This is a genomic window from Parahaliea aestuarii (assembly GCF_008064635.1).
Taxonomy (GTDB): Bacteria; Pseudomonadota; Gammaproteobacteria; order Pseudomonadales; family Halieaceae; genus Parahaliea; species Parahaliea aestuarii.
This window is the reverse complement of sequence record NZ_VRYZ01000006.1, coordinates 171,959-227,427: the sequence shown is the minus strand read 5'-3', so window position 1 is coordinate 227,427 and position 55,469 is coordinate 171,959. Positions and strand designations below refer to the sequence as shown.

Sequence of the window (55,469 nt, the reverse complement as noted above, 5' to 3'; positions counted from 1 at the left end):
ATCAGCGCCAGGCGCTGCCCGGGCTGGATGGTAACGTTGGCCTTGTCCAGCAGCAGTCGGGTGCCGCGGCGCAGGCTGATATCGCGTAGTATGATCATAAGGCGGCGCATTCTACTCGCTGCACTGCGGGCGAGCCAGCCGTCCGGCAGCCATCCGGCGGAGGAACATGGACAACCCATTCTGGAACTATTCACTGAGCCACTACTCCAAGCCCGACGTTGAAGCCCTGTGCCTGGCAGCCCAGGATGAACTGGGCGCCGATGTGAACCTGCTGCTTTACGCCGCCTGGCTGGCAAGCCGGGGGCGGGTGCTGGAGGCGGATCAGCTGGCAAACCTGCTTGCCGACACGGCCGTCCTGCGCGAGTCAGTCATAGCTCCGCTGCGCGAATTGCGCCGGCAGTGGCGGGGGCTGGCGCAGATACCCCTCCTGCGCGAGCAGCTCAAGACGCTGGAACTGCAGGCTGAGCGCCAATTGCAGGACAGCCTGTACCGCAGCGACTGCGGCCGGCTGGTAGCGCCGGGCGAGGACACTGCCAGCGCCAATCTCGCGCTGGTATTGCGAGCTGCTGGTGCCGACAGGCGGGATGCACATGAGCGCGCCGCTTTACTGGCCGCGGCGCTTGTTGCGGCCTGAGCCGGCTCCGGTCCCCGAGCGGGCTGGCACCGGGGGTGCCGCGGGTAGTATTATCGTGGGCGCTTCGTTTGCATCCCGCCAGTTTTAACGCAGCGGTGTTGGCCCGCCCGGACTGATGCAGCCACGGGTTGGCGGGGCACATAACATACATTCATCGACAAATGGAAAACTCTATGAAGAAGTACGCACTGCCTCTGGCTGTGGTTGCCGCGATCGGCCTGACCGCCTGTAACGAGAAGGCCGAAACGCCGGCCGCCGACAGCGCCGTCGCCGAAATCAAGCTGGAGAGCACCCAGCAACGCCTGAGCTACGGTATTGCCTATGGTCTCGGCAAGCGCATGTCAGCCGATGCCGTGCCGCTGGACGTGGACGCCTTTACTGCCGGCCTGCGCGACGCCATGGAAGGTAAGGAAGGTCGCATGACCAACGAGGAAATCCAGGCGGAAATGCAGGCCTACCAGCAGCGTATGCAGGCCGAGGCGGAAGCCGCCCAGGCCGCCCAGGCTGAGGCCAATGCCGCCGCCGCCGAAGCATTCCTGGCGGAAAACGGCGCCCGCGAGGGTGTGGTTACCACCGAGTCCGGTCTGCAGTACGAAGTGCTTGAAGCGGGCGAGGGCGAGAAGCCCGGTGCCGAAGATGTTGTGGACGTGAACTACCGCGGCACCCTGATCGACGGCACCGAGTTCGATTCATCCTACAAGCGTGGTGAAAGCGTGCAGTTCGGCGTTGGCCAGGTGATCTCCGGCTGGACCGAAGCCCTGCAACTGATGCCGGTGGGCTCCAAGTGGAAGCTCTACATTCCCTCCGAGCTGGCCTATGGCGCCGGCGGTGCCGGTGGCATGATCGGCCCCAACGCCGCGCTGGTGTTCGAGGTTGAGTTGCTGGATATCGTCGAGCCGGAAGCCGAAGAAGCGCCCGCCGCAGAGGGCTGAGCCCGATAGCCCCCGTCCTTCCCGGGCGGGGGTGATGATTCCACCGTTACCCCCGCGCCTGCGGGGGTAATTTTACGGTCGATAGCGCGGTGTTGCCGGTGACTAGGCCGAACGAGCTGTGGCCATCTGGCGCCGGTGGCGGTTGTGAAGGCCGGCGATCAGCCGATCCTCCAGTTCGAAACGCAGTTCCAGCATTTCTCCCAGTGCCGACACGTCCCGTGACAGGGTGTCGTCGGTGGTATCCGACCCGGTGTACTTTTCTTCGTAGGCGAGGATGACTTCGGTGGTGTCGCTGATGGCGGGGATCAGTTCCGCGGCCAGGTTACAGCTGCCGTCGTTGAAGCGTTCGGCCTCCTCCACCAGTTCGTGGAACACCTCGAAATGCCCCGCGGATATGTAATCCACCAGCATCCCGCACAATTCCACCTGGCGGCGGTGCAGGCTGGCGGCTGAGGGCTCACCATCCAGGGCGACCACCACCGCGGTGTAGTGGGTAAGCAGGGCGCGCCGTTCCTTCAGCCAGGCAGTCAGCAGGCGTTCTACCGCCTCGAATTGTTCTCTTGGGTCTTCACTGCGGTGTGGCATGTCCCGGCCTCGCTCGCGCCATGACTTGGCCGTCTACTATATGCCGCTCTACAGGGGGCGGCAATAGCGCCTCGGCTCAGGCTGCGGGGCGGGCCCTGAACAGTTGCCACAGGCTCACCAGCAGGATGGCGAGGAACAGCAGCAGGGTCTGTTCCGGAATACTGAGCCCGAGGAAGGTCCACTGGGTCTCGGCGCAGTTGCCGTCCCCCATCAGTACCATGCTCACCGTTTCCGCGAAGGGCAGGGTCTCCAGCATGTATTCCAGCGAGGGGCCGCAGGCGGGCACCTGGTCTTCCGGCAGGTGCTGCAGCCACACGTGGCGGCCGGCCACCGCGGTACCGAAGGCCGCCGCCAGCACGCAGAGCCCCGCGTACAGGCGTCGTCCCCAGCCGGGTGGATTGTGCAGGGCCGCCAGCAGCGCAAACAGGCCGCCGGCGACCACCGCGACCCGCTGGGTCATGCACAGTGGGCAGGGTGCCAGGCCCAGATGCTGTTGCAGGTAGTAGTAGGCGAAGAGCATGGAGGCCAGGGCCAGGATGGCCAGTCCAAAGAAGACCAGGCGGGGTGACAGGGATTGCAGCATGGTGTCTCGTGTCCTTACCGGGAGGTGCGCGGCTACGTTAGTGCGTTTCGGGGGGCGGCGCAATGCGCGGGCCGCGCTGCTTGGAGTCGGCGCTGGCCGATTGGTTCAGTTGCCGGCGGAAATCGGCGGCGAAGTCACGCAGATCCGGATAGAAATCGACAAAGGCCTGTGCCATGGCCGGGCGCAGGGGGTGCAGCTGCGGTGCCAGGCCCGCCAGGGCGTTGCCGCGGCGCAGGCGGCTGCCGATGCGCTCCGCGGTGCTGGTGACTGCATCCCAGCGATGATAGCAGTTGAGTATGTCGTGCTCCTGCAGGCGGTGAGCCATGCGCTGGGCACCGGGGGTCAGTTCCCCCTGGCGTGTATTGAGAACGCGGTAGACCTCGCGGCTGAATTCCGGCAGCGGCCGATGGTGGTAACGCTGCCAGTCCCGGGTCAGGTAGTGGTCGAAGCTGATGTCGATCACGATGCCGGCGTAGCGGCGCAGCGCCGGGGGGAACTGCCGTCGCAGTGCGGCCAGCGCGGGATGGCTGTCGGTGTAGGCGTCCACCGCCCGGTGCAGTCTTACCCCGGCCTCGATGTCGCCGCTGTGATCGCCGCGCAACGGCCCCTTGAAATAGTCGCCTTCAAGGGCGCCCGCCACCAGGCCCGGATCCGGCCAGGCGAGGTGGAAGTGGGCGAGGAAGTTCACGGTACAGCGGTCTAAACCGCCTCGTACTGGGCGTAAAAGCGCGCGAGGTACTGCTCGAAGCTGATGTCGTCGCTCTCTTCGATGGCGCGCTGGGCGGCCAGTGACTCGGCGCCTTCCCTGGCGAAACGCTCGCGGCTGGCCGCGGGCAAGGGCTCACTGCGGAAGTATTCGGCCCAGTGCTGGCTCTGCGCCAGGGCCCAACGGAAAAAGGGCAGGTTGCGTTCCCGCAGTTCCCGCAGCACCCGCGCCGAGGGGGTGAGTTCGGGGTCGTCGACCTTGGCCTGCTGGGCTGACAGGGCAGAGCGATAGGCGGTGCCGCCGTGGGCGGTATCCAGCAGGTCGGCCAGCTGGCCAATGCTCGCCAGCAGCTCATCCGCCCACTGGGTCAGGCTGCACTGATCGTTGCGCCGCATCAGCGTCAGCCCCGGTTCGCGGCCGCGGTTGACCACTGCCGACAGGTTGGCCTGGATGCGGTCCTGCTCGGCCTCGTCGCAGGCGGGGCTGTCCTCCAGCAGGCAGAACAACAGGAAACTGTCGAGGAAGCGGATCTGTTCTGCATCCAGTCCGACCGGGCTGAAGGGCGACACGTCGATGCAGCGCACTTCCACATACTCGATGCCGCCGCGGCGCAGGGCGCTGAGAGGCGTCTCGCCGGAATAGGTCACCCGCTTGGGCCGGATGGTGCTGTAGAACTCGTTCTCGATTTGCAGCAGGCTGGTGTTGAGCTGCTGGTAGTCGCCGTTCTTGCCGTTGGCAATGTGGCTGTATTCCGGGCGCGGCTGCATGATGCCGTGGCGCAGGGCATCCACGTAATTGTCGAGGCTGTTGTAGCACACCCGCAGGTCGCGCTGGGCCACACTGCTGTAGCCGAGATCGCCCATGCGCAGTGCGGTGGCGTGGGGCAGGTAGAGGGTCTTGCCCTCCGGCTCGAGGGACTGCAGGCCGTGGCCGTCGCGCCCGCGCAGGAAGCTGGCGCACAGCGCCGGTGAGGCGCCGAACAGGTAGATCAACAGCCAGGAATAGCGGTGGAAGTTGCGAATCAGGCCCAGGTAGCGACTCGTTACCCAGTCCTCGAGCGTTCCGGGCGTGCCGGCCTCCTGCCATTCGCGCTGCCAGAAGTCAGTGGGCAGGGAGAAGTTGTAGTGGATGCCGGAGATCACCTGCATGGCGCGGCCGTAGCGGTGGCCAAGCCCGTAGCGGTACACGGTCTTCATCCGTGCGACATTGGAGCTGCCGTACTGCGCCACCGGAATGCTGTCGTCGCCGGCCACCACGCAGGGCATACTGGCACTCCAGAGAATTTCCCCGTCCAACTGGCTGTAGACGTAGCGATGGATGTCGGAGAGGGTCTGCAGGCTGGATTCCACGCCAGTATCCACCGGGGTGATGAACTCCAGCAAGGCCTCGGAATAGTCGGTGGTGATGGACGGGTGGGTAAGGGCAGAGCCGAGGGCCACGGGGTGGGGGCTCTGGGCAATGCGCCCCTCTTCGCTGATACGCAGGCTCTCTTTCTCGATGCCGCGGTTGATACGCTGTAGCAGGGCCAGGGAGTCCGGTGTGGACAGGGCCTTGAGGTGTTGTTGCAACTGAGCTGACACTGAGCACTCCTGTCTTCTGGCCGGCCCGGTGCCAAACCGGGGGCAAGTGTAGCGCCGAGCCGAAGCTGAGTACAGCAACGGCAGGCCGGGGGCGTTGCCGGTGCGCGGCGCGCGGGCTATCTTGAGAGAATGATAATGACGTGGTCTATGTTGCAGGGCGTCGTCACGCTGCCTCTTCGGTCGCGGTGGTGTTGCGCTGTGCTGGCAGTCCTGCTGTTTTGCACCGTGCCGGTCGCCGTTGGTGCAGACGCCGGGGAGCACTGCGTCACGGTGCCGGAGCAGGATTACACCGATGCTTTCCGCTTTCGGCCGTCCACCGACCACGACCAGCTGGAAGCCAGGTTACCTGAGGGTGTGCGTATTCGCAGCATCCGCTACCAGCGCTTTTCGGTCTTCAATATGGAGGACCCGAAAGAAAACAGCACCGTCTACCGCTGGGCCAACCAGCTGCACAGCATTACCCGCGAGTGGGTGCTGGAAGACCAGATGCTGCTGCACGAAGGTGAAGTTTACGAACAGCGCCGGGCCGAGGAATCAGAGCGCATCCTGCGCAACCTGCGCTTCATTTACGACGCCAGGGTGCGGCCCTGGCGCTGGTGCGGCCAGTACGTTGACGTCGAGGTGCTCACCCGCGATATCTGGACTTTTACCCCCTCCCTGTCCCTGAGCCGCAGTGGCGGTGAAAACGCCTACGCCGTCGGCTTTCGCGACGCCAATTTTCTCGGCACTGGCAAGCAGGTGCTGGTGGAGTACGACAGCGATGAGGAGCGCGCCGGCTACACCCTGCTCTATGCCGATCCCGCCCTGCTCGGCAGCCGCTGGCAGATGCGCGCCCGCTACACCGACAACGACGACGGTTACGATCACGGCCTGCGCCTGGAGAAACCCTTTTTCTCCATCTACGAGCCCTGGTCTGCCGGCACCAGTCTCGATCAGCAAAAGCTTGAGGAAAAGCTGTGGTTTCGCGGCGACGAGGTGTCGGAGTTTGATCACGAGAGCGAGCAGTATCGGGTCTACGGTGGTCTCGCTGCCGCCCTGGAGGTCGATAGTCGGGTGAATCGCTGGCTGTTTGGGTACAACTACGAGTCCCACGCCTTCGACTTCAGCGATTCCGATATCCCCCCCGCCCGGCTGCCGGAGGATCGTGACTACAGCTATCCCTATATCGGCTTCCAGAGTGTGGAGGACAAATTCGCCGAGCTGCACAACTTCGATTACCTGGGGCGCACCGAGGATATCTTCGTCGGTGAGCGCTACGACTGGTCCCTCGGCTATTCCGGCGAAGGTCTCGGCGCTACCCGCGATCAACTCGCTTTCCGCGGCGCCTACAGCAATACCCTGCTGGCCGAAGACCGGCAGTTCTGGGTGGTGGGCACCTGGCTCAGCGGCTTCCTTGGCATCGACGATCGCGAGCTGGAGAACTTCTGGTGGGAGGTGGAAACCCGCTACCAGTACAAGCAGAGTGAGCGCTGGGCACTGTTCAGCGGCCTGCGCCTCGATTACACCGATGGTCTGACCGTTGACAATCAGCTTACACTTGGCGGCAACAACGGCTTGCGCGGCTACGATCTGCACTACCAGGTGGGCGACCGTTCATTTGTCTGGAATATCGAGCAGCGCTATTACTCGGACTGGCACCCCTTCCGCCTGCTGCGGGTGGGGTTTGCGGCCTTTGTGGATGTGGGGCGGGCCTGGTATGAAGGCGGGGACAATGGCTCCAACGGCGGGGTGCTTGCCAACGCCGGCTTTGGTATCCGTTTAAATTCCAGCCGGGCGGAAAAAAGTTCGGTGGTGCACATCGACTTTGCCTTTCCCTTTGTGCGCGATGACGATGTGGACGATGTGCAGGTATTGTTCACCGTCAAGGAGCGGTTTTAGCGCTCATCCAGATACCGCTCCAGCATCTTGCACACAAAGTTGCCCTGAATCTCCTGCTCTTGCCCGGTCGCCAGCATGATCCGCGACATGATCAACCCGTAGCGCATGCCGGCGAAAATCCAGTAGTAATCGTAGTGCTCGGCCTTGCGACCGGTGGCGGCTTCCCACTGCGCCACGGATTCCTCATAGCTGGGCAGGCCCGACAGGCGGGGGAAGCCCAGGCCCTCGGAGAACGTGGCATCGATGTAGTTGAACCAGGCCAGGTCCTGTACCGGGTTGCCGGCGACGGCCATCTCCCAGTCCAGTACCGCAACCACTCCGTCGAGAGCGGGGGCGAACATCATGTTGCCGATGCGGGAGTCGCCCCAGCACAGGGCGGTGGGTTCGTCTTCGGGCTGGTTGGCCTTGAGCCAGTCCAGGGCGCGCTGGCCGATCTCGTGGGTGCGCCCCTCAAGTGCCCAGTCGTGGTAGTCCTGCCAGTAGTCGAGCTGCGCCTGCAGGGCAGTTTTGCCGCGCGGGAGTTGCAGCTCCGGCAGGTCGAGGGCCCCGCTGTCGATGCGGTGGTAGCGGGCGAGCATGTCGACTGCGGCGCGCCACAGGGTGGCGCGCTGCTCTTCGCTGGTCTCGTGCATGAGCCAGCCGTCCATGTTGTAGGGCGGCATGTCGGAGGGCACGCGGCCGTCGATGCGGGCCATAATGTAGAACTCGACGCCGAGCAGGGCGGTGTCGGTTTCCAGGCCCAGCAGTTCAGGTACGGGGATGTCGGTGTGCCGCGCCAGAGCCTCCATAACCCGGTACTGCGGTTCCAGCGCGTAGCTGGGAAAAACCGGGCGGGCGATTTCCGGCTGCAGGCGGCCGACACAGCTCTGGCTGCGGGTCTCACCGCCTTCCTGCCACTGCATGTCGAACAGCAGGGTGACGTTGGACATACCGTTGCCATCGGGCACGGTGAGTGCGGGAATGTCCACCGTATAACCGCGCTGTTCACTCAGCCAGCTGGCCAGTTTGCTGCGGGTGCCTTCGATATCGTCCAGCACCGGGGTGGGGCGGGCTTCTTCCATGGTCTCTTATTCCTGTTATTGACTATACGTTTGTATAGCATAGTATCGGGCTTCGCGTCTGCATAGTGCTGTCAGCGCGCAACTCGCGGTGCCCGGACATTTGTGGGCACCGGCGAAACTGCTACAGTAAGCGCCGAACCCGCCGCTTCCGCGGCGCGGTCATTCCGGCAATGACACCAACAATGGCAACGGCGCACAGCAACTTCTGTGCGGGGGAAGGAGAGCAGGCGGCGTGGAACGGATTACCGAGTGGCTGAAACTACTGGCGAGCAAGAACGGGTCGGATCTCTATCTCAGTACCGGCGCGCCGCCCTGCGCCAAGTTTGAGGGCTCCCTGCGCCCGATTGGCAGCGAAATTCTCCGGCCCGGCGAAATCAAGGAAATCGCCAACGGTCTCATGGACGATACCCAGCGCGCCGAGTTCGAAAAGGAACTGGAGATGAACCTGGCCACCTCCATTCCGGGTTTCGGGCGCTTCCGCGTCAATATCTTTGTGCAGCGCAACGAGGTCGCCATCGTGGCGCGCAATATCGTGGCCGAGATTCCCAGCTGGGAACAACTGCGACTGCCGCCCATCCTGCCGGAAGTGATCATGCGCAAGCGCGGCCTGGTGCTGTTTGTCGGCGCCACCGGCTCGGGCAAGTCCACTTCGCTGGCGGCCCTGCTCGACTACCGCAATAGCAACAGCTCCGGCCATATTGTGACCATCGAAGACCCGGTGGAATACGTGCACAAGCACAAGAAATGTATCGTCAACCAGCGCGAGGTGGGAGTGGATACCCGCAGCTGGCACAACGCCCTGAAGAACACCCTGCGCCAGGCGCCGGATGTGATCCTGATCGGGGAGATCCGCGACCGCGAAACCATGGAGCACGCCATCGCCTTCGCCGAAACCGGCCACCTCTGCCTGTCCACGCTGCACGCCAACAACGCCAACCAGGCGCTGGATCGCATCATCAACTTCTTCCCGGAGGAGCGGCGCGCGCAATTGCTGATGGATCTTTCCCTCAACCTGCAGGCCTTCGTTTCCCAGCGGCTGATTCCCACGGTGGACGGCAAGCGTTGTGCGGCGATTGAAATCCTGCTGGGTACGCCGATGGTGGCGGACCTCATCCTCAAGGGCCAGATAGAAGGCATCAAGGAGGTGATGGAAAAATCCGAGAACATCGGCATGAAGACCTTCGATGCGGCGCTGCTGGAACTCTACGTGGGGGGGTTGATCAGCGAGGAGGAGGCCCTGCGCAACGCGGATTCACCCAATAACGTAAGGCTCAAGATCAAATGGGCCAAGGAGGCGCGGATGCAGCAGGGCAGCGCGCCGGTCGAACTGAGCCTGGAAGGCCTGGACGACGACGAGACCAGCCCCTACTGAGCCCGGGCGCCTATTCCAGCAGCTTCTGGGCGACGAGGGCGAAAAACAGCAGCCACAGGCCGATCAGGATCCTGATCCGCAGTGCGCTGTTGCCGCTTTGCTCCTCGCGTTGTGGCGGCGCCGCGCCGGACAGCGTCACATTGAAAGAGCCGCAGGCGGGGCAAGCGCCGCCGCTGCCCCCCTTCTTCCCCCGGTAGCTGCAATCCCTACAGAGATAGGCCATCTGTTGTTCTTCTTGTCAGTGGTTCAGCCGCAGTAGCTGGTCGATAATCCGTTCGAGCTGTTGCAGATTATTGCATTCCGCCGCGAAATGACAGGCGCTCTGGTAGCGCAACATCTCCGAATCGCCGCTGCCCCAGGCGCGCCGCGACTCCGGGTTCAACCAGATGACGCGGCGGGCCCGCTGGTAGATACCCTGCATGATCTCCAGCTTCGGATCGCCGCCATTGTTGCGCGCATCCCCCAGCACGATCACTGTGGTGCTGGAACTGACATCAGCCAGCGCCAGTTCGGCGAAATCCTCCAGGCTGCGACCGTAGTCGGTGGCGCCGCCATAGCGCCAGTTGGCCAGCTCGATGGCCTTTTCCACCGGGTGTTCCCGGAACAGGTCGCTGATTTCTCCCAAGTGGCTGGAAAAGGCAAAGCTGCGCACCCGCGGCAGCACGTCCTGCAGGCTGTAGAGAAACAGCAGCAGGAACTTGGCGTAGGCGGCAACGGAGCCTGACACGTCACACAGGGCGAGGATTTGTGGCTTGTCGCGCCGCACCTTGCGCCAGTAGGTGTGAAACATAATGCCGTCGTGGGCGATGCCCCTGCGCAGGGTGCGCCCCATATCGAGCTGGCCGCGCTTCTGCACCTTCGGCTTGCGCGAGTGGCGGGCGGCCAGTTTGCGCGCCATTTTGCGCACCAGTTCCCGCACCTCATCCATGTAGCGTTGTTCCAGCTGGTTGAGGCGGGTGCGGCGCAGAATGTCGTCCATGAACTGGCGGTTGTGGCCCTGGGCATTCAGCAGGTACTCCCGCTCAACATACTCCCGCACCTGCTGCCGCAGGTGGTCGCGGTAGCCCTTCAGCAACTCCAGCAGCGGGCTGTCGGCCTGCTCCAGCGCCACTACCGCCCTGCGCAGGGTCTCCTCCCCGAGGGCGTCGAGCATGCGCCGGGTGTACTGCCCCTTCTGGGTGAACATGCGGATATTACCGAGGCCGGTGGCGGCCGCCGCCTGTCCCAGTGACAGCGACAGCTCGGTGCGATTATCTTCCAGCAACTGCTGCAGGAGGGGAGATTGCAAAGCTTCCGCCAGTTCCGGGAACTCCGCGGCGCCGTCCTGTAGCTGGCGGGCATCCTCGCTGTCCTGGTCCGGCGCCGGAGCAGCTTCGGAGGCGGCTGGCGTTGCCGCGGATGGCTTTTCCCCGGCCAGTTCGCGGCCGAAGTACTGATCGAAGCAGCGCAGCAGGATGGCCTCTTCCCGGGCGCTCTTGGCCAGGCTCAGGGCCAGGCCGTCGCGCAGCCGCTCACGATCGGCGTAGCCGAGGGTGCTGGCCACCGCCATGGCGTCGAGGGTCTCCGCCGGCGATACCCGCAGTTCGTGACTGCGCAGCAGCTGGATGAAGCCGGTGAGGGCGGATTGCATCGTTTCAGGCGGCGCTGTCGGCGCCGCGCAGCAATTCAACCAGGCCGGACTCGGCGCTGTTGATATCGTCCTCGAACTTCAGCAGCACATTGAGGGTGGAGCGCACCAGCGCCTCGTCCAACTGTTCGGCATGCAGCAACAGCAGGCTGCGGGCCCAGTCGAGGGTCTCGGAAATGGCCGGTGCCTTTTTCAGGTCCAGATCGCGCAGGCTGTGCACGAAGGCCACCAGCTGGTGGCGCAGGGTGGCATCGATGTCCGGCACCCGGCTCAGCACGATGCGCTCCTCCAGCTCCACGCTGGGGAAAGGGATATAGAGGTGCAGGCAGCGACGCTTGAGCGCGTCGGAGATGTCGCGACTGTTGTTGCTGGTGAGGAAGACCATCGGTGAAACGCTGGCCTTCACCGTGCCTATCTCGGGGATGGACACCTGGTAGTCGGAGAGAATCTCCAGCAGCAGGGATTCAAACTCGTAGTCGGACTTGTCCACTTCGTCGATCAGCAGGATGGCGCCGCGTTCCTGCTGCATGGCCTTCAGCAGCGGGCGGGGCTCGAGGAAGTCCTCGGAGTAGAAGATGTCGCCGAACTGGTGCAGTCGCTCCACCGACTCCGCCAGCCCCTTGGCGCCGTGCAGCAGGTCGCCGAGTTTCTCCTTCAACACCTGGGTGTAGAGGAGCTGCTTGCCGTATTTCCACTCGTACAGCGCCTTGGCTTCATCCAGGCCCTCATAACACTGCAGGCGGATCAGCGGCACCGAGAGCAGCTCGGCGCAGGTTTTCGCCAGCTCGGTCTTGCCCACTCCCGGCGGGCCTTCCACCAGCACCGGCTTGCGCAGCTGAAAGGCGAGAAACACGGCGGTGGCGATCTTGGTGCTGCAGATATAGCCCAGGGCCTCAAAGCCCTGCTCGATACGCTCGATGGATTCGAGTTGGGGAAAGTCCTGGATATGCAAAGCGATTCCTTAGTGCGGCTCGCGCTCAGCCGCCGGTCATGTTCATGAAGCGGACGATCTCGCTGGCGCCCTCTTCACCGAAGTGGTGGCGCTCGGGTTTCAGGTCCATGGCGCCAATAATGGCGGCAGCCAGCTGGCTGCTGTCGTAGTTGCTCTGGCGCAGCACGGCGCGCAGGTCCACCGAGTGCTCGTTGCCCAGGCACAGCAGCAGGCGCCCGGACACCGTCAGGCGCACGCGGTTGCAGAGGTGGCAGAAGTTATTGCTGTGGGGGGAGATAAACCCGACCCGGCTGGGGCTGTCGTCCATGCGGAAGTAGCGCGCCGGGCCGGCGCTGCCGCGCGGGTCGCCCTCGCTGCGCAGGGGGTAGGCCGCGTCAATTTCCCGATGCAGGCTGTCGCTGGAGGCGAGGCTGAGGCCGCGGTCGTGCTCCACGATCGGGCCGAGGGGCATCTCCTCGATAAAGGCGATATCGATACTGAGCCCGCGGGCGTAACGCACCAGGTCCAGCACTTCGCTGTCGTTGCGTCCGCGCAGGATGACCGCGTTGAGCTTGATGCGCTCAAAACCCGCCGCCACAGCTGCTTCGATGCCGCGCTGCACGGTGTCGAGGTCACCGCTGCGGGTCAGTTCGCGAAAGCGCAGGGGGTTGAGGGTGTCGAGGCTGATATTGACGCTGTTGACGCCGGCCTCGCGCAGGGCCGGTGCCATCCTGGCGAGCTGGGAGCCGTTAGTGGTCAGGGCCAGCTCCCGCAGGCCGGGCAATTGCCCGAGGCGCTGCACCAGTTCCAGAATGCCGCGCCGCACCAGCGGCTCGCCGCCGGTGAGGCGGATCTTGCCCACCCCCAGCCCGGTGAATACCCGCGCCACTTCGTACAGTTCTTCCAGGCTCAACACTTCCCTGCGCGGCAGGAAGGTCATGTCCTCCGCCATACAGTACACGCAGCGGAAGTCGCAGCGGTCGGTGACCGACAGCCGCAGGTAGTCGACGCGGCGCTGGAAGCGGTCGATCAGGGCGTCCGGAAACTGGGCGTCCGGCAAACTTCGGGTGGTGGTAGTCATGGCGTCAGCCAGTGTACTGCTTCGTGCACAGGGTCACTAGCCCCGGGGTTTACAGCGGGCCGAGGCTGGGACAGGATAGTCGGCGCCAAGGAATGGAGAGCGCAATGATAAGAATGACCCCCGGCATTGGCCTCGTTTTACTGCTTTTTGCCATCGGTGCAGCCGGCGCCGAAGACGGTGTTGTGCCCTGTGAAGGCCGCAACGGTATTGAGCCTGTCTGCGGACTCAGTGCGCCTGAGGATATTGTCGCTGCGCCCGATGGTGAGGGCCTGGTATTTGGCCAGATGCACGAACCGGGTGGCCTGTTTCTTCTCGACACCGCTGACCACAGTGTGCAGACACTCTACCGCAGCCGTGAACAGGACAACCCGGAATGGGGCGAGGCCGCCTGCAGCCAGCCGCCCGCCACCCTGCTGGCCCACGGTATCGATTTGCGCCGGCGCGCCGATGGGCGCTGGCAACTGCTGGTGGTGAACCACGGCGGTCGCGAATCCGTGGAATTCTACGAGTGGCTGCCCGGGGCCGGTGGGTCACAGGTAGCCTGGCGCGGTTGCGTCGAGGCGCCAGAGGACGCCAGCCTCAATGACGTGGCGGGCCTGCCTGACGGCGGCTTTCTGGTGACCCGCATGGCGTCCGTCGGGTCGCCCATGTGGGAGTTGTTCCTGGCGGTGATCGGCATCGACAACGGGGTGGTCTATCGCTGGTCCCCCGCGGCGGGTTATGCCGAGCTGCCCGAAACTGAAGGGCGTTTCCCCAACGGCATCATTCTATCTCCGGCCGGCGACAGTTTCTTCGTCAACATGTACTTCGGCAACAAGGTGGCCAAGTACAGCCTGCCCGAGGGTGAACTGCTCGGCGAAGTGTCGGTGTCCAAGCCCGACAACGCCAGCTGGAATGCCGAGGGCAAGCTGCTGGTGGCGAGCCAGTACGGCTCCCTGATGCAGTTGTTCGACAGCCTCAACCTGCCCCACGGCACGCCCAGCCTGCTGCCCTATGCGGTGGTGGAGATAGACCCGGATACCCTGGCCCGGCGCGAACTGCTGTGGCACGAGGGGGCGCCGATGGGCGCCGGCACCGTGGCAGTACAGGTCGATGACGCGGTCTACGTCGGTTCCTACACCGGCGACCGCCTGGTGCGGGTGCCACTGAAACCGGCATCGTGAACGGCGCACTGTTGCAGCGACTGACCCTGCCGGCAGGGCCCCTGCTGGCGGCCCTGCTGGCCTGGCTGCTGTACCGGGCAGGCTACAGCACCGATATGGCCATTGTTTCCCTGGTGGCCCTGTGGTGCGTGATCTGGTGGGTGTTCGAACCGGTTCCCATTCCGGTGACCTCGCTGCTGCCGCTGGCGGTGCTGCCCCTGCTGGGTGTGCTGACTCCGGCCGAGGTGGGCCAGGCCTACGGCTCGCCGATGATTCTGCTGCTGCTCGGCGGTTTTCTGCTGTCCAAGGCGATGGAACATTCCGGCGCCCACCGCCGGATTGCCCTGGGCATGGTGCGCCTGTTTGGCGCGCACAGCGGCCGTCGCCTGGTGCTGGGTTTCATGGTGGCCGCCGCCACCCTGAGCATGTGGATATCCAACACCGCCACCACACTGATGCTGTTGCCGGTGGCGCTGGCGGTGCTGGAGGGCGCCAGCCAGCGTGAGCGCCTGGCGGTGCCGCTGTTGCTGGGGGTGGCTTACGCCGCCAGTGTCGGCGGACTAGGCACGCCTATCGGCACCCCGCCCAATCTTATCTTCATGCAGGTCTATACCGAGGTCACCGGGCAGGTCGTCACCTTCAGCGAGTGGATGAGCTGGGGCGTGCCGGTGGTGGTGGTGATGATTCCGCTAATGGCGCTGGTGCTGACCCGGGGCATGACGGCGCAACTGCAGGTGGAGCTGCCGACGGTGGGGGGCTGGCGCAGCGAAGAGAAACGGGTGATGCTGGTATTCGGTCTGACCGCCCTGGCCTGGATGACCCGGGCCGAGCCCTTTGGCGGCTGGAGCACCTGGCTCGACCTGCCCGGCGCCAATGACGCCTCGGTGGCGATGCTGGCGGTGGTGCTGATGTTTGTGATCCCCGACGGCAAGGGCGGCAAGCTGCTGACCTGGGAGCGCGCCTCGAGTATTCCCTGGGGTGTGCTGTTGCTGTTTTCCGGCGGTATCTGCCTGGCCCGGGGTTTTGTCGTCTCCGGGCTCAGCGCTGAAATGGGTCAGTGGCTGGCGGGTCTCACCGACCTCAGCCCCTGGCTCCTGATCGCCCTGATTTGCCTGCTGGTCACCTTCATGACCGAAGCCACCTCCAACACCGCCAGCACCACCCTGCTGATGCCGGTCCTGGCGGCGGCGGCCCTGGCGGCGGGAATCGAGCCCATGCTGTTGATGGTGCCGGCCGCAATGAGCGCCAGTTGCGCTTTCATGCTGCCGGTGGCCACGGCCCCCAATTCGGTGGTCTATGGCAGCGGCCTGATCAGCACCGCGCGCATGGCGCGGGAGGGGCTGGTTCTCAACTTTCTGGGGGTGGCGGTGATCAGTACCGTCTGCTACCTGCTGCTGGCCTGATTGCTACGGCCACTAGCGCTGACTGAATCCGTCATTGTCTGCGGCGCTGGCAGCGCTACCCTGTAGGCCTTAAAAAATTAACTGATAAGGATCGCTGCCATGAGCAAACGCTATCCCATGCCTATCCCCCACGGCTGGTACGTTGTGTGCTACTCCGACGAACTGGCCGTTGGCGAATCCCGCGCGGTGAAATACTTCGGCCAGGAGCTGGTGCTGTTTCGCACCGAGTCCGGCCAGGCCCGCCTGCTGGAGGCCTACTGCCCCCACCTCGGTGCCCACCTCGGCTACGGTATCCACGAGAATTCCGAGCGCGGCGGCCGCATCGAGGGCGAATCCATCGTCTGCCCCTTCCACGCCTGGAAGTTCAACGGCGCCGGCGAGTGTACCGAGGTACCCTACGCCCGCAACATGCCGCCCAAGGTTCAGGGCAAGCAGTGCCTGAAAGCCTTCCCCACCGTGGAAATAAACCAGGTGGTGTGGGCCTGGTATCACCCCGAGGGCGAGGCTCCGTTGTGGGAAGTGATCGAGCACGAGGAGGCCAACAGCGATGACTGGGCACCCCTGCGGCGCTACGAGTGGCACATGGCCACCCATCCCCAGGAAATGGCGGAAAACGCCGCCGACCCGGCGCACTTCCTGTTCGTGCACCGCACCGCCAGTATGCCCGAGTGGGAGACTACCTACGACGGCCCCACCTCCCGGGGCGTGCAGCGCGCCAGGATGCCGACGCCGCGCGGCGAAGTGGACGGCGCCATCTACACCGGGTCCCAGGGGCCCGGCCAGGGCTTCACCAAGTTCGAGGGCATCGCCGATACCTTCCTCATGGGCCTGACCACGCCCATCGACGAGGAAAACGTGGTGCTGCGCTTTGCCTTTACCCAGCCCAAGGTGGACGGCGAGGTGAAGAGCAGCGGCGTCAATGACGCCATCATTGCCAACATCGTCGGCCAGCTGGAAGAGGACAAGCCGATCTGGGAGCACAAGATCTACCGCCCCCTGCCGGTGCTGTGCGATGGCGACGGCCCCATTGCCAAGTTCCGCAAATGGTACTCCCAGTTCTACTCCAACTTCGACGCGTCGGGAATGTAAGCCGCGCGCGAAGACTCCCGCCACCGCCGGCACTTCCCCGCCGGCGGCATTTCGGTATCATGCCCCCTCATTGAGGAGGAGCCATGATCCGATCCCGCGGCCTTGTTGCCCTGCTATTGATGGCAGTATCCATCGCCCTTTTGTACCCGGGTGTCACCCAGCCGGTGCTGACCCTGAGTGGCAGTATCGAGAAATCGGATATCGCCAACCTCGGCATTGAATTGCTGGCGGGGGGCGATAGCGCGGACGACCAGAGCCGCAATATGCTGGGCGCCTTTTCCCGCTTTCTCGGGCTGGACCAGATCGAGGGTGAAGTGGTGGTCTATCACAACACCCGCTCCATCTGGGGCACCGTGAATGAACTGGCGCGCACCGGCAACCTGCTGGTGGCCCTGCTGATCGTGCTGTTCAGCCTGGTCATTCCCCTGTTCAAGCTGCTGTTGCAGGCCGTAGCCCTGACGCCCTTCAGTGGCGGCCTGCGCCGGCCCCTGTTGAGCCTGAACGCGGCCCTCAGCAAGTGGTCCATGGCCGATGTCTTTGTGATGGCGATGCTGGTGGCCTACATGGCCGGCGCCGCCTCCGGGCAGATGGGTGACCTGCTGATGATGGAAGCGCGGCTGGAGCCGGGCTTCTGGTTTTTCCTCGCCTATTGTCTGTTTTCTATCGGGGCCTCCGCCCTGGTGCGTCGGGAGTACGCCAATGCCTAAAGTAGTGAAATGGGTCCTGCTGGCCCTGGTTGCCGTAATCGCGGCGATGGCCGTTGCCGCCATGCGTCCGGGCAAGCCGATTGAAGTGGCGGTCAGCGGTGAGGTGGGGGTGTCCCACACCGAAGCCTGGCAGCGCATGAGCGACCTGTCGGTGGCCCACAAGTATGTCCCGGGTCTGACCGCGACAGAGATCACCACGCCGCAAACCGAGGGGGTGGGTGCATCGCGCAAGGTCTACCAGACAGGCAGCAATTATCTGGAGGAGACCGTCACCGCCTGGGACGAGGGGCAGGGCTTCGCGATCCGCCTGCATCAGGGCGATGAGCCGATGAAGCCCTTCAAACATGCGGAGTTTCGCTATCACATGCAGGCCGTGACCGACCGGGTTACCCGGGTCACTCTGGCGATAGTAGTGGAAATGCCCTTCGGCGCGTTGGGCAGCTGGCTGGGGGAGAACGCCGCGCGGGAACCGCTGGAAGCTGAACTGACGCGGGTGCTGGCGGGGTTGATGTACTACTACGAAACCGGCAAGCCGGCCACCGATGCCGATCGGGAGCGGCTGGCGAGCCGGGTAGAACGGGTGCCCGCCAGCGCTTGATGACCCTACAACAGGGCCATCATGGTCTCGGCGGAGCTGACGTCGATACCGGGGCCCGGCTCTACGTTGAGGTGGGTGATGGTGCCGTCTTCCACCAGCATGGCAAAGCGCTGGCTGCGCTTGCCGAGGCCGAAGCCGGTGCCATCCAGTTCCAGGCCCAGTGCGGCGGTGAAATCGCCGTTACCATCGCCCAGCATCAGCAGTTCCTCAGCGTTCTGGGCCTTGCCCCAGGCGTCCATCACGAAGGCGTCGTTGACCGCCATGCAGGCGATGGTGTCCACGCCGGCCGCCTTGATCTTGTCGGCGTTGACCACGTAGCCCGGCAGGTGGGCTTTGCTGCAGCCCGGAGTGAAGGCGCCGGGCACGGCAAACAGCAGGACTTTCTTGCCCTTGAAGATTTCGTCCGTCGTGATATCTACGGGGCCTTCGGCGCCCATGGTTTTGAGAGTAGCTGCGGGGATCGTGTCGCCGGCCTTGATGGTCATGGTTTGGCTCCTTGGGTGGGTTGTGTTTTCGTGGGACGCCGGCAAGCATAGCAGATGAGCGAATCCCTGCACTGCCCGCTTTGTGACAGCGGGTTAACAGAAAGCTTCTACCGGGATCGGCGCCGGCCCTACTTGCGCTGCCTGGACTGCACACTGGTGTTCGTGCCGCCGGCATTCCACCTGGATCGCGATGCGGAGAAGGCCGAGTACGACCTGCACGACAACCGGGTGGATGACCCCGCTTACCGCCGCTTCCTGTCGCGCCTTGCCGATCCCCTGCTGGAGCGCTTGCCGCCCGCCGCCCGCGGCCTGGATTTCGGCTGCGGCCCCGGGCCGGCGCTGGCGGCCATGCTGGAGCAGGCCGGGCACGCGGTGGCGCTCTACGATGTGTTCTACTTTCCCGACGCCGCGGTGCTGGGCGGCCAGTACGACTTCATCTGCGCCACCGAAGTGGTGGAGCACCTGCACCGTCCGGGTGCCGAACTGGACCGCCTGTGGCAGTGCCTGCGCCCGGGCGGCTGGCTGGGGGTAATGACCAAGCTGGTGCGCGATCGCGAGGCCTTCGCCGGCTGGCACTACAAGAACGATCGGACTCACGTCTGCTTTTTCAGTGAAGCCACCTGGGAGTGGTGGGCGAAGGGGCGGGGTGCGGCGCTGGAGATTGTCGCGGCGGACGTGATTCTATTGTTCAAGCCGCAGGAGGTACGGCCTGCAGCGCATCGCAGACCCTGCTGATGGCACCAGACAGTTGAAAATATAGCTACTACTAATATATTGTGTGTGCCGTGGTTGGTGCGTGGTAACACCGGCCTCAATTCCTATCCAGTTTCCGAGGATATCACCCGATGCCAGTAACAAAGCGACTCGGCTCGACCCTGGCCTGCGCGATGCTTGGTCTCGCCGCCGGTTGTTCCGACGGTGGCAGCAGTGCTTCCAATCCGCTTGAAATCGCCAGCCGCGACCTGGTTCCCGCCGATGGGCAACTGGCCGGTGTCTATAACCGGAGCTGCCGTAACTGCCATACCATCGCGGCAACCGGCGCACCGCTCACCGGCGACACCAACGTGTGGGAAGCGCGTTTGGCCAAGGGTATGGATACGCTGGTCGACAGCGTAGTGAATGGCTATGGCGGCATGCCACCGTTTGGTATGTGCATGGATTGCGATGCACAGCAATTCGAAGACTTGATTGCCTTTATGGCAGAAGGACGCTAACAGCATGCTCAATCGCAGGGATCTGCTCACTGCCCTGGTGACCGCGAGTATCGGCGCCACCGCTACTCCGCTGCGCACGCTGGCTGCGTCACTCCAGGAGGGACGAAAGAAATTGCCCTGGCGGAACTGGTCCGGGTCGCAGCACTGCCTGCCGCAGGCCCGCGTGGCGCCCGCGAGTGTTTCAGAGTTGCAGGAAATGGTTGCGTCCAGCAAAGGCGTTATTCGCCCCGTTGGCGCTGGCCACTCTTTCTCGCCTTTGGTGCCAACCGACGGCACTATCGTCTCCCTGTCGCGCCTGAGCGGGCTGGTTGATCACGACCCCGCCTCCCTGCAGGCAACGGTCTGGGGTGGCACTCGTCTGGGTGACCTGGGCAAACCGCTGGAAGATGTCGGTCAGGCAATGATCAATATGCCCGATATCGACGATCAGGCACTGGCTGGCTGCCTGGCAACTGCGACCCACGGTACCGGCCTGACGATCGGCTGCCTGCCGACCTTCGTACAGGGGCTTCAGCTGGTAGACGGTCGCGGTAACCTGCACGACTGCGACGCGGACAACAACCCGGAGCTGTTCAAGGCGGCGCGGGTATCGCTGGGAGCGGTCGGCTTCATCACACAGGTGCGCCTGCAGAATATCGCTCCCTATCGGCTGCGGCGGGAATCCCACTGGCGCAGCTTTGACGAAATCGTCGCAGCGGCAGAGAGCCTGGCTGGGCAACACCGCAATTTTGAATTCTATTACGTGCCCTTTACCGGCATGGGCTTTACCGATACCCACGATTTCACCGATGAGCCCATTGCGAGCACTGAGAAACTGGATGCCAATGAGGGCGTCGAGGATCTGAAGCTGGCGCGCGACTGGCTGGAGAGCGTACCAAAATTGCGGGAGCTTATTCTGGGCGCCTACATGCGGACGCTGGAAAGCGAAGTCACCATCGAAAAGTCGTGGAAAAACTACGCCAGCGAGCGCAACGTGCGCTTTAATGAAATGGAGTATCACCTGCCACGGGAACACGGCATCCCGGCCCTGAAGGACATTCGCCAGGTGCTGGAAGCCAATCACCCGGAAGTGTTCTTCCCGATTGAGTTCCGCTACGTCAAGGGCGACGACATCTGGCTCAGCCCCTTCTACGGGCGAGACTCCTGTTCGATCGCGGTGCACCGCTACTTCGATGAGGATTTCGAGCCCTACTTCAAATCCATAGAGCCCATCTTCCGCAAGTACCAGGGGCGTCCGCACTGGGGCAAACTGAATACCCTGGGCAGGGAGGACCTGCGGGCCCTCTACCGGCACTGGGATGACTTTGCCGCTGTACGCCGGGAGTACGACCCCGATGGACGCTTTCTGAACCCCTACCTTCACTCATTGTTGGGTTAATACGGTATCGCCATGAAACGCCGCTCATTGATTCTCGGCAGCCTGGCGGGTGCGGCCGGCCTGACGCTGCTGGCCCGCCCGCGCGACATCGGGGAAAACCACAGTCCCTACTTCGCCGGACTGGGCCGGGCGCTGGACCAGGCGGGGCGGGCAGGCCCGACCCTGATCGTTGATCAGCAGCAATTGACGCATAACATCAGTACCTTGCAGCAGCACATCAATGGGCGATTCGATTACCGTATTGTCGCCAAGTCACTGCCTTCCCCCGACTTGCTCGATACGGTGATGGCGCAGTCCGGCAGCCGGCGTCTGATGCTCTTCCACCAGCCCTTTATCAACCTGGTTGCCGAGCGCTTTCCCGACGCCGACATCCTGCTGGGCAAGCCCATGCCTGTCGCCGCAGCGCAAAATTTCTACCGCCAGTTCGCAGGCGGCCCGTTCAGTCCTGCCAGGCAATTGCGCTGGCTGCTCGACACGCCGGCGCGGGCCAGACAGTACGCAGAACTGGCAGCGGCGCTGGAAACAGACCTGCTGGCCTGCATCGAACTGGACGTGGGCCTGCATCGCGGGGGAGTAACTGCCGATAGCGAGCTGCTGGAAATACTCGATATTCTGCAGGATTCCCCACGTCTGCACTTTGCCGGTTTGATGGGCTACGAGCCGCATATCGTGAAAGTGCCCGGCGACCCGCTGGACTACCGGGAAAAGGCGATGGACGCCTACCGCGGCTATCTCGCTACCGCCCGGGCCCATCTCGGGGATCAGTGGCCACGGGACGCGGTACTCAACGCCGGTGGCAGCCCGACCTACCAGTTGTACGACGAGGGTGACTTCCCCTGCAACGAACTCGCCGCAGGCTCCTGCCTGGTCAAACCCGCCGACTTCGACCTGCCCAGTCTCGCCGACCACCGGGCGGCCGCCTGGATTGCCACCCCGGTGCTGAAACGCGAAGACAAGCTGGTGATTCCGGGCATCAATGTGGGGCCCCTGCAGTCGTTGTGGGACCCCAATCGGGAGCGCACTTTTTTCACCTATGGCGGCTACTGGAAAGCGGTTCCCGAATCGCCGCGCGGCCTGAGCACCAATGCACTGTATGGGCGCTCGACTAACCAGGAAATGCTCAACGGGTCCAGCAGCATTGATCTGCAGCCCGACGACTGGATATTCCTTCGCCCCACACAGAGTGAGTTTGTCTTTCTGCAGTTTGGAGACATCGCTGTTTACGAGGATGGGCGAATTGCCGCTAACTGGCCGGTGTTTGCTGAAAACGGCAGGTACGCCGGCTGAGGTGGTGGTTAGTCGAGGCCACCACATCGGACAGTGATATCTGCCCTGTTGATGCGCCATGGCCGGCCTGCGAAATTGTTACTATTCACGGCGCATTTTTCCGACCAGTGCCATTACACTAGCCCTCCTTCCAGTCGCCTGACGTCGGTATCGGAGCGTCACAACCAGCCTGTGCCAAGCAATCGCTATGAACGATAGATCCAACGTTTTCCTGGTCATCGCCAGCGTGGTGCTTCTGTCCGCCTGTAGCCACCAGCCGGCTGTTTACAGCGACGAGCACTTTGCGAGTGACAGCCCGTTCAAGATGCGCGTCGACAGCGGGGTCGCACCTGCCTGTGAAAGCGCTCGCCGGGTGCTGTTGGGGCAGGGCTACCTGACGGAGTTTGCCGATAGCGAGAGCATCAAGGCACGCAAGGCGGTGCAGCGGGATGACCGGCCCAATACGTTCATAGAAATGAACATTGCCTGCCTGCCCGAGAACGCTGGAAGTACCGTGTTCGCGACGGGCCTGCTGACCACTTACGCCCTGAAGAAGAGCAGCAGCTCCGCCAGTGTCGGAGTCAGCGCGGTGGGCTCGATTTCCCTGCCCATTGGCCAGAGTGTCGATTCCCTGGTCAAGGTTTCTGAAGACACCATCGAAGACACCGGTTTTTATCAGCGTTTCTTTGCCGCTGTCAGCACCCGGCTGCAGGAAATGCTGCCGGAGACGCCACAGCCGACGGCGCCCTCTGAACAGCTGGCGAGTGAAGAGCCGGCAGGCGAAGAACGGGCAGGCGAAGAACCGGCACTCGAGCCGGCACTCGAGCCGGCGCACGGCGAGGTGGACACCGTGCTTGATGAGGAGTTCGCCACGCTTCCTGCGGTGCTGCCGAATGACGGCCCGCCGGTATCGCAATCGCCGCCGTCAGTGGTTTCCCCTGCGGTTGTTTATGTGAATGAGGGACCGATACTGCCGCCCGAGCCCGAGCCCGAGCCCGAGCCCGAGCCCGAGCCCGAGCCCGAGCCCGAGCCCGAGCCCGAGCCGGTCGACACCGGTGCCGCCAGCTCCCCGGCTGTCGAGCCGGCGACCGCGACCCTGGCGCTGCCGGCTGACGCGGAATTGGCACCTGAACCTGCCTCCGGGGCCAGTGCAGTGGAGGCCGGCCCTGCTTCCGGGGAAGAACCCGGGACTGACGACGCATCCATTTTCATCAGCGACCCCGCCGAATGGCATTACGATGAAGAGTAGGGGCCGCTATCAGATCTGCGGCGGCTCCGCATCCTCCAGCATTTTTACGTAGATCTGCTCGCAATCCCGGTAAAAGCTGAGCTCAGCATCTCCCAGGTAGGGCGCCACCATGGTCATCAGCTGCAGTACGCCCTGGTGGATGGTGACCTGGGGCGGACGGCTGCCGTGCATCAGCTGGTCATAGTTGAGCCAGAAGGTCAGGCTGAGCGCCATATTGTCGACCAGTCCGGCCAGTTGCTGGCCGCGAGCGTCGATAACCGATTGCTCCAGCAGGGCCTGGCAGATGGCGCCCAGGGCGGCTCGCTTCAGCTGCACCAGACGACGGAAGCCTTTGCGGATGTCCGGGTAGCGCTGCAGGATGTCATCCAGGTTGTGGTAGAGAAAGCGGTACTGGTACATCTCCTCCATCACTACATAGAGGAAGTACCAGTTGCTCTCCACATCGCCGCGCCCGGCGAATAGAGGCTGCTCGATGGGTGCGTTCAGAGTGGAGCCCAGCGCCAGCTCGTACTGCTGGAACAGCTCGGCGATGATCTGCTCCTTGCCCTTGAAGTGGTAGTAGAGATTGCCCGGGCTGATGTTCATCTCGTTGGCGATATCCACTGTGGTGGTGTGGGCCTCGCCCTCCTCGTTGAACAGGGCGAGGCTGGTCACCAGAATGCGATCGCGGGTTTTCACGCGCGATGATCAGCGGCGGGCCGGACGTTTTCTGGCGGCGGCCTTCTTTGCCGCTGTCTTCCTGACGGCGGCTTTTCTGGCAGCTGCCTTTCTGGCCGGGGCGGCCTTCTTTTTCACCGCGGTCTTTCGTTTCGGGGGATTGATTGCCGCGAGGGCATCGGTGAGCGCAGCGACCTGCGCACTCAGGCGGTCGATTTTGTCGTGCAGGGCGGCCAGGTCATCACCCTGGCGCTGCAGGCGAAAATTTTCCCGCACCCGGGCGATGCGCTCTTCCACCGAGTTGCGCGCTTCCTCGCCGGCGCTGCGGGCTTCCTCTTCCAGCGCGGTGCCGGCCTTCACCAGGTCGCGGAACAGCTTGGGGGTTTCCATTCCGGCTTTCTCCAGGCGCCCCTGGGCTTCGTCCACCGCGCGCCCGTAGGCGCCGACGCCCGCCAGCCAGATATTGCGGGCGATATCGCCCACCTTGTTTTTTTCGTCGCTCATGGCAGTTGTCCCTTGTGAGGTGTGTGGGGGGATTAAAGCAGGTTTTGGAGGAACAGTGCATTTGCGGCCAGATCAAGTCGGGCAGTGAATTTGACCACGCCGCTCCCGCCCTCCATGGCTCCCGCGGCATACCGTACATCCTGTACATTGATCGCTACCGGCATCCATGCCTCTCGCGATCTACCGTCCGTCCTTGGACATAAAAAAGGGGCCTTGCGGCCCCGGAAAGAGTGCCCTGCGAACAGGGGCAAATGTGTCTGTTGCTTCAGGCAGCGAATTTCTCGCTGATGCTGCCCTTGAGCTCTTCGAAGCGCGCGCGGGCTTTTGCCAGCTTGGCTTCCAGTGCCTTGCGGTCGCCGATGGCCGGGATCTCGATGTCGTCGATGGCATCGCGGGCGTCGGCTTCAACTTTTTCACCGCGCTTGACCAGATCGGCGTAAACCTCGGAGGCCTTGGCGCGACGGGTTTCCATGCGCTCCTGCAGGCTGCCGAACTGTTCCTGGGCCTGGTCGTAGGCCTTGCCGTAGAAACCGAGGCTGGCGAGGAAGGCCTTGCGGCTGTTTTCCTGGGCGAGCCTGGCGTATTTTTTCACTGACTTCTCGGCGGCATCGTACTCTTTCTCGAGTTCCTTTTCCGCTTTGCGGGCAGCCTTGCGCACGTCGCGCTCGTAGGCGGCGGCCTTGTTCTCGACCTTGCGCACGTTGGAGCGCACGGTGGATTTGGCGGCCGGGCTCTTGCGCTTGGCAGCGGCCTTGCGCTTGGCCGGAGCCTTGGCGGTGGCGGCTTTGCGTTTGGGGGCAGCCTTGGTCTTGGGGGCGGCAGCTTTGGTTTGTTCGGCCATGTCTCAACTCCTCAGTGTGGTGTCGGGGATGAGAACACTCATCCATTGGCCGTCAGACTACGTAAGAAAATTAGAATAAACATACTAGAATGTTGTCCATTCCTGACAGGCGGTGAATGTTTCCCGCCCGCCGCATTCAGCAAGGGTTCAGCCCCGGGACGCACAGTGCAGTCATTACCGACAAGCAAGGAACCGGCATGAGTCTTTCCGGTCGCAAACAGGCCCTGTGGACCGCCCTGGCACTGGTCGCCGGCGTCGGCGTATCCTGGCTATTGCTGGTGGGCAAGCCGGCTCCCCAGCCGGAGGCGCCCGCCCGGCTGCCGCCCCCCGCGGTGGATGTAATCGCGGTGGAACCCGCTGCCCGCGCCATCGCCGTTACTACCCAGGGCACCGTGGAGCCCCTGCACATGGTGAGCCTGGTAAGCCAGGTTGCCGGGCGGGTGGAAGCTATCTCCCCGGGCTTTGCCGACGGCGGTTTCTTTCGTGCGGGGGACGAGTTGCTGCGCATAGAAGACGCGGATTTCAACCTGGCGATCGTACGCGCCCGCTCCCAGGTGGCGGCTGCAGAACAGCGTCTGGCGGAGGAGCGCGGCCGCGCCCGCCAGGCCCGGCGCGAGTGGCGCGATCTCGGTACGGTGGAGGCCAATGCCCTGTTTTTGCGCGAACCCCAGATCGCCGCCGCCGAAGCCGCGCTGGAGGGCGCCAGGGCGGATCTGCGGGCCGCCGAACTGGATCTTGAGCGCACCCGTATCAGCTTGCCCTTTAACGGGCGCATCAGCACCAGGCACGTGGGTGTTGGACAGTACCTGGCGCCAGGCGCGGTGGTGGCCGAGGCCTACGCCACCGATGTCGTGCAGGTGCGACTGCCCCTGACGGACCGCCAGGTCACACTGCTGGACCTGCCCCTGACTTACGCCGGCGAGCAGGAGTCTGCCGCGCCGCCGGTAGCGGTGACGCTCGAAGCGCGCTTTGGCAGTCGCCAGTGGCAGTGGCAGGGCAGCATCGTGCGCACCAACGCCAGCATCGATGTCGACAGCCGTGTGGTCTACGCGGTGGCGGAAGTGCGCGACCCCTTTGCCCGCGAGCCCGGCAGCCAGCGTCCGCCACTGGCGCCGGGTCTCTTTGTGCACGCCACGATAGAGGGCCGCAGCATGCCCCAGGTGAGCGTGTTGCCGCGCAGCGCCCTGCGCAACGATGACAGCGTGCTGGTGGTGGACGCGCGCGAGCGCACCCGGCTGGTGGCGGTGCAGGTATTGCAGGGCGATACCCGCCAGGTCTGGGTGCAGGGGCTGCAAAGGGGCGACCGGGTCATCGTACACCAGGCGCCCAATGTCACCGCTGGTGCGCAGGTCTCGGCGCGCGAAGTCAGCAGTGTGGCGGAAGTGGAATACTGATGATGAACGGGCCCGTGCGCTGGTTCATACACAACCCCATCGCCGCCAATCTGCTGATGGTGTTTCTGGTGGTAGGTGGCCTGTGGGGCATCCCGGCACTGGAAAAGCAGTTCTTCCCGGAATTCGAAATCAACCAGGTGCGCGTCAGTCTGTCCTATCCCGGGGCTGGCCCCAGCGAAGTGGAAGAGCAGATCTGCCTGCGCATCGAAGAGGCCGTGCACGACCTCACCGGGGTGAAGGAAATTCGCTCTGAAGCGCGGGAAGGCATGGGCACCGTGGTGGTCGAGGCGGAGCCCGGCTATGACATGCAGCGCCTGACCGCCGAGGTGAAAACCCGGGTCGATGCCATCAATACTTTCCCGGTGGATGCCGAACGCCCGGTAGTGACGGAAATGGCCTTCCGCCACCATATGGCCATCGTCACGCTGGCGGGGGATATCGGCGAGCGCGGCCTGAAAGAGCTGGGCGAACGCCTGCGGGACGACCTTTCCGCCCAGCCCAATGTCTCGGTGGTGGAACTGGATACGCCGCGGCCCTTCGAACTGGCGGTGGAAATTTCCGAAGTCACACTGCGCCGCTACGGTCTCACCTTCGACGATGTGGCCAGCGCCATTCGCGCCGCCTCCCTCAACCTGCCGGCGGGTGCCATCAAGGACGCCGGCGGCGATATCCGCCTGCAGACCCGCGGCCAGGCCTACACCGGCGCCGACTTCGCCCGTATTCCCCTGCTCAGCCGTCGCGACGGCACCCAGGTGCTGCTGGGCGAGGTGGCCACCATCGTCGACGGCTTCCAGGATGTGGACGTCCGCAACCGCTTCAACGACAAGCCATCGCTCAACCTGCATGTGTTCGTCACCTCCCACCCCAACACCCTGGCGACATCGGACACCGTAAAGCAGTGGGTGGAGGCGACGCGCGCCGGCCTCCCCGAGGGTGTTGAACTGGTGATGTGGCGCGATTCCTCCGAGCCCTTCAAGGGGCGGGTGGACACCCTGCTGAAGAACGGTATCGGCGGCCTGGCGCTGGTGTTTGCAGTGCTGGTGCTGTTCCTGCGCCCGCTGCTGGCGCTGTGGGTCTGCGTGGGTATCGGCGTGTCCTTCATGGGCACCCTGTTCCTGCTGCAGTACACCGGGATCAGCCTCAACATGATCTCCCTGTTTGCCTTCCTGCTGATCCTGGGCATCGTGGTGGACGACGCGATTATCGTCGGCGAGGCCATCCACTCACGCCAGAGCGCGGGCGAGGGCGGCGCCAGCGGTGCCCTGAGTGGCGCCCAGAGCGTGATCAAGCCGGTGATGTTCGCGGTTATCAGCACCATGATTTTCTTTGTGCCGATGTTTTTCATGCCCGGGGAAATGGCCCAGGCGGCCTTCGCGATTCCGGCGGTGGTGATCATTGCTCTCAGCTTTTCGCTGGTGGAGTGCCTGCTGATTCTGCCGCCGCACCTGGCCCACATGCGGCCGCCGCGCCCCAGCCGCTTCGCCGCGCTGCGCAGGCTGGAGTCACTGCGCCTGCGCTGTGCCGATGGCATGACGCAGTTTGCTGCAACCCGCTACCGCCCCTTCCTCGAACGCTGCCTGCGCAGCAATGTGCTGGTGAGCGCCTTGTTCCTCTGTCTGCTGCTGGTCAGCCTGGCGATCTACGGCGGGGGCTGGATCCGCGCGGGTTTTTTCCCGGCGGTGAATTCCGATCATGTCGATGCCGAGGTGGAGCTGGCCGAGGGGGGCGCCTTTGCCGACACCCTCGCCGCTTTACGCCAGATTGAAGGCGCTGCCCTGCGCCTGAAAGACGAGTACAACGCCGACCCGGCCTACGGCGGCGAGGCGGTGATCGGGCACATCGATTCCCGCGCCAATGAGAACACCATCAAAGTGGTAATGGAGACGCTGTCGGACCAGGTGGACACCGCGGTCCTGTCGCGCGACTGGCGCGAGGCCATCGGCGATCTCGGCCCGGTGGAAGACTTCAAGCTCGACTACACCATCAATGAGCGCGGCAAGCCCATCCGCCTGGTGCTGGCGGCGCCGGAGGTGGCCAGTCTCAATGCGGTGTCGGAGGAGTTGCGCCAGTTGCTGGAGAGCTATCCCGGCGTCTACAACGTCAACGACAGCCTGCAGGCGCCGCGCCAGGAAATCGTGCTGGCACTCAAGCCCGCCGCGGAAAACCTCGGTATTACCCTGGCGAGTCTGGCGCGGCAGGTGCGCGAGGCCTTTCACGGCGCCGAGGCCCAGCGCATCCCCCGCACCAAGGAGGATGTGCGGGTGATGGTGCGTTACCCGGAGGAGGAGCGCATTTCCGTCGCCAACCTGCAGGATATGCGGGTGCGCACGCCGGCCGGGGCCGAAGTCCCCTTTGCCACGGTGGCGGAGATGCGCTTCGAGCCGGGCTACATGACTATCGAGCGCCTCAACCGCAAGCGCACCCTGGAAGTCAGCGCCGACGTGGCGGAGGGCAGCTCGGACCCGCGGGCCGTGGTCGACGACATCGTGCAGCGCTACCTGCCCCAGTGGCAGCAGCGTTACCCGGGCCTGAGCCTGGCGCTGGATGGTGAACTGGAAGAAGAGGGCGCCTTCATGGACGCCATGCTCAAGTACACGGCGCTGGCCATGCTGGTGATCTATGCCCTGATGGCCATCCCCTTCCGTTCCTACTTCCAGCCCCTGCTGGTGCTGACCGCGGTGCCCTTCGGAGTGATGGGGGCCATTTTTGGCCACCTGATTCTCGACTGGCAGATCAGCATGTTCTCACTGCTGGGGGTGATCGCCTGCGCCGGCGTGGTGGTGAACGACAACCTGGTGCTGATTGATCGCATCAACCAGTTGCGCGCGGCCGGGCACGGCGTGAGGGAGTCGCTGCTGCAGGGCGGCCAGGACCGCTTCCGCCCCATTATCCTGACCTCGCTGACGACGTTCATCGGCCTGGTGCCGATCATGTCCGAGACCAGCGTGCAGGCGCAGTTCCTGATTCCCATGGTGACCTCGCTCGCCTTCGGTGTGCTCTTTGCAACCGGGATCACACTGCTGCTGGTGCCCTGCCTCTACCTGATGGGGGAACAGGTTGCGCAACGCCTGTCCAGGCGCCGTCAGGCCCTGGCGGAGCCCGCGGTCTGAACGCGCGGGCAAATTTCCCGCGCTCGACTATAGTTCAGGCGTAAAGCCGCTTTTCCGGAGCGAAGCTGCGCAATCACCGGGAACTGTCTGTTCCCGATCCGGTTTCATGTCGTCCGAGTCTTTCGTCCCGCTGGGAGCGGAGGGGTGTTTTTGTTCCACAACCGAAACAGAGGTGGCAGCCATGACAGCGGTAGCGGGATTTGACGAAGCAAAGTTCGAGCAGTTGTTCGGCAAGGTGCTCGGCGACGTGGGTGGGGCCATGGGGCTGTTCATGGCCTACATCGGTGACCAGAGCGGTATCTACAAGGCGCTGGAGGAGAGCGGCAATATCGGCCACGAGGCCCTGGCCGACCGCACTGGCGTGGATGCGCGCTACCTGCGCGAATGGCTTAGCGCCAACGCGGCGTTTGGCTACGTGAACTACGACGCCGACAGCGACACCTTCTCCCTCAGCCCCGAGCAGGCGGCGCTGTTTGCCCACGAGGGCGAGCCGACCTGTATGCAGGGCTTTTTCCAGGCCGTTGTGGCCCAGTATGCGACCCACGATACGGCGCTGGACGTGTTCCGCAGCGGCCGCGGCCGACCCTGGGGCGAGCACCACACCTGCTGCTTCTGTGGCACTGACCGTTTCTTCCGCCCGGGCTATGTCAGCAACCTGGTCAGCCACTGGATACCGGCCCTGCAGGGAGTAGAAGACAAACTGAAAGCCGGCGCCCGGGTAGCCGATATCGGCTGCGGGCTGGGCTCCTCGTCACAACTGCTGGCCCAGTCCTATCCCAATACCCAGGTATTCGGCTTTGATTTTCACGGCCCCTCCATCGACACGGCGAAACAGCGCGCCTCCGCGGCGGGGCTGCCCAACCTCAGCTTCGACTGCTGTGCCGCCACCGACATACCCGGTGCCGGCGACTACGACCTGGTGTGCATCTTCGACGCCCTGCACGACATGGGGGACCCGGTTGGTGCGGCCCGGCACATCCACCGGCTGCTCAAGCCCGGCGGCACCTTCATGCTGGTGGAGCCGATGGCGGGCGACAACCTGGCGGAGAACCTCAACCTGCTCTCAGGCATTTTCTACGGCTTTTCCACCACCATCTGTGTGCCCACGTCGAAGGCCCAGGCGGTTGGGCTGGGGCTGGGAGCCCAGGCGGGGCAGAAGCGCCTTACCGAGGTGTTGAACGAAGCGGGGTTCAGTCAGGTACGGCGGGCGACGGAGACGCCGACCAATATGGTGTTGGAGGCGGTGGCCTGAACAGGAGCCGCCATGAGTAACGAGTCGCTATCCCTCGAGCAGGACTGTGAATGCGGCCCTGGCGAGGCCGGTGTTGAATTGCTGATCCGGCCCCGGGAGCGGAACCTGGGGGGCTTTTCCGTTCGGCGTGTACTGCCGCACCTGAAGCAGCGGATGGTGGGCCCCTGGATTTTCTTCGATCATATGGGGCCCGTAGACTTTCGCGCCGGCGAGGGCATCAATGTCCGGCCCCATCCCCATATCAACCTGGCCACGGTGACCTATCTGTTCGAAGGTGAGATCTTGCACCGGGATTCCCTCGGCAGTTTGCAGGCCATCGTGCCCGGCGACATCAACCTGATGGTGGCCGGGCGCGGTATTGTCCACTCCGAGCGCGAGCGGGCGGAGATCACCGCGACCGATCACCGCCTGCACGGTCTGCAACTGTGGCTGGCCCTGCCAGAGGCGCTGGAGGAAATGATACCGGCCTTCCATCATTTCCCCGCGGAGGATATTCCCGTGGTGGAGGTGGGCGGGGTGCCGGTGCGAGTGATGATGGGCACCGCCTATGGCGCGATTTCGCCGGTGCCCACCTTTGCCGAAACCCTGTACGTGGAGGCCCACCTGCGGGCCGGTCAGCGTCTGCGACTGCCGCAGGTGCAGGAGCGCGCCCTGTACGTCGCCAGTGGCGCACTGACAATCAGCGGCTGCGACATTCCGGAATACGCCATGGCCGTCCTCTCTCCGGGGAGTACTGTCGAGGTGGCCGCGAGCCGCGAGGCGCGCATCGCCCTGATTGGTGGTGAGCGAATGGGGCATCGTTTTATCGAGTGGAACTTTGTATCCAGCCGCGCCGAGCGCATTGCCCAGGCCAGGGAGGACTGGCAACAGGAGCGCTTTCCCCTGGTGCCGGGTGACGAGGGCGAGCGCATCTCACTGCCCTGATCCGCCCAACGAAAAAGGGCCCGCCATATGGCGAGCCCTGCGGGGTTAGCGCTGTGCGCTCAGGAAGCCTGGGGCCCCGCAGCGACGATGGCCTCGGACACGTCGAACTTCTCGAAGTTCTGGGCGAACAGGTTGGCCAGTTTGCGCGCCTGCTCGTCGTAGGCGGCCACATCGCCCCAGCTGTTGCGCGGGTTGACGTACTTGGCGTCCACCCCGGGAATGGCGGTGGGGAAGTCCAGGTTGAGGATGTTCAGGTGCTCGGTGGGCGCGTTCAGCAGGGCGCCGCTCTGGGCCGCGGCCACGATGGCGCGGGTCACCGGGATGGGGAAGCGCGCGCCGGTGCCGCCGGGGGCGCCGGAGCCGCCGGTCCAGCCGGTGTTGATCAGGTAGACCTGGCTGCCGAAGTCCTCAATCCGCTTCATCAGCAACTCGGCGTAGTCGCCGGCCGGGCGCGGCATGAAGGGCGCGCCGAAGCAGGTGGAGAAGGTCGGGTGAATGCCGGCCTCGGCACCGAGTTCGGTGGAGCCCACGCGGGCGGTGTAGCCGGACAGGAAGTGAAATGCCGCCGCTTCCTTGCTCAGGATGGACACCGGCGGCAATACGCCGGATACATCGCAGGTGAGGAAGATCACGCACTTGGGCTCGCCGCCGGCGTTGGACTCGGTGCGTTTCTCCACGTGTTCCAGCGGGTAGCAGCAGCGGCCGTTCTCGGTCAGGCTGGTGTCGCAGTAGTCGGCGTGGCGCGCGTCGTCCAGCACCACGTTTTCGATGATGCTGCCGAAGCGGATGGCGTCCCAGATCACCGGCTCGTTCTTCTGCGACAGGTCGATGGTCTTGGCGTAGCAGCCGCCCTCGATGTTGAACACTGAACCCTTGGCCCAGCCGTGCTCGTCGTCGCCGATCAGGTAGCGGCTGGGGTCGGCGGACAGGGTGGTCTTGCCGGTGCCGGACAGGCCGAAGAACAGGGTGGTGTCGCCCTCGTCGCCGACGTTGGCGGAGCAGTGCATGGGCATCACGTCTTTTTCCGGCAGCAGGAAGTTCTGCACCGAGAACATGGCTTTTTTCATCTCGCCGGCGTAGCGCATACCGGCCAGCAGCACCTTGCGGCGCGCGAAGTTGATGATCACCACGCCGTCGGAGTTGGTGCCGTCGCGCTCGGGATCACAGGTGAAGCCCGCCGCGTTGAGGACAGTCCACTCCGGCTTGCGGCCGACGTTGTACTGGGCCGGGCGGATAAACATGTTGCGACCGAACAGGCCCTGCCAGGCGGTTTCGGTGACGACTTTCACCGGCAGGTAGTGGTCGCTGTGCTCGCCCACGTGCAGGTGGGAAACGAAGCGGTCACGCTCGGCGATGTGAGATTCCACGCGATCCCACAGGGCATCGAATTTGTCGCTGTCGAAGGGGCGGTTGACGCTGCCCCAGTCGATGGCTTCTTCGGTGCTGGGCTCGCGCACCACGAAGCGGTCTGCGGGAGAGCGGCCGGTGCGCTTGCCAGTGGTGACCAGCAGGGCGCCGGTGTCGGCGAGGATGCCTTCGTTGCGTTTAAGGGATTCTTCGATCAATTGCGCGGTGCCCAGGTCAACCAGTTCCTGGGGGGGCTTAATGTCGGCGGTCATCGTGTGTCCTGTTCTCGGCGTCCAGCCTGCATGGGACCGGTACTGCCATTTCGTTGGGTATCGGGGGGGCGAAAGTATGCCAGAAAGCGGTATCGAAGCGAACTGAATTGGCGAAAAAATCGACGAACCTGCAGGCATCTCGCGGGTGCCCGCAGGGCGGTTCAATTTGCTGGTGCGCGCTCAGTGCAGGGGCGGCTCGGGGCTGCCCTGCAGCAGTTCGGCCAGGTCCTCGCGCTGGTACTGGTAGCGGCTGTTGCAGAACTCGCAGTCCATGGTGATGGCGCCCTGCTCCGCCAGCAGGGATTCCAGCTCCTCGCGGCCCAGCGCCACCAGTGCACCGAAGGTGCGCTCGCGGGAGCAGCTGCAGCGAAACAGGGGTGTGCGCGGTTCAAACAGGCGCAGGGCTTCCTCGTGGTACAGGCGGTGCAGTAACTCTGCCGGCGCCAGGGTCAGCAATTCTTCATCGCGGGCGGTGGCGGCCAGGGTGCAGGCATGTTCCCAGAAGTTGTCGCGCTGGCGGGAATCGGTGACCAGTTGCGAAGGCAGTTGTTGCAGCAGCAGGCCGCCGGCGCGCTCGCCGTCTGCGGCCAGCCACAGACGGGTGCCGAGCTGCTCGGATTGGGCAAAGTAGCTTTGCAGGCACTGGGCCAGGTTGTCGCCGTCCAGCGGCACCACGCCCTGGTAGCGTTTGCCCCTGCGCGGGTCGATGGTAATGGCGAGCTGGCCATTGGCGAGCAGCAGGTCAAAGCGTTCGGCGGTGGCCTGTTCGGCGCCGCGCACGATGCCGCGCAGCTCCAGCTCACTGCTGCACTCCACCATCAGCAGGGGAATCTGGCCCTCGCTGCGGGCCTGCAGAATCAGTTTGCCCTCGAATTTGAGAGTGGTGGCCAACAGCACCGCGGCCGCCAGGAACTCGCCCAACAGACGGCTGACCGCGGGGCTGTGATGGTGCAGGGCGAGAATGTCGCGGTAGGCGCTGTCGAGCTGCACGAATTCGCCGCGCAAGTCTGCCTCGTCAAACAGGAAGCGCAGGCTGGTATCGGTGGCGGAGGGGGCGTTTTCGGTCATGGGTGTGAGGCCTCTGGTGCCGCGAGGTTGATCCCGCGGCGCTTCTGGTACGTAACATAGCTTGGAGGGTTCAGTATTTGAGGCCAGTCCGGCGAAAATTCAAGGCGGCCATGACCGCGCGCCGGCCGGTCGCTACATTGTAGGGCCTCTGCACCCGCAAATCCGCAATCGCGCAGAAACAAGGAGCCATCTATGAGATTCAGCTATCAGGTCGGTATGTGTGAGGCCGATCACTATGTACCGCTGGCCCGAGCCGCCGAAGCGGCAGGTTACGACGGCATCACCATCCCCGACAGCATCTGCTACCCCCGGGAGGCGAGCTCCAAGTACCCCTATAACAAGGATGGCAGCCGCGAATTTCTCGAGAGCGTGCCCTTCGTCGAGAGCCTGATCGCCGTGGCCCACATGGCGGCGGTGACAGAAAACATCCGCTTCGCCACGTTTGTCTACAAGCTGGCAGTGCGCCAGGCCGCGGTAGTGGCCAAGCAGGCGCAGAGCATCCAGGTGCTGTCCGGCAACCGTTTCGATTTCGGTATTGGCATCTCCCCCTGGGAGGAGGACTTCGCAGTGTGCGGGGTGCCCTGGGAGAAACGCGGCCAGCGTTTCGACGAGCAGATCGATATCCTGCGCGGCCTGGAAAGCGGGGAGTTCTTCGGCTACGAGGGCGAGTTGATTTCCATGCCGGCCAACAAGATGTGCCCGGCGCCGAGCGCGCCCACACCACTGTTGATCGGCGGTCACGCCGATGTCGCCCTCAAGCGCGCGGCGCGGGTTGGCGACGGCTGGATGTGCGCCGGCGCTTCCATGGATGACCTGCGCGGCTACATCGGTCGCATCAACAGTCTGCGCGAAGAGTACGGCACGACCGACCGTCCCTTCAGGGTATTCACCACCGGTCAGGACGCCTTCAGCAAAGAGGGCATTGAGGAACTGGAGTCCATCGGCGTGACCGACGTCATCATCGGCTTCCGCAATGTCTACGAGATGGAGCCTGACAAGCCGCTGGACGAGAAGATCGCCATGCTCAACTGGTACGCCGGGGAATTCATCACAAAATAAGCCCCGCGGAGGGTCCCGCCCCGGTGCTAAAGTGCGCTTTTTGCCGGGGTCGGGGCGTCCATGAACAATGTGGTTCTCTATTTTCTGACGGTGCTGATCTGGGGGTCCACCTGGATCGCCATCAAATACCAGCTCGGCGACGTGTCGGTGCTGGTGTCCATCGCCCACCGCTCCATGCTGGCCGCCCTGCTGGTGTTTGCCTTCCTGCTGCTGCGCCGCCAGTCCCTGCGCCTGCCCCTGGGGCAGCACGCCTTCGTACTGGCCCAGGGGTTGTTGCTGTTCAGCGGCAACTACGTGTTTATCTATCCCGCGACAGCGGAATTGACCAGCGGCCTCGTCGCGGTGGTGTTCTCCACCATGGTGATTCTGAACATGGTCGGCGGCGCCCTGTTCCTGGGGATTCCTGCCAGCGCCATGGTAGCGGTGGGCGGAGCCCTGGGCCTGCTGGGCATGGGCGTGCTGTTCCTGCCGGAACTGGAAGCGTTCAGCTTCTCGGATAGCAGCTTTCGCGCCCTGTTGCTGTGTTTTGCCGGCACCTGCTGTGCGTCACTGGGCAACCTGTTTGCGGCGCGCAATACCCGCAGCGGACTGCCGGTGCTGGTGTGCAACGCCTGGGGCATGTTCTACGGCGCCTGCGCCCTCTACCTGAGTGCGCTGGTATTGGGGCACGAGATTCGTCTGGACTGGCAGCCGTCCTACCTGGTGTCATTGCTCTACCTGTCGCTGTTCGGTTCGGTAGTGGCGTTCTGGGCCTACGTCACCCTGATCGGTCGCATCGGGCCGGACCGCGCCGCCTACAGCTCCCTCCTGTTCCCGGTGGTGGCGCTGCTGATATCCACCGTCGCGGAGGGGTACCAGTGGACCCTGCCCGCCGTGTTCGGCCTGGCGCTGGTGCTGGCCGGCAACTGGCTGGTCATGCGCCGCGGGGCGGCCTGACTTATACTCGCCGCAAACAGCAAAGGACGACAGACGTGGCCGGATTTCGCCTGACCAAAGCCTATACCATGCCCAGGGATGAACTGCGCGAGGCCGCCGAGGGGCTGGCGGCGCGCCTGGAACAGCAGCACGGGGTGCGCTCCAGCTGGCGCGGCGATTCCGTGCGTATCAAGGGTTCCGGGGTGGACGGCGAGCTGTCCTTCGAGGACGGGGTGGTGGATGTCTCGGTGCGCCTGGGGCTGCTGGCGTCGCCGTTCAAGAAGATGCTGCAGGCCGAGGTGCAGCGCTACCTCGACGAGCATATCCACTGATTCAGGCAGCGGCTCTGCCCTTGAGTACGGTCACTCCGGCCAGGGGGTCGCTGCCGCTGACCAACTCGGCAAACTCCTCCGCCAGAGCGCGGCTGCGCGCCACGCACGCCTCCCAGTAACGCACCCGCGCATCCGGCGCCAGACGCTGGAAGTCGCTGCGGTCGGGGATTTTGCCCAGCGGCAGTTGCGCGACCCAGGCGGGATTGGGGCACAGTAATACCAGCCGTTCCACGGCCTGCCGCTGCAGCGGGCGGGTGCGCCAGGGCAGGAACTTGTCGAACCAGCCGGGGGTGATGTCCGGGCGGAAGTGGGGGTAGAGCAGCAGGCCTTCGCCGCGGTACTGGGCCAGGTCGAAGTGATAGTCGATGATGCCCCCGTCCCAGTACTGGCCGGGGGGTGCGCCGGGGATATCGCGCTCGCCGGTCAGCACAAAGGGAATGGCGCCGCTGGCGTGCAGGGCGGCGGCCAGGTTGTCCGGCCCCAGCGGTGCATAGTGGGTGTGGAAATCCGCCAGTTCCAGTCCTGGCGCGGCCTGCGCACCGCTGTGGAAAACCACCCGCTGGAATCCCAGCCGCAGGGCCTGCCGGTGCACCGAGTTGCCCAGTGCCGCGGCCGCCATGGCGGAGGCCAGCAGGGGGCCGCGCCCGGCCGCCGCCGGGCCGCGACCGCGGGCGGTAACGATATGGCTGTGGATACGCGGGTGGGTCGCCACCCGGGCCGCGCCCTGTTCGCCCAGGGTGGCCCGCAGGATTCCGCCGCTGACCGCGCTCACTTCAGCGGCATCCGGCCTGCTGGAGAACTGCTGGTAGAGGTAGCCCTGTTGCAGTCGCCTGACCGCCGCGGCGGGGTCGTCCAGGGCCAGGCAGGTGTTGCGCCAGGAGCCGATGGATGAACCGAGGGTGGTCAGCGGTGTATTGCTGCGTTGCAGGAAGTCCCCGAACAGCACCTGGTCCAACTCGCTCAGCACGAACCATTTGGGACCGCCGGAGGCGCCCAGCAGCAGGCTGAAGAGGCTGGCGTCCCAGCCCTCGCGGCGCAGTTGCCGTGCCGCCGTTTCCCCCGCGTACACCGACAGGGCACTAGTGGCCACCGCGAACCTCGCGCGGCGAGCGGCCGGTCCATTTCTGGTAGGCGCGGCGGAAGTTGGAAGCGTCGTTGAAGCCCACCAGATAGGCGATGGTGGACAGCGGCAGGCGCGAATTCTGCAGGTGGCGGGTGGCGTGCTCGGCGCGCACCTTGTCCAGCAGTGTCTGGTAGGACAGGCCCTCCTGTTCCAGCCGGCGCCGGAAGGTGCGTGGGCTGAAGTTGAGCATGTGGGCGATCTGGGGCATCTGCGGATACTGCCCCTCCAGCTTGCGCAGCAGGCGCAGGGTTTGCTCGGCCACCGATTCTTCCTCCTCCAGATCGGCCAGCAGGCGCGCGCACTCCTCTTCGTAGAGGGCGCGCAGGGCCGGGTTGGAGGAGGGCAATTGCGTATCCAGCAATGCCGACTCGAAAGAGATGCGACCGCGGGCGGCGTTAAAGTGCACGTCCTCGCCAAATACGGCGTAGTACTCGCCGGCGTGGGCCGGCTCCGGATAGGGTACCTCCACCCGCAGCTCAAGTTGTGGCAGGTTCAGCAGGCCGCGCAGGGTATTGAGGATAGAGGCGTACATCAATTCATAGGCGAAGGTGAGGGAGTTCTGCTGCGGTGTGCTCACCGTGGTCAGGTAGCAGCGCCCGGCGCGGGTCTCGAACTCCAGGTAGAGGGCCGGTGACAGCAGGTGGTAGTAGCGCAGGAACAGCTCCATTACCTGGCTCAGGTCGCGGCAGGTCATGAAGGCCTGGCCCAGCACCGCGTGGGCGCTGAGGTTGCAGCGCAGTCCCAGGTGCAGGCCGAGGGCGGCGTCGCCGGTGAGTTCAAAGGCATTGCTCACCAGCCGGGCGAAGTCCTCTTCCGATACCCTGGCGCCGATGCCGCCGAGACCGGCGGTCGCCAGACTGGTGCCGGCCAGCAGGGGCTCGCGGGCAATGCCCTGCCCCTCCACCATGTCGATGAGGATCAGGATGTACTGAGCGGGCGTGGTGGTCTTGGGCATGGGGCTTATTTGGCCATAAATGACCTTAAAATGACAACACTTTACCTTGTTGACCCGGCGCTGCTCTCCCATAGTGTGGACAACGGCATCCATAACATTAAGGAGATGTGCCATGCGCATAGAGTGGAAAGAGCAGAGTCCCCGCAAAATCCAGAAATTTGCCGGGGCGGACTTCCCCAGTGACAACCCCGATCTGGAGGATCTGCTCACCAGCGGCGACGTCGATTACATTGCGGAAATTTTCCAGACCCCCCTCACCGGTTCCTACAACTGGGACTACAAGGTGCAGGACGACCGCATCAAGAAACTCTACGACCTCGGCAAGCAGCTCAACTGGGATCCAGAAGTCGATATCGACTGGGACCGCCCCTGGCCGGAAGAGCAGCGCATGCCCGAGTTGATGAACCTGCATACCTACCAGCCCTACCTGGATCTGGACGAGGCCGGCCGCAAGGAATTCTGGCTGCACATGAACGCCTGGAGCCTGTCCCAGTTCCTGCACGGTGAGCAGGGCGCGCTGCTGGTGGCCTCCCAGCTCTGCTCCTGCGCGCCGACCCTGAACGCCAAACTCTACGCCGGTTCCCAGACCTTCGACGAAGCGCGCCATGTCGAGGTGTTCAACAAGTACCTGCAGAAGCGCATCGGGCTGATGTACCCGATCAACACCCACCTGAAGAGCATCATCGACAAGATCCTCACCGATGCCCGCTGGGACATGAAGTTTATCGGCATGCAGATTGTGATCGAGGGCCTGGCCCTGTCCGCCTTCAACACCACCCGCGAGACCACCCCGGATCCGGTGCTGAAGGATGTGGTGTACCTGGTGATCCGCGATGAGGCCCGCCATGTGACCTTCGGGGTGAACTATCTGGAAGAGTTCGTGAAGACCCTGAGCGACGAGGAGCGCGAGGAGCGCGCCCAGTTCGCCTATGAAGCCTGTGTGGTGAGCCGCGAGCGGTTGGTGGCCACCGATGTGTTCCAGCACTTCGGCTGGGACGTGGAGGCCACTCGCAAGCAGGTACTGGAAGGCTTCGTCATGTCCACCTTCCGCAACCTGCTGTTCCAGCGGGTGATACCCAACCTCAAGCGGATTGGCCTGCTGACCGACAAAATCCGGCCCAAGTTCGAGGAGCTGGGTATGCTCGAGTTCGAAAACGCCGCCACCGACGGCGACATCGACTGGGCGGCGCTGGAACGTCCGCTGGACACCCGGGAAGCGCAGAGCTACGAGCAGAGCATGGTGGAGAATTTCCACGCCCTGCAGGACGAGGAGGCCCGCAAGGCGAGCTGAAGGAAAACGACAGACACAAAAAAGCCGGCGTTGAGCCGGCTTTTTTGTGGAAAGCGGTAAGCGCTTACGCGGCCAGGGCTTTCACCTTGGCGTTCAGGCGGCTCTTGTGACGAGCGGCCTTGTTCTTGTGGATGATGCCCTTGTCGGCCATGCGGTCGATAACGGGCACGGCGGAGGCATAGGCCTCTTTCGCCTTCTCCGCGTCGCCGGTGCCGATGGCGGCAACGACTTTCTTGATCTGGGTGCGGACCAGGGAGCGCAGGCTGGCGTTATGGCTGCGACGTTTCTCGGCCTGGCGGGCGCGTTTTCTGGCTTGCGGTGAGTTGGCCACGGTGTCTGTCCTCTAAAGCTCGAATAAGGGGTCAAAATTCAAAGAGGCGCGATTATTCATATTCAGTGCCCACTTGTCAACAGCTGCGCGCGGCCCTCAGCTGGCCCACCACTGCCACAGGGACAGGCTCCAGGCGAGGGCGAACAGCAGCAGTGACACCAGCACCGCCGCCGAGCCCAGATCCTTGGCCTGGCCCGACAGGGGATCGTGCTCCGGGCCGATACGGTCCACCACCGACTCGATCGCGGTGTTGAGGATTTCCGCCAGGATGACCAGCGCGCAGCACACCACCAGGATCAGCTGGTGGGACAGGTCGGCACCGACCACGAAGGCCAGCGGCAGGAAGGCCAGGGCGAGGGTGGCTTCGGTGCGGAAGGCCTCCTCGCTGCGCCAGGCGGCGAGCAGGCCATCGCGGGAGTGGCGGGTGGCCGCCGCGAGGCGGGCCAGGCCGCGTTTGCCGGGTTTGTGCATATTCGGCCCTGGGGGTGGCTGCGGGGCTATCACTGTGTCCTCTGGGTATCGCTGCGGTGTAGATGGCGGCAGCTGCTGTTTTTTGAACCAGCCACAGCATAGTGGCTGGGGCTGCCGCTTGAAAGTACAGGGGCGGTGGTGGCGCTGGTCGCAAGGAGTATACTAACGTCCGTTAGTTCAATTCTGCCCGGTACCGTCCATGTCCGATCAAGCTGTCGCCGACAACCTTCCCCCTGCCTCAACCGCGGAGCGCATCCTCGATGCGGCGGAGGACCTGTTCGCCGAGCGCGGCTACAGCGCCACCTCCCTCGGCGATGTGGCGGATCGGGTCGGCATCCGCTCGCCCAGCCTGTACAACCATTTCCGCAATAAGGAAGCCCTGTACCGGGCGGTGATGGCGCGCCTGGTGACCGATTTTTCCGGGCCCATCGCCGAACTGCGGGCCGGCCCCATTACCCACGAGCGGGTGCTGGAGTGGCTGGAGACCATCGTGCGCCAGCACCACGCCAATCCCAACCTGGCGCGCCTGCTGCAGCACGCCGCCCTGTCGGGGGGGCCGGGCACCAGCGACCTGATCGAGCAGCTGTTCCGGCCCATGTTCGATAGCAGCCGCTCCTTCGAGGACGAGCCCGGGCCGGTGCTGGGGGACGCCGCCCTGCAGCCCTGGGCGGTGATGGCCTTCAACAACCTGGTGATGTCCTACATCACAATGGCGCCGATGTACCGCGACCTGCTGGGCCAGGACCCGTTCAGTGAATGCGCCATGGAGCAGCAGCTGAAGCTGGTGAAAACCCTGTTGCAGGCGGTGTTTGAGTACCGGGGTCACCACCTGCTGTCCTGACCTGACTGAACCCGGCGCTGCGCCGGTTGTCACAGAGAGGCCCTATCCTGTCCGTAAACCTGAAGCATTGATGGATCCCACATGTTGTTGAGTGAAGCTGTACACATCTGGCGCGACCCCGACGGGGAATACCACATCGAGTGGCAGGCCAGCGACCCCGCGACCAGAGTGTCGGTGGAGGCGCTGGCCGATGATGGCGCCGCCTTCGAGGCCCACTACATTGAGCCCTCCAGGGCCCGGATCAGCGGCCTGCCGGCTTCGCGCCGTCATTTCTTTCGCCTGCGGGACGAGTTTGGCACCGAAGTGCTGGCGACCGAGCGCCGCCTCGGGCTGGCCGGCAGCCCAAACTTCCGCGATTTTGGCGGCTACCATACGGCGGACGGCCAGCGGGTGCGCTGGGGCTACCTGTTTCGCTCCGGTCACCTGGCGCGCCTCAATGACGCCGACCTGGCGCTGCTGGACACCCTCGAACTGGACCTGATTTTCGATTTTCGCCAGCAGATGGAGCAGGAGAGTGAACCCTCGCGCCTGCCGGGTCGCCGGCCGCCGCAGGTGCACAGCCTGCCGATCCAGCCGGGCAACAACTCCGGCTTCCTGCAGGACGCCGGTGGCCATGTGGCGGGCCCCGAGGTCATGTTCGACTTCATGGTCACGGTGAACCGGGAGCTGGCGCGCGAGGAGGCGACGGTCTATCGGCGCATGTTCGAGGCCATTCTCGACCAGGACAACGCCCGCTACCTGGTGCATTGCGCCGCCGGCAAGGATCGCACCGGCTTTGCCGCGGCGTTGATGCTGCTGGCCCTGGGAGTGCCGGAGGCGGTGGTGATGCGCGACTACCTGCTCAGCAGTCGCTTCTACGATGCCGAAAAGGAAGTGGCCAGAGTGCGGGAGAAATACGGCCTGACCAGCTCAGACAGCGCCGCCATCCTGCCGATGCTGCAGGTGGACGAGGCCTATCTCGGGGCGGCACTGGGGGCGATCCGGGAGGACTATCCGGATATCACAAGCTACCTTGAAGACGTGATGGGTGTGGGACAGCGGGAGCTGGCGGAACTGCGCCGGCGCTATCTGGAAGACTGATCGAACGGGAGGGACTGGAAAACAGTCGGCGCCTGCCTGCTGCAGGCGCCGACCGGGCAATCAGGAAGCGTCGCAGGCGGCTTTGGCGGCCTTGATCTGCTTCTTCTCGCAACCATCGGTGCTGGCTTCGCCAACACACCACTTGCGGCGTTTGTCCCAGGCGGTCAGCGGCATCTGCTTGCCGTTGGAGCACTTTACAACGTACTCGGCATAGGGAGTGCCATCGCTGGTTTCGCCATTGGCCTGAAACACGATGCTGGTGGGTTTGGCGGCAAAGCTGCCGGCGGATACGGTCAGCAGGGCTGCCGCGGCGGTCACTTTGATCAGGTTCATGCTCTCTTCCTCAAAATGCGTGTAGTTCACTATGGACCGGCGGACCGGCAGGCGCAGACGCGCCCAAGTCGTGACACAGGCATTCTAGGTGAAGTTGACCCGATAGAACGTTACGGATTTGTAACCTTCCCCATTGTGGTGGGGAGATAGGTAACAGTGGGCTGGATGCTTGTACCGCGCCAGCCCGATGCGGGTTCAGGCCAGGCCGATCAGAACCCAGCCGACGATGGCGACCAGCAGGGCCTGGCCGGCCTTGTCGAGGCGAAACAGGCCATAGAGGTAGGCGAAGGGCGGCAGCAGCACCGCGCACAGGCCCCAGGCATAGTCCTCCTTCCAGGATACGACCAGCAGCAATACCCAACTGGTCAGCAGGGCGGCTACTCCGAAGGTCATCAATGCGGCTGAGCTGGCGTCCATGTGTCTTCCTTTTTGTGTTGTTCAGCGCCGCAAAGATTAGCAGAAGCTTCCGGTGGTGGTCACCTGTGCTTGATGACTCGACCCCTGAATTTGGGTATGGTGCGCGCTTTGCTCCGAGAGAACCCCGCTTGACCGACCCCTTCGCCGACATCCGCCCCTACCGCGACGAGGAAGTGCCTGCGGTACTGGCGCGACTGACCCACGATCCGGAGCTGCTCGACGCCCTGGCCAGCCTGCGGCTGGGCTGGCTGGCGCGACTGGCCCCGGCCCTGTGTCGGCCACTGGTGCGCCACTACCTCGGGCGGCAGCTCCGCGGCGTGAGTGACGTGCACGGCATGCAGATGGTGGTCAAGGCCTATATGGATCGCATGATCGAGGATACGACCGGAGGCTTCTCGGTCTCGGGCCTCGATCAGCTCGACCCGGCCCGCCCCTACCTGTTCATGAGCAATCACCGCGATATCGCCATGGACCCGGCCTTCACCAACTACGCCCTGCACCGGGGCGGCCACCAGACCATCCGCATCGCCATCGGCGACAACCTGCTGACCAAGCCCTGGGTGTCGGACCTGATGCGGCTGAACAAGAGCTTTATCGTCAAGCGCTCGGTGAGTGGCCCGCGGGAACTGCTCGCCGCCTCGAGGAATCTGTCGGCCTATATCCGCCACAGTTTGCTGGAGGAGCGCGCGCCGGTGTGGATTGCCCAGCGCGAGGGACGGGCCAAAAACGGCATCGACCGCACCGAGCCGGCGGTGATCAAGATGCTGGCCATGAGCCGCGACAAACAGCAGGCCAGCTTTGCCGAACATATTAGCGAACTGGCCATCGTGCCGGTGGCCATTTCCTATGAGCTGGACCCCTGTGACGCCCTCAAGGCCAAAGAGCTGCACCAGCTCGCCAGCACCGGTTCCTATCAGAAGGCAGCGCAGGAAGATGTGGCTTCCATCGGGCGCGGCATCGCCGGCCAGAAGGGGCGGGTGCATGTCTCCTTCGGTCGTCCGCTGACGGGGGACTATGCCGATGCCGATGCGGTGGCCGCCGCGGTGGATGACCAGATCGTGGCCGAGTACTGCCTTCACCCCAGCAACATACACGCCTACCGCATGCTGCACGGCGAAGACGCCCCGCTGCCGGAGAGCCTCTACCGCGAGCAGGGCGACTGCAGCGCCAGCGCCTTCCGCGCCCGCATCGAGGCCATGCCCGAGGCCCACCGGCCCTATGCCCTCGCCATCTACGCCAACGCCGTGGTGAGCAAACTGGCGCGCCTCGGGAAAACGCCCGCGCCTTGCTGACCGACGCTCTCAAGGACCGCATCCGCGAGGCTTACGCCTCGGTGATGGAGAAAAAGTCCCTGAAACCGCGCTGGGGCCAGCGCCAGATGATTGCCGAAATCGCCAATGCCCTGGGCCGCATTCCCGGCCCCGGGGAAGCGCCCTCGGGCGAGCCGGCGGTGTGCGTGATCGAGGCCGGCACCGGTACCGGCAAGACCATCGCCTACTCTGTCGCCGCCATTCCCGTGGCCCAGGCCCTGGGCAAGCGCCTGGTGGTGGCGACCGCCACCGTGGCCCTGCAGGAACAGTTCGTGGGCAAGGACCTGCCGGATATCGGCCGTCACAGCGAGCTGGAATTCAGTTACGCCCTGGCCAAGGGGCGGCGCCGCTACGTTTGCCTGTCCAAGCTGGACCGCCTGCTGACCCAGGGACAGGGCGAGTCCGGTGTGCTGCCGCTGTACCCGGATGAGTTTGAAGTGCCGCTGGAAGCCGAGGCGCTGCCGGTCTACACGGCGATGATCGACGCTCTGGGGCGCGGCGACTGGGACGGCGACCGCGACAACTGGCCCGGTGCCATCCCCGAGCCGATCTGGTTTGGCGCCACCACCGACCACAGCCAGTGCAGCGGCCGCCGCTGCCCCAATATCAGCCAGTGCAGCTTTTACCGCGCCCGCGAGGAACTGACCCACGCCGATGTGATTGTCGCCAATCACGACCTGGTGCTGGCGGACCTGGCCCTGGGCGGCGGCGCCATCCTGCCGGAGCCCGAGGACTGCATCTACATTTTCGACGAGGGTCACCACCTGCCCGATAAGGCGCTGTCACACTTCGCCAGCTTCTGTCGTATTCACACCACCCTGGCCTGGCTCGGGGACAGTGGCAAGAGCGTGGCCCAGGGCGCTGCCATCCTGGGTGCCCTGTCGGGCCTGCAACACCAGCTGGGTAAACTGCCGGAGCAGATCGAAAGTGCCACCGGGTCACTCAAAGTGGCGGAACAGGTGGTGGCGGCGCTGTTTGATGAGGTAGAACCCGGCCGCGACGAGACCCGCCTGCGCTTTCCCCACGGGCGGGTGCCCGAGTCCCTGCAACCCATTGCCGCGACCCTGGCGGCCCAGTTCCAGGCGCTGTCCGACAGTCTTTCGCGTATTGAGTCGGCCCTGGAAGAGGCCCTGGAAGACGAGTTCAGCGAAGTCACCAAGGACGAGCTGGAAACCTGGCATTTGAATATCGGCGGCATGCTCAGCCGGGCCGAGGCCACCGCGGCGCTGTGGCAGGCCTATGCCACCGGCGGCGAGAATGAGCAGCCCCCCATGGCGCGCTGGATCACCCTGCTGGAGAACAACGGCCTGCACGGCTTCGAGTTGCGCTGCAGCCCCATCCTCGCCAGCGAACTGCTGGAGGAATACCTGTGGCCGCGGGCTGCGGGGGTGGTCATCACCTCGGCCACCATCACCGCGCTCAACTCCTTCGAGCGTTTCATCCTGCACTCCGGAGTGTCGCGAGATGCCCGCTTCAAAGTCGTGGCCAGCCCCTTCGACTACAGTCGCGCGGTGTTCCGGGTGCCGCCCATGGACTGCGAGCCGGGCGATGCCGAAGCGCACACCGCCGCCCTGGTGGCGAAACTGCCCGAGTGGCTGGCGCCCGATGAGGCCAGCCTGGTGCTGTTCTCCTCGCGCCGCCAGATGCTGGACGTCTTTCAGGGCATTGATGCCCGCTGGCGCGAACGCATCCTGATGCAGGGAGATTCCAGCAAGCAGGAAATCCTGCGCCAGCACCGGGAGAAAGTGGACGCCGGCCAGGGCAGCGTGATCTTCGGCCTCGCCAGTTTCGCCGAGGGGGTGGATCTGCCCGGCAAGTACTGCGACCACGTGGTGATTGCCAAGATTCCCTTCGCCGTGCCCGACAGTCCCATCGAGGCCAGTCTGGCCGAGTGGATCGAAGCCCGCGGCGGCAACGCCTTTATGGAAATCAGCGTGCCCGACGCGGCGCTGAAGCTGGTGCAGGCCAGTGGCCGCTTGCTGCGCACCGAAGAGGACAGCGGCCGGGTCACCCTGGCGGACCGGCGCCTGCTGACCAAGCGCTATGGCCGCGCCATCCTCGATTCCCTGCCGCCCTTTACCCGCGAACTGAACTAGGCACCCTTCCGGTCAGGCATCGCCCTGACCTGCCCTTTCCTCGAAGTAGCCCATTTGGGACACGGATTGTCGCGCCTCCCGGAGTAGACTCGGGCAGTGTCAGTGGCGCTGTTCTGCTGACGCGCCCGCTACTGCAACGTTGCTGACAAGGAGGAGCTGCATTGCCGCATCAGCACGCCCATACCGCGCCGGGAAGGGTCACCAGGCGAGGTGAGCGCATCGCTCGCCGCCGGCAGCTGTGCGCGGCGCTGGCGCTGGGTTGTGTCTCCGCCACCGCTACCAGCCAGGACGGCGATGGCAAGTGGTATTACGGTCCCCTGAGCGTGGCGCCTGCCCTGCGTGCCGAACTGGCCTGGGACGACAACCTGTTCTTTACCCCCGACGACACGGTCAGTACCCGGATTCTGCGCATCAATCCGGTCGTGGACGGCGAGTACGCCCTGGCCGGGCAGACATACACCCTGGGCTATCGCGGCGACTATGGCCGGGTTCAGGAAAGCAGTGACGACAATTACGAAGACCACACTTTCAGCGCCGGGATGAACCTGGACCTGGCCCGTCGCCACAAACTGGCCCTCGACGCAGATCTCTCCCTGAAGCACCAGGGACGCGGTGAGGGCATGACCCAGGGGATTGATCCGGACACCGGGGAAATACCCGGTTTTGACCCGGATGGCGAGCCGGTGACCGAGCCGGATCGTTTCAACGTTTCCTCCTTCGGCGGCGACTACTTCTTCGGTGCGCGGGATTCGGGCAATCGCCTGAAACTGTCGGCCAGGGCGCGCAGCACCGAATATCGCAACCACCGCGACCGCACACGCTTCCGGGACCACGACAACTACCAGGCCGGCCTGACGTTTTACCACCAGTTGATGCCGGCCACTTCGCTGTTGCTGGAAGTGCGGGGCAATGAACTGTCCTACGCCGAGACCTTTGCCGGCACCGCCTCCCTCGACAGCCGCGAGACACGCTACCTGATAGGAGCCACCTGGGATATATCCGGGGTGACCCGCGGCACTGTCAAGGTCGGCAGTGTCGAGAAAAATTTCAGCGATGCCGCGCGGGATGACTTTTCCGGGCTCGACTGGGAAGTGGATGTGCTGTGGTTGCCCCGCAGTTACTCGGAATTCCAGCTCAACGCCTCGCGCACCGAACAGGAAACCTTCGGCGAGGGCGACTTCATCGATACGATGATTTACACCCTCGGCTGGAACCACGGCTGGCGGGAAAACCTGCAGTCCAGCGTCAGTGTCAGTTATACCGAGCAGGACTATATCGGCATCGATCGCCAGCAGGACATTATCGATTACCGCCTCTCGCTGACCTACCAGTGGCGCCGCTGGCTGGCTTTTGAGCTCGGTGCGGACATCGCCGACAGCGACAGCGAAGTCGACTGGCTGATGTACGACAAAAATGTCATTCGCGTCGGCGCCACCTTTTCGCTTTGAACCTGACGGACCTGTCTATGCTGCGCAATTCTGCTAACCCCTTCGGCCTGTGGATCACCACCCTGCTCGCCCTGTCGCTGTCCCTGTCGGCACAGGGCGTGAACAGCGCCGACGCCTATCAACTGGGGGCGGGCGACCACATTCTCATCCAGGTCTTCGATGAGCCTGACCTGAGCATGTCGTTCCGCTTGAGTGAATCGGGCACCGTCAATTACCCCCTGCTCGGCGAAGTGGAGGTGGAGGGCCTGACGGTGAGGGAGCTGGAGGCGCGCATTACCAGCGGCCTGCTGGGCGATTACCTGGTGAACCCGGACGTGACGGTAGCGATCGAGGAATACCGGCCGATCTATATCGACGGTGAAGTGCGCCAGCCGGGCGGCTTTCCCTACCAGCCGGGGCTGACGGTGCAGAAGGTGGTGGCCCTGGCTGGCGGCTTTACCGAGCGCGCCCTGCGCGATCGCATTGCTTTGCAACCCGCGAAAGACCCGGCCAGCGAACAGTCGGTGGGCCTGGACTACACCATCCGGCCGGGTGACGTGATCACCGTGAAACGAAGCTTCTTCTGACAGCAAAGACAGGCGACAACGACATGAACGACCTGCGTGATATTGCGGTGCTGCCGGTTCGGGAAGGCCTGGGCAGGAATGACGAGCTGGATTTCCGGCACTACCTGGATGTTCTCGACAGGAAGAAATGGGCGATACTGGGGCTCGCCGGAATTGTCAGCCTGATCACGCTGTTGGTGACCCTGGCGATCACACCGGTCTATCAGGCCTCGGCTACCCTGCTGATCGAATCCAAAAGCACCAATCTGGTCTCCATTGAAGAAGTCTACGGCTTTGATACCGGAGCCCGGCAGTACTACGAAACCCAGTTTGAAATTCTTCGCTCCCGCCCCCTGGCGGAGCGGGTGATCCGGCGTCTCTCCCTCACCGAACATCCGGAGTTTGTTGCAGCGGAACCGGAGGGCGCGAGTGGCATCGGCCGTTGGCTGCCCTTTCTTGCGAGCGCGCCGGAGCAGGGTGTCAGCGACCCGGTGGTGGAACTGACCGCGCCCTACCTGAAGAACCTGAATGTCGACCCCGTTCTCGATACGCAGCTGGTTCACGTGCGTTTTGAATCGCCCGATGCGGAACTCGCGGCACAGGTCGCCAATGCCCACGCCGAGGCCTATATCGACAGCATGCTGGACGCGCGCATGGATGTGACCCAGCGCGCGGGCGACTGGATGCGCCGGCGCCTGGATGAATTGAGCCAGAACCTGCAGGCATCGGAGACGCGCCTGCAGAGCTTTCGCGAGCGCGAACAGCTGGTCGATATGGACGGACTGCAGTCCCTGCCGGCGCAGGAAATCGAGGAGCTGACCAGTCGCCTTATCGAAGTCCAGCGCCATGTCTCCCAGTCCAAGACCGCCTACCTGCAGGTACAGCAACTGCGCGACTCGGCAGTATCGCCGGGTGAACTGAGTTCCCTGCCCGGCGTATTGAACGATTCGCTGGTGCAGACCTTCCGCCAGGCCACGGCCCAGGCAGAGGTGAGGGTGGCTGAACTCGGCAAGCGCTATGGTCCGAAGCACCCGCGCATGGTGGCGGCTGCGTCAGAGCTCGCGGCGGCGAATGAAAGCCTGTCCCGTCATATCGGCAGTGTGGCCGACAGTATTCGCGCCATCTATGAAGAGGCGCAGCAGGAGGAGATTGCCATTGCCGAAGCTCTGAGCCAGGCCAAGGAGCGCTATCACGTGGTGGGGCGCAAGGGGTCGGAACTGCGCGCGCTGCAGCAGGAAGTGGAGAGCAACCGGCAGCTCTATGACATGTTCTACGATCGTGTAAAGGAAACCTCCCAGACCGACGATATGCAGCCGGTCAATGCGCGCATCATCTCTCCCGCCATTCTGCCGACAGACCCGGTCAAACCCAACAAACGCCTGTTCGTGGCGCTGGCGTTCTTCCTCAGCATCGTGCTCGGTATTGTGGCCGCCTTCCTGCTGGATGCGCTGGACAATACCATCAAGAGTGCCGACGACGTGGAGGAGAAACTGAATCAGCCACTGCTTGGCATGTTGCCGCTGGTGGAGTTCGCGGAAAATGCCGATCGCCAGCAGCCCCTGTTCCTGGATGAAAGGCACAACAGCTACGCCGAGGCGGTGCGTACGGTGCGCACCAGCATCGCACTGTCCAGCCTCGACCAGCCTTACCGCTCCATGATGATTACCTCGTCGGTTGCCAACGAGGGCAAGACAACCACGGCCATCAGCCTTGCGCTGGCCTTCTCGCGCTTGGAGCGCGTATTGCTGGTGGATGCCGACATGCGCCGGCCCAGCATAGCGGGCGAACTCGAATTGCCCCGGGCGCGGGCGGGGCTGGCAGAACTGGTGGCCGGGAAAGCGGCCATCGAAGACGCCATCGTGGCGCTGCCAGGGCAGAATGTGGATGTCATCGGTGCCGGTGTGGTGCCGCCGAATCCCCTTGAACTCCTTTCCTCCCGCCGTCTGCGGGAACTGCTCAACGAACTGTGTGACCGCTACGACCGGGTTATCGTCGATTGTCCGCCGGTACTGCCGGTCAGCGATGCGCGGGTGATAGCGACCCATGTGGACTCGGTTGTCTACCTGGTGAAGGCAGATTCGACCTCGGCACAAAAGGTGAAAATCGGCCTTGGCCACCTGGCGCAAACGCGTTCGCCGATTACCGGTGTCGTGCTCAATCGCCTTGATATCAGGAAAGCGGAGAAGTACGGCGACTACGGCTATGGCGGCTATCACGAGACATACAGTTCGGCGCCGGCATGATAGACCTGCACTGTCACTTTCTGCCCGGTATCGATGACGGCGCGCGAAACCTGGAGGAAGCCCTGGCGCTGGCGCAGGCGGCAGTGGACAACGGCATTCAGCGCGCGGTGATGACGCCCCACCTGCACCCCGGGCGGTGGGAGAACTTTGCGCAGGATATAGCCGACGGTACACAGCGCTTTCGCCGGGCGCTGGCAGACCGGGGCATTGCGCTTGAAATCGGCTTTGCCGCGGAAGTGCGTCTGTCCCCCGAGATTCCGATGCTGATACGCCAGGGGCGCGTGCCGTTTCTCGGGCAGATGGATGGCTACAGCATGATGTTGCTGGAGTTTCCCCACGGTCACATTCCCCTCGGTGCCGACAAGCTGGTGGCGCATCTCCTGCAGATGAAGGTCAGGCCGGTGATCGCCCACCCGGAACGCAACAAGGACGTCATGCGCGACCCGCGCCGGCTCGCGCCCTTCCTGGAAATGGACTGCATCATGCAACTCACGGCCGCCTCGGTGGTGGGCCGATTCGGCGAGCGGGCCCAGGGCGCGGCACTGGCTTTGCTGGAATCGGACGCAACCATGATCCTCGCCACCGATGCACACAACCTTGAGGCGCGCCCCCCGCTGTTGCGCGAAGGGGTTGCCGCCGCCGCGCGTGTGGTCGGCGAGGAGAGGGCACGGGACATGGCCGATGCCCTGCCCAACCGGATTGCGGCCAGCCAGTTCGATGGCGAGGATGTCGCCGCGATCCCCGGTGTCGGGGCGCTGTCGCCAATGCTCGACAGTCTTTTGCTCAGAGTGATCGACGAGCGCATCCAGCGACCGCCGGGTGACAGTCGCAGCAGCGATGTCGCCGAGGTCCTGGCGCGGCAATATCACCGGGAATTACTGCGTGCCCTTCGGGAAGACCGCTGCAGTCCTGGCGTGACGCCGCTGCTTCGCGATATTCACGGCAAGTAACGACAGAGCGCCTTCCAGGTGGAGAGACTTGAATGAATACACGGGTGGGACAGGGGCTGGCAGCGGGTTTGCTGGTCGCAATAGCAGGCGCTGCAGCGCTGGTTGTTCGCGATACGCTGGGCGCTATCGCATCGGTGCCTGCCATGAGCCTGATGGAACAATGGCAGCAGGCTGCCCTGGAGGCCGAGGCGGCCGCGGTGGCAGTGGCCGAAGAGGCGGCGACGGACAGTCCGCCCACTCTGGATACCATAGCGCCGCTGGCGACGGTGACTTACACTCCTTCGGAGAATGACTGGCAGCTGGCGCGCTCGTCGCTGGACAACGCGCTGCAACTGGCGCCGGACAATCCCGAACTGCACGCCAACCTCGGTCGTCTCTACCAGTTCCGCTTCGAGAACAACAACCTGCCGCTGGATACGATCAGTGAAAGTGCCGGGCACGCGGCGGCTGCGTTTCAGCGCGCGGCACAGTTGCGCCCGACCTGGCCCTATCACTGGTGGGATGTTGCCCGCACCGAGTATGTGCTGCAGCGCGCACCGGGGCCGGCATTCCGCCAGGCGCTGGACAATGTGGTGCGATTTGGGCCGTGGCTGGAAGATGTGCAACTGTTTGCGACTGACCTGGCGCTGGAGCACTGGCCGGCGCTCGATGCTTCATCGCATCAACTGGCGCTGCAGAACATCGACCGTGCGTTGCAGCGCAATCCGGATATCGTCAGCGCAATGCTGGCCTCCTATGCCGCCTGGAGTGAAGTCTGCTCCTCCGGAGAGCGGCAAGACGCGGCGCTCGATCACCTGCGGGACTACTGTCAATCGCCGGAACTCCGGGCCGGGATCAGCGCACCTCCGCCTGCGGGCTGATCACGCTGTCCTCATAGCGCCAGCCAGGCGGAAGCCGAGTAGGCGTCGCACCTGCCACAGCCCCAGCAGATTGACCACCGACAGTGCCACTGCGGCGGCAACCGCCGCGCCCAGAATGCCGTACTGCGGCGTGAGCATGACATTCAGGCCGACCGCGGTAAGCGCTGCCAGCGCGGTATTGTTGCGCACCTGCCGGTAGTGTCCGGACATCTGCAGCAGGTAGCCGACGGGCCCGGTCACCACGTTGACGAACTGGCCCAGTGCAAGAATGATCAGTACCGGCGCCGCGCTGGCATAGCCTGACCCGAACAAGGACAGAATTGGCTGAGGGAACAACAGCATGGCAACAAGCAGCGGCGTCGCCATCAGCAGCATGACGCGCAGCGACAGCCGCGACAGCTGTTCCAGCTGCCGCATCTCGCCGTTGTGGTAATGCACCGCGAAGCGCGGCGCCACCACGCTGTTCACCGCCATCAGCACAAAGCTGGTCACCATGGCCACGCGCTGGGCGATGGTATAGATCGCGACATCGGATGCGCTGGCCCAGGCACCCAGGAACAGCTGGCTGCTCCATACCATCACCAGTTGGGTCAGCGCCACGATAAACAGCGGGAAGGACTCGCGTACCAGCGGCAATACCCTGTCGACGCGCACATTGGCGGCCCCCAATTGCACCTGCCTGGCGGTGCACGCCAGCATATACAGCATCATCAGTGCGCAACCGGCGACATAGGAGCCGGCCAGCAGCTCGATACCCGCCGGCAGGCCCGCCAGGTGTACCCCCCCGGCCAGCAGCAGCGACGCCAGTGTCACCTGGCCCAGGTTGAGGCTGGCGATGTGGAGGCCTATCCGCGACAGGCCCTGGTTGATATAGCTCAGCAGTAAGCACACGCCATAGAAAGGCGTGGCCAGCGCCATCAGCCTCAGCATGGGTGCCATCGACGGCTTGGAAAACAGCGCAGCCGCCAGCCAGTCGGCCGCAGCATACATCAGCGATGCCAGCGCGATGCCGGCGATGAGGGTTATCAGCAGAGCGCTGCTGCACAGGGTGGCCAGTCGCTGCTGGTCATTGCTGCTGCGCAGTACCGAGACCTGCTTGACCAGTACATTGTCCATGCCAAAGCGGATGAACTGGCTGGCCACCAGTACCAGGGTAATACAGAGGAAAAACTCACCGGCGAGAGTCGGTTCGTAGTGGTGGACAACCAGCAGGTTGAAGCCGAGCAGGCAGAGTGAAGACAGGACTTTCAGCACCATGGCCTGGGCCCCCCTGTGCAACAGGTCCCGGTTGCCGATGCGCTGTAGCAGACTGGCCATCTGGCGTGCGGCTCCTACAGGTAGATGCGCCGGAAGCGCAGCAGGGACTTGTAGGCTGAGCTATTGTAGGCCCAGGCACGGGGTATGAATCGTGGGTGGGCGCCCTCGGGTTCCCGGTCGTAGTTGAACACTTCGCGGTAGGTGCGGGTCATGGCGCTGACCAGGCGATGCTGATGCTGATCCTCCACGCGCTGCCAGCGAAAGGCTTTGCCGGGATCGATGTCGCCACTGGCCTCGGCCTTCCAGCGGGTTTCCCATTCCGGCACCACCGCGGATGGCTTGTTGTCATCCAGGGCGTAGGGCAGGCCAAGAAACTGGCAGATTTTGCGCAGCTGCAGGTGCTGGCCCAGCACCAGGTCCTCGAAGCGAATCAGGTGAACACGGCCCGGATACTCGCGATGAAGGCGGACGAAGGCATCGTTGTACATATTCCATGCAGCGCAGTGTTTCGGCACATTGGAGTGAATCCAGTCCACCTGCAGGTTGGAGTGCACCACATCGCGGGGATCCTTGACCAGGTAGATAAAGCGGGCATCGGGATAGCAGGCGAGAATCTGCCGGGTATAGAGAATGTGCCCCGGGGATTTCTCCAGCAAAATGGCCGGCTGCGCCACACCCATGCGCTGCGCGTGAGCGGCCAGGAAATGGTGCAGGAAACGCGACCGGTCGAAGCCGCTGGCGC

Annotated in this window: 55 protein-coding genes (2 of these 55 running past the window's edge); 31 read left to right on the top strand and 24 right to left on the bottom strand. The window is 64.1% G+C overall.

Annotated elements, in window-relative coordinates:
- A protein-coding gene (locus FVW59_RS14365) for an ABC-F family ATP-binding cassette domain-containing protein (RefSeq protein WP_148065043.1) crosses the window boundary here: on the bottom strand, positions 1-98 show its 5' portion. Its footprint begins 1,810 nt before the window's first position; the window shows 98 of its 1,908 coding nt (coding positions 1-98); the start codon lies at positions 96-98; its stop codon lies off the left edge, out of view.
- 68 nt (positions 99-166) lie between these two features.
- Between FVW59_RS14365 and FVW59_RS14360 the strand changes: the two genes are divergently transcribed.
- Positions 167-634, top strand: coding sequence for a TIGR02444 family protein (locus FVW59_RS14360; RefSeq protein ID WP_148065042.1), 468 nt, complete (start codon positions 167-169; stop codon positions 632-634).
- 173 nt (positions 635-807) lie between these two features.
- Positions 808-1,566 carry a BamJ family beta-barrel-assembly machinery protein gene (bamJ, locus tag FVW59_RS14355; RefSeq protein ID WP_148065041.1) on the top strand — a complete coding sequence of 253 codons (759 nt, stop codon included), beginning with the start codon at positions 808-810 and terminating at the stop codon, positions 1,564-1,566.
- A 102-nt stretch (positions 1,567-1,668) separates the two neighbouring features.
- On the opposite strand, the gene FVW59_RS14350 is transcribed toward bamJ, so the two are convergent.
- From FVW59_RS14350 to gshA, 4 genes are all read right to left on the bottom strand, one after another.
- Positions 1,669-2,151 carry an Rsd/AlgQ family anti-sigma factor gene (locus FVW59_RS14350; protein ID WP_148065040.1) on the bottom strand — a complete coding sequence of 161 codons (483 nt, stop codon included), beginning with the start codon at positions 2,149-2,151 and terminating at the stop codon, positions 1,669-1,671.
- Between the two features lie 76 nt (positions 2,152-2,227).
- Positions 2,228-2,734 (bottom strand): disulfide bond formation protein B, encoded by a 507-nt coding sequence (locus tag FVW59_RS14345; protein WP_187275903.1) that lies wholly within the window; start codon positions 2,732-2,734, stop codon positions 2,228-2,230.
- A 37-nt stretch (positions 2,735-2,771) separates the two neighbouring features.
- The gene (locus FVW59_RS14340; protein WP_148065039.1) at positions 2,772-3,422 is read right to left on the bottom strand and encodes an acyl carrier protein phosphodiesterase; all 651 of its coding nucleotides are present in this window, start codon (positions 3,420-3,422) and stop codon (positions 2,772-2,774) included.
- A gap of 11 nt (positions 3,423-3,433) precedes the next feature.
- Positions 3,434-5,020: a glutamate--cysteine ligase gene (gene gshA, locus FVW59_RS14335; RefSeq protein ID WP_246139745.1), complete on the bottom strand. Its 1,587-nt coding sequence runs from the start codon at positions 5,018-5,020 to the stop codon at positions 3,434-3,436.
- A 198-nt stretch (positions 5,021-5,218) separates the two neighbouring features.
- On the opposite strand from gshA, the gene FVW59_RS14330 reads away from it, so the two are divergent.
- Entirely contained in the window at positions 5,219-6,898 is a 1,680-nt protein-coding gene (locus FVW59_RS14330) for a BamA/TamA family outer membrane protein (protein ID WP_187275902.1), read from the top strand.
- On the opposite strand, the gene FVW59_RS14325 is transcribed toward FVW59_RS14330, so the two are convergent.
- Complete coding sequence (locus tag FVW59_RS14325; RefSeq protein ID WP_148065037.1) at positions 6,895-7,959, bottom strand: phosphotransferase family protein; 1,065 nt, start codon at positions 7,957-7,959, stop codon at positions 6,895-6,897. The genes FVW59_RS14330 and FVW59_RS14325 overlap by 4 nt on opposite strands.
- Before the next feature lie 232 nt (positions 7,960-8,191).
- Here FVW59_RS14325 and FVW59_RS14320 point away from each other — a divergent pair, with 232 nt between their 5' ends.
- On the top strand, positions 8,192-9,331 hold the full coding sequence (locus tag FVW59_RS14320; RefSeq protein ID WP_148065036.1) for a PilT/PilU family type 4a pilus ATPase: 1,140 nt from the start codon (positions 8,192-8,194) through the stop codon (positions 9,329-9,331).
- 10 nt (positions 9,332-9,341) lie between these two features.
- On the opposite strand, the gene FVW59_RS14315 is transcribed toward FVW59_RS14320, so the two are convergent.
- From FVW59_RS14315 to moaA, 4 genes are read right to left on the bottom strand one after another with little or no spacing between them, the layout of a single operon-like run.
- Entirely contained in the window at positions 9,342-9,554 is a 213-nt protein-coding gene (locus FVW59_RS14315) for a hypothetical protein (RefSeq protein WP_148065035.1), read from the bottom strand.
- 15 nt (positions 9,555-9,569) lie between these two features.
- Positions 9,570-10,961: a vWA domain-containing protein gene (locus FVW59_RS14310; protein WP_148065034.1), complete on the bottom strand. Its 1,392-nt coding sequence runs from the start codon at positions 10,959-10,961 to the stop codon at positions 9,570-9,572.
- Between the two features lie 4 nt (positions 10,962-10,965).
- Positions 10,966-11,910 carry an AAA family ATPase gene (locus FVW59_RS14305; RefSeq protein ID WP_148065033.1) on the bottom strand — a complete coding sequence of 315 codons (945 nt, stop codon included), beginning with the start codon at positions 11,908-11,910 and terminating at the stop codon, positions 10,966-10,968.
- Positions 11,911-11,935: 25 nt separating this feature from the next.
- Positions 11,936-12,970, bottom strand: coding sequence for a GTP 3',8-cyclase MoaA (gene moaA, locus FVW59_RS14300; protein WP_148065032.1), 1,035 nt, complete (start codon positions 12,968-12,970; stop codon positions 11,936-11,938).
- A 104-nt stretch (positions 12,971-13,074) separates the two neighbouring features.
- Here moaA and FVW59_RS14295 point away from each other — a divergent pair, with 104 nt between their 5' ends.
- The 5 genes from FVW59_RS14295 (at position 13,075) to FVW59_RS14275 (ending at position 17,909) form a co-directional block, all read left to right on the top strand.
- Entirely contained in the window at positions 13,075-14,133 is a 1,059-nt protein-coding gene (locus FVW59_RS14295) for an SMP-30/gluconolactonase/LRE family protein (protein ID WP_187275901.1), read from the top strand.
- The gene (locus FVW59_RS14290) at positions 14,130-15,515 is read left to right on the top strand and encodes an SLC13 family permease (protein ID WP_246139744.1); all 1,386 of its coding nucleotides are present in this window, start codon (positions 14,130-14,132) and stop codon (positions 15,513-15,515) included. Before FVW59_RS14295 ends, FVW59_RS14290 begins: the two co-directional genes overlap by 4 nt.
- A 99-nt stretch (positions 15,516-15,614) precedes the next feature.
- Positions 15,615-16,604, top strand: coding sequence for an aromatic ring-hydroxylating oxygenase subunit alpha (locus FVW59_RS14285; protein ID WP_148065030.1), 990 nt, complete (start codon positions 15,615-15,617; stop codon positions 16,602-16,604).
- Positions 16,605-16,687: 83 nt separating this feature from the next.
- Positions 16,688-17,311: a paraquat-inducible protein A gene (locus tag FVW59_RS14280; protein WP_148065029.1), complete on the top strand. Its 624-nt coding sequence runs from the start codon at positions 16,688-16,690 to the stop codon at positions 17,309-17,311.
- On the top strand, positions 17,304-17,909 hold the full coding sequence (locus tag FVW59_RS14275) for an SRPBCC family protein (protein ID WP_148065028.1): 606 nt from the start codon (positions 17,304-17,306) through the stop codon (positions 17,907-17,909). Before FVW59_RS14280 ends, FVW59_RS14275 begins: the two co-directional genes overlap by 8 nt.
- A gap of 5 nt (positions 17,910-17,914) precedes the next feature.
- Here FVW59_RS14275 and FVW59_RS14270 read toward each other — a convergent pair whose 3' ends face one another.
- The gene (locus FVW59_RS14270) at positions 17,915-18,394 is read right to left on the bottom strand and encodes a peroxiredoxin (protein ID WP_148065027.1); all 480 of its coding nucleotides are present in this window, start codon (positions 18,392-18,394) and stop codon (positions 17,915-17,917) included.
- A 54-nt stretch (positions 18,395-18,448) separates the two neighbouring features.
- Here FVW59_RS14270 and FVW59_RS14265 point away from each other — a divergent pair, with 54 nt between their 5' ends.
- The 5 genes from FVW59_RS14265 (at position 18,449) to FVW59_RS14245 (ending at position 23,501) form a co-directional block, all read left to right on the top strand.
- Complete coding sequence (locus FVW59_RS14265; protein WP_148065026.1) at positions 18,449-19,129, top strand: class I SAM-dependent methyltransferase; 681 nt, start codon at positions 18,449-18,451, stop codon at positions 19,127-19,129.
- 110 nt (positions 19,130-19,239) lie between these two features.
- On the top strand, positions 19,240-19,608 hold the full coding sequence (locus tag FVW59_RS14260) for a c-type cytochrome (RefSeq protein ID WP_148065025.1): 369 nt from the start codon (positions 19,240-19,242) through the stop codon (positions 19,606-19,608).
- Positions 19,609-19,612: 4 nt separating this feature from the next.
- Positions 19,613-20,986, top strand: a complete 1,374-nt coding sequence (locus FVW59_RS14255) for a D-arabinono-1,4-lactone oxidase (protein ID WP_148065024.1) — start codon at positions 19,613-19,615, stop codon at positions 20,984-20,986.
- Between the two features lie 12 nt (positions 20,987-20,998).
- Positions 20,999-22,273: a DSD1 family PLP-dependent enzyme gene (locus FVW59_RS14250; RefSeq protein WP_148065023.1), complete on the top strand. Its 1,275-nt coding sequence runs from the start codon at positions 20,999-21,001 to the stop codon at positions 22,271-22,273.
- A gap of 187 nt (positions 22,274-22,460) precedes the next feature.
- Positions 22,461-23,501 carry a DUF2242 domain-containing protein gene (locus FVW59_RS14245; protein WP_148065022.1) on the top strand — a complete coding sequence of 347 codons (1,041 nt, stop codon included), beginning with the start codon at positions 22,461-22,463 and terminating at the stop codon, positions 23,499-23,501.
- A 9-nt stretch (positions 23,502-23,510) separates the two neighbouring features.
- Here FVW59_RS14245 and FVW59_RS14240 read toward each other — a convergent pair whose 3' ends face one another.
- The 3 genes from FVW59_RS14240 to FVW59_RS14230 form a co-directional block, all read right to left on the bottom strand.
- A complete protein-coding gene (locus tag FVW59_RS14240) occupies positions 23,511-24,179 on the bottom strand; it encodes a TetR/AcrR family transcriptional regulator (protein ID WP_148065021.1) in 669 nt (222 codons plus the stop codon).
- Positions 24,180-24,188: 9 nt separating this feature from the next.
- Positions 24,189-24,662: a phasin family protein gene (locus FVW59_RS14235; protein WP_148065020.1), complete on the bottom strand. Its 474-nt coding sequence runs from the start codon at positions 24,660-24,662 to the stop codon at positions 24,189-24,191.
- 265 nt (positions 24,663-24,927) lie between these two features.
- A complete protein-coding gene (locus FVW59_RS14230; protein ID WP_148065019.1) occupies positions 24,928-25,503 on the bottom strand; it encodes a hypothetical protein in 576 nt (191 codons plus the stop codon).
- A gap of 197 nt (positions 25,504-25,700) precedes the next feature.
- Here FVW59_RS14230 and FVW59_RS14225 point away from each other — a divergent pair, with 197 nt between their 5' ends.
- The 4 genes from FVW59_RS14225 (at position 25,701) to FVW59_RS14210 (ending at position 32,183) form a co-directional block, all read left to right on the top strand.
- Positions 25,701-26,897 (top strand): efflux RND transporter periplasmic adaptor subunit, encoded by a 1,197-nt coding sequence (locus FVW59_RS14225; RefSeq protein ID WP_187275900.1) that lies wholly within the window; start codon positions 25,701-25,703, stop codon positions 26,895-26,897.
- Positions 26,897-30,007 (top strand): efflux RND transporter permease subunit, encoded by a 3,111-nt coding sequence (locus FVW59_RS14220; RefSeq protein ID WP_246139743.1) that lies wholly within the window; start codon positions 26,897-26,899, stop codon positions 30,005-30,007. The genes FVW59_RS14225 and FVW59_RS14220 overlap by 1 nt, the downstream gene beginning before the upstream one ends.
- Before the next feature lie 181 nt (positions 30,008-30,188).
- A complete protein-coding gene (locus FVW59_RS14215) occupies positions 30,189-31,259 on the top strand; it encodes a class I SAM-dependent methyltransferase (RefSeq protein ID WP_148065017.1) in 1,071 nt (356 codons plus the stop codon).
- A gap of 12 nt (positions 31,260-31,271) precedes the next feature.
- A complete protein-coding gene (locus tag FVW59_RS14210) occupies positions 31,272-32,183 on the top strand; it encodes a pirin family protein (protein WP_148065016.1) in 912 nt (303 codons plus the stop codon).
- A 59-nt stretch (positions 32,184-32,242) separates the two neighbouring features.
- Here the strand turns inward: FVW59_RS14210 and FVW59_RS14205 are convergent, their stop codons facing one another.
- Positions 32,243-33,802, bottom strand: coding sequence for a phosphoenolpyruvate carboxykinase (locus FVW59_RS14205; protein WP_148065015.1), 1,560 nt, complete (start codon positions 33,800-33,802; stop codon positions 32,243-32,245).
- Positions 33,803-33,982: 180 nt separating this feature from the next.
- Entirely contained in the window at positions 33,983-34,870 is an 888-nt protein-coding gene (hslO, locus tag FVW59_RS14200) for an Hsp33 family molecular chaperone HslO (RefSeq protein ID WP_148065014.1), read from the bottom strand.
- Positions 34,871-35,062: 192 nt separating this feature from the next.
- Here hslO and FVW59_RS14195 point away from each other — a divergent pair, with 192 nt between their 5' ends.
- From FVW59_RS14195 to FVW59_RS14185, 3 genes are read left to right on the top strand one after another with little or no spacing between them, the layout of a single operon-like run.
- On the top strand, positions 35,063-35,929 hold the full coding sequence (locus FVW59_RS14195; RefSeq protein ID WP_148065013.1) for a TIGR03619 family F420-dependent LLM class oxidoreductase: 867 nt from the start codon (positions 35,063-35,065) through the stop codon (positions 35,927-35,929).
- A gap of 60 nt (positions 35,930-35,989) precedes the next feature.
- Complete coding sequence (locus FVW59_RS14190) at positions 35,990-36,865, top strand: DMT family transporter (RefSeq protein WP_148065012.1); 876 nt, start codon at positions 35,990-35,992, stop codon at positions 36,863-36,865.
- 35 nt (positions 36,866-36,900) lie between these two features.
- Positions 36,901-37,176, top strand: coding sequence for a polyhydroxyalkanoic acid system family protein (locus FVW59_RS14185; protein ID WP_246139742.1), 276 nt, complete (start codon positions 36,901-36,903; stop codon positions 37,174-37,176).
- 1 nt (position 37,177) lies between these two features.
- Here the strand turns inward: FVW59_RS14185 and FVW59_RS14180 are convergent, their stop codons facing one another.
- Together FVW59_RS14180 and FVW59_RS14175 are read right to left on the bottom strand one after the other, a co-directional pair.
- Positions 37,178-38,266, bottom strand: coding sequence for a patatin-like phospholipase family protein (locus FVW59_RS14180; RefSeq protein WP_148065011.1), 1,089 nt, complete (start codon positions 38,264-38,266; stop codon positions 37,178-37,180).
- Positions 38,256-39,254 (bottom strand): AraC family transcriptional regulator, encoded by a 999-nt coding sequence (locus FVW59_RS14175; protein ID WP_148065010.1) that lies wholly within the window; start codon positions 39,252-39,254, stop codon positions 38,256-38,258. Before FVW59_RS14175 ends, FVW59_RS14180 begins: the two co-directional genes overlap by 11 nt.
- Before the next feature lie 112 nt (positions 39,255-39,366).
- Between FVW59_RS14175 and FVW59_RS14170 the strand changes: the two genes are divergently transcribed.
- Positions 39,367-40,545, top strand: a complete 1,179-nt coding sequence (locus tag FVW59_RS14170; RefSeq protein WP_148065009.1) for a ferritin-like domain-containing protein — start codon at positions 39,367-39,369, stop codon at positions 40,543-40,545.
- A 64-nt stretch (positions 40,546-40,609) separates the two neighbouring features.
- Here the strand turns inward: FVW59_RS14170 and rpsT are convergent, their stop codons facing one another.
- Positions 40,610-40,876, bottom strand: coding sequence for a 30S ribosomal protein S20 (rpsT, locus tag FVW59_RS14165; RefSeq protein ID WP_148065008.1), 267 nt, complete (start codon positions 40,874-40,876; stop codon positions 40,610-40,612).
- Between the two features lie 96 nt (positions 40,877-40,972).
- Entirely contained in the window at positions 40,973-41,347 is a 375-nt protein-coding gene (locus tag FVW59_RS14160) for a diacylglycerol kinase (RefSeq protein WP_148065007.1), read from the bottom strand.
- 199 nt (positions 41,348-41,546) lie between these two features.
- On the opposite strand from FVW59_RS14160, the gene FVW59_RS14155 reads away from it, so the two are divergent.
- Positions 41,547-42,188, top strand: coding sequence for a TetR/AcrR family transcriptional regulator (locus FVW59_RS14155; protein ID WP_148065006.1), 642 nt, complete (start codon positions 41,547-41,549; stop codon positions 42,186-42,188).
- A gap of 81 nt (positions 42,189-42,269) precedes the next feature.
- Entirely contained in the window at positions 42,270-43,268 is a 999-nt protein-coding gene (locus tag FVW59_RS14150; protein WP_148065005.1) for a tyrosine-protein phosphatase, read from the top strand.
- 60 nt (positions 43,269-43,328) lie between these two features.
- Here the strand turns inward: FVW59_RS14150 and FVW59_RS14145 are convergent, their stop codons facing one another.
- Entirely contained in the window at positions 43,329-43,601 is a 273-nt protein-coding gene (locus FVW59_RS14145) for a hypothetical protein (protein ID WP_148065004.1), read from the bottom strand.
- A gap of 195 nt (positions 43,602-43,796) precedes the next feature.
- A complete protein-coding gene (locus FVW59_RS14140) occupies positions 43,797-44,018 on the bottom strand; it encodes a hypothetical protein (RefSeq protein WP_148065003.1) in 222 nt (73 codons plus the stop codon).
- 128 nt (positions 44,019-44,146) lie between these two features.
- Between FVW59_RS14140 and FVW59_RS14135 the strand changes: the two genes are divergently transcribed.
- The 7 genes from FVW59_RS14135 to FVW59_RS14105 all read left to right on the top strand — a co-directional run bounded on the left by FVW59_RS14135 (position 44,147) and on the right by FVW59_RS14105 (position 53,470).
- The gene (locus FVW59_RS14135; RefSeq protein ID WP_148065002.1) at positions 44,147-45,310 is read left to right on the top strand and encodes a 1-acyl-sn-glycerol-3-phosphate acyltransferase; all 1,164 of its coding nucleotides are present in this window, start codon (positions 44,147-44,149) and stop codon (positions 45,308-45,310) included.
- Entirely contained in the window at positions 45,304-47,424 is a 2,121-nt protein-coding gene (dinG, locus tag FVW59_RS14130) for an ATP-dependent DNA helicase DinG (protein WP_148065001.1), read from the top strand. The genes FVW59_RS14135 and dinG overlap by 7 nt, the downstream gene beginning before the upstream one ends.
- Before the next feature lie 161 nt (positions 47,425-47,585).
- A complete protein-coding gene (locus FVW59_RS14125) occupies positions 47,586-48,872 on the top strand; it encodes an outer membrane beta-barrel protein (RefSeq protein ID WP_148065000.1) in 1,287 nt (428 codons plus the stop codon).
- Between the two features lie 17 nt (positions 48,873-48,889).
- Positions 48,890-49,438 (top strand): polysaccharide biosynthesis/export family protein, encoded by a 549-nt coding sequence (locus tag FVW59_RS14120; protein ID WP_148064999.1) that lies wholly within the window; start codon positions 48,890-48,892, stop codon positions 49,436-49,438.
- Positions 49,439-49,461: 23 nt separating this feature from the next.
- Positions 49,462-51,660 carry a GumC family protein gene (locus tag FVW59_RS14115; protein ID WP_148064998.1) on the top strand — a complete coding sequence of 733 codons (2,199 nt, stop codon included), beginning with the start codon at positions 49,462-49,464 and terminating at the stop codon, positions 51,658-51,660.
- Positions 51,657-52,610 (top strand): tyrosine-protein phosphatase, encoded by a 954-nt coding sequence (locus tag FVW59_RS14110; RefSeq protein WP_187275899.1) that lies wholly within the window; start codon positions 51,657-51,659, stop codon positions 52,608-52,610. Before FVW59_RS14115 ends, FVW59_RS14110 begins: the two co-directional genes overlap by 4 nt.
- Before the next feature lie 32 nt (positions 52,611-52,642).
- Positions 52,643-53,470, top strand: coding sequence for a hypothetical protein (locus FVW59_RS14105; RefSeq protein WP_148064997.1), 828 nt, complete (start codon positions 52,643-52,645; stop codon positions 53,468-53,470).
- Here the strand turns inward: FVW59_RS14105 and FVW59_RS14100 are convergent, their stop codons facing one another.
- Positions 53,471-54,787, bottom strand: coding sequence for a flippase (locus tag FVW59_RS14100; RefSeq protein ID WP_148064996.1), 1,317 nt, complete (start codon positions 54,785-54,787; stop codon positions 53,471-53,473).
- A gap of 14 nt (positions 54,788-54,801) precedes the next feature.
- A protein-coding gene (locus FVW59_RS14095) for a sulfotransferase family protein (RefSeq protein ID WP_187275898.1) crosses the window boundary here: on the bottom strand, positions 54,802-55,469 show its 3' portion. The gene runs 250 nt beyond the window's last position; 668 of the gene's 918 nt are visible here — the last part of the coding sequence; the start codon falls outside the window, past its right edge — the gene reads right to left on this strand; the stop codon is at positions 54,802-54,804.

What these genes read in the sequence shown, in the direction of transcription:
- FVW59_RS14360 (WP_148065042.1), top strand. Translation starts at nt 167, where the DNA reads ATGGACAACCCATTCTGGAACTATTCACTGAGCCACTACTCCAAGCCC.
- bamJ (WP_148065041.1), top strand. Translation starts at nt 808, where the DNA reads ATGAAGAAGTACGCACTGCCTCTGGCTGTGGTTGCCGCGATCGGCCTG.
- FVW59_RS14350 (WP_148065040.1), bottom strand. Translation starts at nt 2,151, where the DNA reads ATGCCACACCGCAGTGAAGACCCAAGAGAACAATTCGAGGCGGTAGAA.
- FVW59_RS14345 (WP_187275903.1), bottom strand. Translation starts at nt 2,734, where the DNA reads ATGCTGCAATCCCTGTCACCCCGCCTGGTCTTCTTTGGACTGGCCATC.
- FVW59_RS14325 (WP_148065037.1), bottom strand. Translation starts at nt 7,959, where the DNA reads ATGGAAGAAGCCCGCCCCACCCCGGTGCTGGACGATATCGAAGGCACC.
- FVW59_RS14315 (WP_148065035.1), bottom strand. Translation starts at nt 9,554, where the DNA reads ATGGCCTATCTCTGTAGGGATTGCAGCTACCGGGGGAAGAAGGGGGGC.
- FVW59_RS14310 (WP_148065034.1), bottom strand. Translation starts at nt 10,961, where the DNA reads ATGCAATCCGCCCTCACCGGCTTCATCCAGCTGCTGCGCAGTCACGAA.
- moaA (WP_148065032.1), bottom strand. Translation starts at nt 12,970, where the DNA reads ATGACTACCACCACCCGAAGTTTGCCGGACGCCCAGTTTCCGGACGCC.
- FVW59_RS14295 (WP_187275901.1), top strand. Translation starts at nt 13,075, where the DNA reads ATGATAAGAATGACCCCCGGCATTGGCCTCGTTTTACTGCTTTTTGCC.
- FVW59_RS14285 (WP_148065030.1), top strand. Translation starts at nt 15,615, where the DNA reads ATGAGCAAACGCTATCCCATGCCTATCCCCCACGGCTGGTACGTTGTG.
- FVW59_RS14280 (WP_148065029.1), top strand. Translation starts at nt 16,688, where the DNA reads ATGATCCGATCCCGCGGCCTTGTTGCCCTGCTATTGATGGCAGTATCC.
- FVW59_RS14275 (WP_148065028.1), top strand. Translation starts at nt 17,304, where the DNA reads ATGCCTAAAGTAGTGAAATGGGTCCTGCTGGCCCTGGTTGCCGTAATC.
- FVW59_RS14270 (WP_148065027.1), bottom strand. Translation starts at nt 18,394, where the DNA reads ATGACCATCAAGGCCGGCGACACGATCCCCGCAGCTACTCTCAAAACC.
- FVW59_RS14265 (WP_148065026.1), top strand. Translation starts at nt 18,449, where the DNA reads ATGAGCGAATCCCTGCACTGCCCGCTTTGTGACAGCGGGTTAACAGAA.
- FVW59_RS14260 (WP_148065025.1), top strand. Translation starts at nt 19,240, where the DNA reads ATGCCAGTAACAAAGCGACTCGGCTCGACCCTGGCCTGCGCGATGCTT.
- FVW59_RS14255 (WP_148065024.1), top strand. Translation starts at nt 19,613, where the DNA reads ATGCTCAATCGCAGGGATCTGCTCACTGCCCTGGTGACCGCGAGTATC.
- FVW59_RS14250 (WP_148065023.1), top strand. Translation starts at nt 20,999, where the DNA reads ATGAAACGCCGCTCATTGATTCTCGGCAGCCTGGCGGGTGCGGCCGGC.
- FVW59_RS14245 (WP_148065022.1), top strand. Translation starts at nt 22,461, where the DNA reads ATGAACGATAGATCCAACGTTTTCCTGGTCATCGCCAGCGTGGTGCTT.
- FVW59_RS14235 (WP_148065020.1), bottom strand. Translation starts at nt 24,662, where the DNA reads ATGAGCGACGAAAAAAACAAGGTGGGCGATATCGCCCGCAATATCTGG.
- FVW59_RS14230 (WP_148065019.1), bottom strand. Translation starts at nt 25,503, where the DNA reads ATGGCCGAACAAACCAAAGCTGCCGCCCCCAAGACCAAGGCTGCCCCC.
- FVW59_RS14225 (WP_187275900.1), top strand. Translation starts at nt 25,701, where the DNA reads ATGAGTCTTTCCGGTCGCAAACAGGCCCTGTGGACCGCCCTGGCACTG.
- FVW59_RS14220 (WP_246139743.1), top strand. Translation starts at nt 26,897, where the DNA reads ATGATGAACGGGCCCGTGCGCTGGTTCATACACAACCCCATCGCCGCC.
- FVW59_RS14215 (WP_148065017.1), top strand. Translation starts at nt 30,189, where the DNA reads ATGACAGCGGTAGCGGGATTTGACGAAGCAAAGTTCGAGCAGTTGTTC.
- FVW59_RS14210 (WP_148065016.1), top strand. Translation starts at nt 31,272, where the DNA reads ATGAGTAACGAGTCGCTATCCCTCGAGCAGGACTGTGAATGCGGCCCT.
- FVW59_RS14205 (WP_148065015.1), bottom strand. Translation starts at nt 33,802, where the DNA reads ATGACCGCCGACATTAAGCCCCCCCAGGAACTGGTTGACCTGGGCACC.
- hslO (WP_148065014.1), bottom strand. Translation starts at nt 34,870, where the DNA reads ATGACCGAAAACGCCCCCTCCGCCACCGATACCAGCCTGCGCTTCCTG.
- FVW59_RS14195 (WP_148065013.1), top strand. Translation starts at nt 35,063, where the DNA reads ATGAGATTCAGCTATCAGGTCGGTATGTGTGAGGCCGATCACTATGTA.
- FVW59_RS14190 (WP_148065012.1), top strand. Translation starts at nt 35,990, where the DNA reads ATGAACAATGTGGTTCTCTATTTTCTGACGGTGCTGATCTGGGGGTCC.
- FVW59_RS14175 (WP_148065010.1), bottom strand. Translation starts at nt 39,254, where the DNA reads ATGCCCAAGACCACCACGCCCGCTCAGTACATCCTGATCCTCATCGAC.
- FVW59_RS14170 (WP_148065009.1), top strand. Translation starts at nt 39,367, where the DNA reads ATGCGCATAGAGTGGAAAGAGCAGAGTCCCCGCAAAATCCAGAAATTT.
- FVW59_RS14160 (WP_148065007.1), bottom strand. Translation starts at nt 41,347, where the DNA reads ATGCACAAACCCGGCAAACGCGGCCTGGCCCGCCTCGCGGCGGCCACC.
- FVW59_RS14155 (WP_148065006.1), top strand. Translation starts at nt 41,547, where the DNA reads ATGTCCGATCAAGCTGTCGCCGACAACCTTCCCCCTGCCTCAACCGCG.
- FVW59_RS14150 (WP_148065005.1), top strand. Translation starts at nt 42,270, where the DNA reads ATGTTGTTGAGTGAAGCTGTACACATCTGGCGCGACCCCGACGGGGAA.
- FVW59_RS14145 (WP_148065004.1), bottom strand. Translation starts at nt 43,601, where the DNA reads ATGAACCTGATCAAAGTGACCGCCGCGGCAGCCCTGCTGACCGTATCC.
- FVW59_RS14140 (WP_148065003.1), bottom strand. Translation starts at nt 44,018, where the DNA reads ATGGACGCCAGCTCAGCCGCATTGATGACCTTCGGAGTAGCCGCCCTG.
- FVW59_RS14120 (WP_148064999.1), top strand. Translation starts at nt 48,890, where the DNA reads ATGCTGCGCAATTCTGCTAACCCCTTCGGCCTGTGGATCACCACCCTG.
- FVW59_RS14115 (WP_148064998.1), top strand. Translation starts at nt 49,462, where the DNA reads ATGAACGACCTGCGTGATATTGCGGTGCTGCCGGTTCGGGAAGGCCTG.
- FVW59_RS14110 (WP_187275899.1), top strand. Translation starts at nt 51,657, where the DNA reads ATGATAGACCTGCACTGTCACTTTCTGCCCGGTATCGATGACGGCGCG.
- FVW59_RS14105 (WP_148064997.1), top strand. Translation starts at nt 52,643, where the DNA reads ATGAATACACGGGTGGGACAGGGGCTGGCAGCGGGTTTGCTGGTCGCA.
- FVW59_RS14100 (WP_148064996.1), bottom strand. Translation starts at nt 54,787, where the DNA reads ATGGCCAGTCTGCTACAGCGCATCGGCAACCGGGACCTGTTGCACAGG.